The 56,372-nt window shown below is 60.8% G+C and carries 51 protein-coding genes and 1 tRNA gene (2 of these 52 only partly in view); 25 read left to right on the top strand and 27 right to left on the bottom strand.

Translation table 11 applies throughout. The features are described 5' to 3' along the window. Nucleotides 1-1,077, bottom strand: the 5' portion of a protein-coding gene (gene folC, locus AC1RMF_RS18895; RefSeq protein ID WP_493143523.1) for a bifunctional tetrahydrofolate synthase/dihydrofolate synthase. It extends 234 nt beyond the left edge of the window; only the first 1,077 of its 1,311 coding nucleotides appear in the window; the start codon lies at nt 1,075-1,077; its stop codon lies off the left edge, out of view. Nucleotides 1,078-1,116: 39 nt separating this feature from the next. Here folC and AC1RMF_RS18890 point away from each other — a divergent pair, with 39 nt between their 5' ends. From AC1RMF_RS18890 to AC1RMF_RS18870, 5 genes are all read left to right on the top strand, one after another. Next, nucleotides 1,117-1,482, top strand: coding sequence for an arsenate reductase (locus AC1RMF_RS18890; RefSeq protein ID WP_493143540.1), 366 nt, complete (start codon nt 1,117-1,119; stop codon nt 1,480-1,482). Between the two features lie 41 nt (nt 1,483-1,523). After that, a complete protein-coding gene (gene ppnP, locus AC1RMF_RS18885; RefSeq protein ID WP_493143538.1) occupies nt 1,524-1,838 on the top strand; it encodes a pyrimidine/purine nucleoside phosphorylase in 315 nt (104 codons plus the stop codon). A 9-nt stretch (nt 1,839-1,847) separates the two neighbouring features. Next, on the top strand, nt 1,848-3,179 hold the full coding sequence (gene argG / locus AC1RMF_RS18880; RefSeq protein WP_493143522.1) for an argininosuccinate synthase: 1,332 nt from the start codon (nt 1,848-1,850) through the stop codon (nt 3,177-3,179). 161 nt (nt 3,180-3,340) lie between these two features. Beyond that, nucleotides 3,341-3,691 carry a nucleotide pyrophosphohydrolase gene (locus AC1RMF_RS18875; RefSeq protein ID WP_493143520.1) on the top strand — a complete coding sequence of 117 codons (351 nt, stop codon included), beginning with the start codon at nt 3,341-3,343 and terminating at the stop codon, nt 3,689-3,691. 3 nt (nt 3,692-3,694) lie between these two features. Next, nucleotides 3,695-6,121 (top strand): DNA/RNA helicase domain-containing protein, encoded by a 2,427-nt coding sequence (locus tag AC1RMF_RS18870; protein WP_493143519.1) that lies wholly within the window; start codon nt 3,695-3,697, stop codon nt 6,119-6,121. A gap of 141 nt (nt 6,122-6,262) precedes the next feature. Here AC1RMF_RS18870 and AC1RMF_RS18865 read toward each other — a convergent pair whose 3' ends face one another. From AC1RMF_RS18865 to murB, 3 genes are read right to left on the bottom strand one after another with little or no spacing between them, the layout of a single operon-like run. Then, nucleotides 6,263-7,093 (bottom strand): glycine-rich domain-containing protein, encoded by an 831-nt coding sequence (locus AC1RMF_RS18865; RefSeq protein WP_493143517.1) that lies wholly within the window; start codon nt 7,091-7,093, stop codon nt 6,263-6,265. A 15-nt stretch (nt 7,094-7,108) separates the two neighbouring features. After that, nucleotides 7,109-8,083 (bottom strand): complex I NDUFA9 subunit family protein, encoded by a 975-nt coding sequence (locus AC1RMF_RS18860; protein WP_493143516.1) that lies wholly within the window; start codon nt 8,081-8,083, stop codon nt 7,109-7,111. Between the two features lie 51 nt (nt 8,084-8,134). After that, nucleotides 8,135-9,199, bottom strand: a complete 1,065-nt coding sequence (murB, locus tag AC1RMF_RS18855) for a UDP-N-acetylmuramate dehydrogenase (RefSeq protein ID WP_493143514.1) — start codon at nt 9,197-9,199, stop codon at nt 8,135-8,137. Between the two features lie 36 nt (nt 9,200-9,235). On the opposite strand from murB, the gene AC1RMF_RS18850 reads away from it, so the two are divergent. The 3 genes from AC1RMF_RS18850 to AC1RMF_RS18840 are packed head-to-tail and all read left to right on the top strand — an operon-like array spanning nt 9,236 to nt 11,328. Next, nucleotides 9,236-9,721 carry a YajQ family cyclic di-GMP-binding protein gene (locus AC1RMF_RS18850; protein ID WP_493143513.1) on the top strand — a complete coding sequence of 162 codons (486 nt, stop codon included), beginning with the start codon at nt 9,236-9,238 and terminating at the stop codon, nt 9,719-9,721. Then, nucleotides 9,721-10,362, top strand: a complete 642-nt coding sequence (locus AC1RMF_RS18845; RefSeq protein ID WP_493143512.1) for a retropepsin-like aspartic protease family protein — start codon at nt 9,721-9,723, stop codon at nt 10,360-10,362. Before AC1RMF_RS18850 ends, AC1RMF_RS18845 begins: the two co-directional genes overlap by 1 nt. Nucleotides 10,363-10,374: 12 nt before the next feature. Continuing rightward, nucleotides 10,375-11,328, top strand: a complete 954-nt coding sequence (locus tag AC1RMF_RS18840; protein WP_493143510.1) for an HD-GYP domain-containing protein — start codon at nt 10,375-10,377, stop codon at nt 11,326-11,328. Between the two features lie 16 nt (nt 11,329-11,344). On the opposite strand, the gene plsY is transcribed toward AC1RMF_RS18840, so the two are convergent. Genes plsY through AC1RMF_RS18825 form a run of 3 tightly spaced genes read right to left on the bottom strand, consistent with a single transcriptional unit; the run spans nt 11,345 to nt 13,564 of the window. After that, nucleotides 11,345-11,974, bottom strand: coding sequence for a glycerol-3-phosphate 1-O-acyltransferase PlsY (gene plsY / locus AC1RMF_RS18835; RefSeq protein ID WP_493143537.1), 630 nt, complete (start codon nt 11,972-11,974; stop codon nt 11,345-11,347). A 35-nt stretch (nt 11,975-12,009) separates the two neighbouring features. Continuing rightward, the gene (gene ybaK / locus AC1RMF_RS18830) at nt 12,010-12,495 is read right to left on the bottom strand and encodes a Cys-tRNA(Pro) deacylase (protein WP_493143509.1); all 486 of its coding nucleotides are present in this window, start codon (nt 12,493-12,495) and stop codon (nt 12,010-12,012) included. 1 nt (nt 12,496) lies between these two features. Further along, on the bottom strand, nt 12,497-13,564 hold the full coding sequence (locus AC1RMF_RS18825; RefSeq protein WP_493143507.1) for an aldo/keto reductase: 1,068 nt from the start codon (nt 13,562-13,564) through the stop codon (nt 12,497-12,499). 174 nt (nt 13,565-13,738) lie between these two features. On the opposite strand from AC1RMF_RS18825, the gene AC1RMF_RS18820 reads away from it, so the two are divergent. Next, nucleotides 13,739-15,340 carry a methyl-accepting chemotaxis protein gene (locus AC1RMF_RS18820; RefSeq protein ID WP_493143506.1) on the top strand — a complete coding sequence of 534 codons (1,602 nt, stop codon included), beginning with the start codon at nt 13,739-13,741 and terminating at the stop codon, nt 15,338-15,340. Here AC1RMF_RS18820 and AC1RMF_RS18815 read toward each other — a convergent pair. Beyond that, complete coding sequence (locus AC1RMF_RS18815; RefSeq protein ID WP_493143504.1) at nt 15,337-17,139, bottom strand: acetate--CoA ligase; 1,803 nt, start codon at nt 17,137-17,139, stop codon at nt 15,337-15,339. The genes AC1RMF_RS18820 and AC1RMF_RS18815 overlap by 4 nt on opposite strands. 25 nt (nt 17,140-17,164) lie before the next feature. Between AC1RMF_RS18815 and AC1RMF_RS18810 the strand changes: the two genes are divergently transcribed. The 7 genes from AC1RMF_RS18810 (at nt 17,165) to AC1RMF_RS18780 (ending at nt 24,352) form a co-directional block, all read left to right on the top strand. Continuing rightward, the gene (locus tag AC1RMF_RS18810) at nt 17,165-18,073 is read left to right on the top strand and encodes an alpha/beta fold hydrolase (RefSeq protein ID WP_493143502.1); all 909 of its coding nucleotides are present in this window, start codon (nt 17,165-17,167) and stop codon (nt 18,071-18,073) included. Nucleotides 18,074-18,140: 67 nt separating this feature from the next. Then, nucleotides 18,141-19,245, top strand: a protein-coding gene (gene prfB / locus AC1RMF_RS18805; RefSeq protein WP_342618435.1) for a peptide chain release factor 2 whose coding sequence is annotated in 2 segments (ribosomal slippage) — nt 18,141-18,221 and nt 18,223-19,245 — 1,104 coding nt in all. Because the reading frame shifts where the segments join, the coding sequence is not laid out codon by codon here. Continuing rightward, a complete protein-coding gene (locus AC1RMF_RS18800) occupies nt 19,245-19,916 on the top strand; it encodes an HAD family hydrolase (RefSeq protein ID WP_493143499.1) in 672 nt (223 codons plus the stop codon). Before prfB ends, AC1RMF_RS18800 begins: the two co-directional genes overlap by 1 nt. Next, the gene (gene pepN, locus AC1RMF_RS18795) at nt 19,900-22,605 is read left to right on the top strand and encodes an aminopeptidase N (protein ID WP_493143498.1); all 2,706 of its coding nucleotides are present in this window, start codon (nt 19,900-19,902) and stop codon (nt 22,603-22,605) included. Before AC1RMF_RS18800 ends, pepN begins: the two co-directional genes overlap by 17 nt. A gap of 111 nt (nt 22,606-22,716) precedes the next feature. After that, nucleotides 22,717-23,727, top strand: a complete 1,011-nt coding sequence (locus AC1RMF_RS18790) for a class 1 fructose-bisphosphatase (RefSeq protein WP_493143496.1) — start codon at nt 22,717-22,719, stop codon at nt 23,725-23,727. A gap of 13 nt (nt 23,728-23,740) precedes the next feature. Continuing rightward, nucleotides 23,741-23,816: transfer RNA gene (locus AC1RMF_RS18785), tRNA-Thr, on the top strand. Nucleotides 23,817-23,869: 53 nt separating this feature from the next. After that, entirely contained in the window at nt 23,870-24,352 is a 483-nt protein-coding gene (locus AC1RMF_RS18780) for a DUF2127 domain-containing protein (protein ID WP_342618439.1), read from the top strand. Here the strand turns inward: AC1RMF_RS18780 and AC1RMF_RS18775 are convergent. From AC1RMF_RS18775 to AC1RMF_RS18760, 4 genes are all read right to left on the bottom strand, one after another. Next, complete coding sequence (locus AC1RMF_RS18775; RefSeq protein ID WP_342618440.1) at nt 24,349-24,549, bottom strand: hypothetical protein; 201 nt, start codon at nt 24,547-24,549, stop codon at nt 24,349-24,351. The two genes, AC1RMF_RS18780 and AC1RMF_RS18775, sit on opposite strands and share 4 nt — an antisense overlap. A 368-nt stretch (nt 24,550-24,917) precedes the next feature. Then, nucleotides 24,918-26,360, bottom strand: coding sequence for an efflux transporter outer membrane subunit (locus AC1RMF_RS18770; protein ID WP_493143493.1), 1,443 nt, complete (start codon nt 26,358-26,360; stop codon nt 24,918-24,920). After that, the gene (locus AC1RMF_RS18765) at nt 26,350-29,502 is read right to left on the bottom strand and encodes an efflux RND transporter permease subunit (RefSeq protein ID WP_493143492.1); all 3,153 of its coding nucleotides are present in this window, start codon (nt 29,500-29,502) and stop codon (nt 26,350-26,352) included. The genes AC1RMF_RS18770 and AC1RMF_RS18765 overlap by 11 nt, the downstream gene beginning before the upstream one ends. 14 nt (nt 29,503-29,516) lie before the next feature. Continuing rightward, a complete protein-coding gene (locus tag AC1RMF_RS18760) occupies nt 29,517-30,782 on the bottom strand; it encodes an efflux RND transporter periplasmic adaptor subunit (RefSeq protein ID WP_493143491.1) in 1,266 nt (421 codons plus the stop codon). 129 nt (nt 30,783-30,911) lie between these two features. Here AC1RMF_RS18760 and AC1RMF_RS18755 point away from each other — a divergent pair, with 129 nt between their 5' ends. Continuing rightward, nucleotides 30,912-31,580 carry a TetR family transcriptional regulator gene (locus tag AC1RMF_RS18755; RefSeq protein ID WP_342618444.1) on the top strand — a complete coding sequence of 223 codons (669 nt, stop codon included), beginning with the start codon at nt 30,912-30,914 and terminating at the stop codon, nt 31,578-31,580. Here the strand turns inward: AC1RMF_RS18755 and AC1RMF_RS18750 are convergent. Beyond that, the gene (locus AC1RMF_RS18750; RefSeq protein ID WP_493143489.1) at nt 31,577-33,298 is read right to left on the bottom strand and encodes a SulP family inorganic anion transporter; all 1,722 of its coding nucleotides are present in this window, start codon (nt 33,296-33,298) and stop codon (nt 31,577-31,579) included. The genes AC1RMF_RS18755 and AC1RMF_RS18750 overlap by 4 nt on opposite strands. Before the next feature lie 83 nt (nt 33,299-33,381). Between AC1RMF_RS18750 and AC1RMF_RS18745 the strand changes: the two genes are divergently transcribed. Next, nucleotides 33,382-34,092, top strand: coding sequence for a phosphatase PAP2 family protein (locus AC1RMF_RS18745; protein ID WP_493143487.1), 711 nt, complete (start codon nt 33,382-33,384; stop codon nt 34,090-34,092). On the opposite strand, the gene AC1RMF_RS18740 is transcribed toward AC1RMF_RS18745, so the two are convergent. Beyond that, nucleotides 34,062-34,973: an SDR family oxidoreductase gene (locus tag AC1RMF_RS18740; RefSeq protein ID WP_493143485.1), complete on the bottom strand. Its 912-nt coding sequence runs from the start codon at nt 34,971-34,973 to the stop codon at nt 34,062-34,064. The two genes, AC1RMF_RS18745 and AC1RMF_RS18740, sit on opposite strands and share 31 nt — an antisense overlap. A 45-nt stretch (nt 34,974-35,018) precedes the next feature. Between AC1RMF_RS18740 and AC1RMF_RS18735 the strand changes: the two genes are divergently transcribed. Beyond that, on the top strand, nt 35,019-36,071 hold the full coding sequence (locus AC1RMF_RS18735; RefSeq protein ID WP_493143483.1) for a CDP-6-deoxy-delta-3,4-glucoseen reductase: 1,053 nt from the start codon (nt 35,019-35,021) through the stop codon (nt 36,069-36,071). Nucleotides 36,072-36,078: 7 nt separating this feature from the next. Here AC1RMF_RS18735 and AC1RMF_RS18730 read toward each other — a convergent pair whose 3' ends face one another. From AC1RMF_RS18730 to AC1RMF_RS18695, 8 genes are all read right to left on the bottom strand, one after another. Continuing rightward, a complete protein-coding gene (locus AC1RMF_RS18730) occupies nt 36,079-36,930 on the bottom strand; it encodes a DMT family transporter (RefSeq protein WP_493143481.1) in 852 nt (283 codons plus the stop codon). Nucleotides 36,931-37,003: 73 nt separating this feature from the next. After that, nucleotides 37,004-37,723: an ABC transporter ATP-binding protein gene (locus AC1RMF_RS18725; protein ID WP_493143479.1), complete on the bottom strand. Its 720-nt coding sequence runs from the start codon at nt 37,721-37,723 to the stop codon at nt 37,004-37,006. A gap of 11 nt (nt 37,724-37,734) precedes the next feature. Then, entirely contained in the window at nt 37,735-38,505 is a 771-nt protein-coding gene (locus AC1RMF_RS18720; protein WP_342618451.1) for an ABC transporter ATP-binding protein, read from the bottom strand. 19 nt (nt 38,506-38,524) lie between these two features. Then, nucleotides 38,525-39,610, bottom strand: coding sequence for a branched-chain amino acid ABC transporter permease (locus tag AC1RMF_RS18715; protein ID WP_342618452.1), 1,086 nt, complete (start codon nt 39,608-39,610; stop codon nt 38,525-38,527). Between the two features lie 13 nt (nt 39,611-39,623). Next, entirely contained in the window at nt 39,624-40,553 is a 930-nt protein-coding gene (locus AC1RMF_RS18710; protein ID WP_342618453.1) for a branched-chain amino acid ABC transporter permease, read from the bottom strand. Nucleotides 40,554-40,773: 220 nt separating this feature from the next. Beyond that, nucleotides 40,774-42,078 carry a replication-associated recombination protein A gene (locus AC1RMF_RS18705; protein WP_493143476.1) on the bottom strand — a complete coding sequence of 435 codons (1,305 nt, stop codon included), beginning with the start codon at nt 42,076-42,078 and terminating at the stop codon, nt 40,774-40,776. Between the two features lie 7 nt (nt 42,079-42,085). After that, the gene (gene lolA / locus AC1RMF_RS18700; RefSeq protein ID WP_493143474.1) at nt 42,086-42,721 is read right to left on the bottom strand and encodes an outer membrane lipoprotein periplasmic chaperone LolA; all 636 of its coding nucleotides are present in this window, start codon (nt 42,719-42,721) and stop codon (nt 42,086-42,088) included. Between the two features lie 2 nt (nt 42,722-42,723). Continuing rightward, nucleotides 42,724-45,069 (bottom strand): DNA translocase FtsK, encoded by a 2,346-nt coding sequence (locus AC1RMF_RS18695; RefSeq protein WP_493143472.1) that lies wholly within the window; start codon nt 45,067-45,069, stop codon nt 42,724-42,726. Between the two features lie 180 nt (nt 45,070-45,249). Between AC1RMF_RS18695 and trxB the strand changes: the two genes are divergently transcribed. The 3 genes from trxB to rpmG all read left to right on the top strand — a co-directional run bounded on the left by trxB (nt 45,250) and on the right by rpmG (nt 46,762). Further along, a complete protein-coding gene (trxB, locus tag AC1RMF_RS18690; RefSeq protein WP_342618457.1) occupies nt 45,250-46,200 on the top strand; it encodes a thioredoxin-disulfide reductase in 951 nt (316 codons plus the stop codon). A gap of 144 nt (nt 46,201-46,344) precedes the next feature. Then, a complete protein-coding gene (rpmB, locus tag AC1RMF_RS18685) occupies nt 46,345-46,578 on the top strand; it encodes a 50S ribosomal protein L28 (protein WP_087496789.1) in 234 nt (77 codons plus the stop codon). 13 nt (nt 46,579-46,591) lie between these two features. Continuing rightward, nucleotides 46,592-46,762, top strand: coding sequence for a 50S ribosomal protein L33 (rpmG, locus tag AC1RMF_RS18680; protein WP_342618458.1), 171 nt, complete (start codon nt 46,592-46,594; stop codon nt 46,760-46,762). 416 nt (nt 46,763-47,178) lie between these two features. Here the strand turns inward: rpmG and AC1RMF_RS18675 are convergent, their stop codons facing one another. Then, nucleotides 47,179-48,393, bottom strand: a complete 1,215-nt coding sequence (locus AC1RMF_RS18675; protein ID WP_493143470.1) for a DesA family fatty acid desaturase — start codon at nt 48,391-48,393, stop codon at nt 47,179-47,181. Between the two features lie 95 nt (nt 48,394-48,488). Then, entirely contained in the window at nt 48,489-49,760 is a 1,272-nt protein-coding gene (locus tag AC1RMF_RS18670) for an RsmB/NOP family class I SAM-dependent RNA methyltransferase (protein WP_493143468.1), read from the bottom strand. 16 nt (nt 49,761-49,776) lie between these two features. Between AC1RMF_RS18670 and AC1RMF_RS18665 the strand changes: the two genes are divergently transcribed. Further along, a complete protein-coding gene (locus tag AC1RMF_RS18665) occupies nt 49,777-50,022 on the top strand; it encodes a DUF1653 domain-containing protein (protein ID WP_342618461.1) in 246 nt (81 codons plus the stop codon). Here AC1RMF_RS18665 and purN read toward each other — a convergent pair. The 3 genes from purN to AC1RMF_RS18650 form a co-directional block, all read right to left on the bottom strand. Further along, nucleotides 50,008-50,598, bottom strand: a complete 591-nt coding sequence (purN, locus tag AC1RMF_RS18660) for a phosphoribosylglycinamide formyltransferase (protein ID WP_493143466.1) — start codon at nt 50,596-50,598, stop codon at nt 50,008-50,010. The genes AC1RMF_RS18665 and purN overlap by 15 nt on opposite strands. 71 nt (nt 50,599-50,669) lie before the next feature. Further along, entirely contained in the window at nt 50,670-51,557 is an 888-nt protein-coding gene (locus AC1RMF_RS18655; protein ID WP_493143465.1) for a DNA ligase, read from the bottom strand. Between the two features lie 90 nt (nt 51,558-51,647). Beyond that, nucleotides 51,648-52,205, bottom strand: coding sequence for an HNH endonuclease (locus AC1RMF_RS18650; protein ID WP_342618464.1), 558 nt, complete (start codon nt 52,203-52,205; stop codon nt 51,648-51,650). 176 nt (nt 52,206-52,381) lie between these two features. Between AC1RMF_RS18650 and AC1RMF_RS18645 the strand changes: the two genes are divergently transcribed. Both AC1RMF_RS18645 and ileS read left to right on the top strand, forming a co-directional pair. Beyond that, nucleotides 52,382-53,398, top strand: a complete 1,017-nt coding sequence (locus tag AC1RMF_RS18645) for a bifunctional riboflavin kinase/FAD synthetase (RefSeq protein ID WP_493143463.1) — start codon at nt 52,382-52,384, stop codon at nt 53,396-53,398. Between the two features lie 124 nt (nt 53,399-53,522). After that, on the top strand, nt 53,523-56,372 hold the 5' portion of the coding sequence (ileS, locus tag AC1RMF_RS18640; RefSeq protein WP_493143461.1) for an isoleucine--tRNA ligase. The gene runs 30 nt beyond the window's last position; the window shows 2,850 of its 2,880 coding nt (coding positions 1-2,850); the start codon lies at nt 53,523-53,525; its stop codon lies off the right edge, out of view.

Below are 56,372 nucleotides of genomic sequence, written 5' to 3'. Positions count from 1 at the left end.
GTCGGTAAAGTACCAGCGGTCCAGCATGGGCCCGACCTTGGCCAGCATGGGCGCCAGATCCTTGTCGGCCATGGCGCCAAACACCGCATGCGTAGTCGGGAAAAAGCCCATGGCATCCAGATTGGCTGCCAAAGCGGACACCGAATGCGGGTTGTGCGCCACGTCCAGCACCAGCGTGGGCTGCCCCGGAATGATCTGGAAGCGCCCGGTCAGTTCCACAAAGGCCAGGCCGTTTCGCACCGCCTGTGCGGTTACCGGCAGCTTCTCGCGCAGGGCGGTGAGCGCCGCCAGCACGCCAGCGGCGTTCACCAGCTGGTTGGCGCCGCGTAGCGCCGGATAGGCCAGCCCGCTGTAGCGCCTGCCGCGCCCGGCCCAGGCCCATTGCTGCTTGTCGCCGGTCACGTTGAAATCCTGCCCGACACGCCACAGGTCGGCGCCCACTTCCAGGGCGCGGTCCAGCACACTTTGCGGCGGCACCGGGTCACTCACCACCACCGGGCGGTCGGTGCGCATGATGCCGGCCTTCTCGTAGCCAATGGCTTCGCGGTCGTTGCCCAGCAGCTCCATATGGTCCAGGTCGATGCTGGTGATGATGGCGCAGTCGGTATCGATGATGTTGACCGCGTCCAGCCGCCCGCCCAGCCCCACCTCCAGCACGATGGCGTCCAGCCCGGACTGGCGCATCACATCAAAAATGGCCAGGGTGCTGAACTCAAAGTAGGTGAGCGACACCGCTTCGCCCTGGGTGCGCGCCCGCTCCACGGCCGCAAAGCCGGCCACCAGCACGTCGGCAGCCACCGGCTCGCCGTTCAAGCGCAGGCGCTCTTCAAAGTGCACCAGATGCGGCGAGGTGTAAACGCCGGTCTTGTAGCCCGCCTGGCGCAGGATGGACTCCAGCATGGCGCAGGTGGAGCCCTTGCCGTTGGTGCCGGCTACGGTGATGACCGGGCAGTCAAAGCGCAGCTGCATGCGCTCGGCCACGGTGCGCACGCGCTCCAGGCCCATGTCGATGTTCTTGGGATGCAGCTGTTCGCAATAGGCCAGCCACTCGGGCAATGTGCTGAAAGAAGTAGTCATAGCCCGGAATTGTCGCCCACCAGCCGCCGCGCTGGCATGATGACGGCCATGAAAACCATTCACCTCTACGGCATCCCCAACTGCGACACCGTCAAAAAAGCCCGCGCCTGGCTCGCCGACCAGGCTGTGGAGACGGTTTTTCATGACTTCAAGAAGGAAGGCGTGCCTGCCGACCTGCTGCCCGGCTGGCTCAAGGCCGTGGGGCGCGACAAGCTCATCAACCGCGCCGGCCCCACCTGGCGCAAGCTGGACGCGGCCATCCAGGCCTCGGTGGTGGACGACGCCTCTGCCAGCGCGGTGATGACCGCGCACAGCAGCGTGATCAAGCGCCCGGTGGTGGTTTGGGCCGACGGCAGCGTCACCGTGGGATTCAAGCCCGAGCTGTTTGCGGAGCGACTCCTTTAAAATCAGCGGTTTCCCCAATCAGTGCGCCTTCTCCCATGACCATCACCACCCAGATCGACTCCGTATCCCTCTCCACCAAAGCCAATGTGTACTTTGATGGCAAGTGCGTCAGCCACAGCTTTACCCTGCCCGATGGCAGCAAAGCTTCGGTGGGCGTGGTGTTGGCCTCCACCCTGACCTTTGGCACCGGTGCTGCAGAAACCATGGAATGCGTGGGCGGCAGCTGCGAATACAAGCTGGCCGGCAGCGACACCTGGGTCAGCCAGTCCGAAGGCGACACCTTCAGCGTGCCCGCCAACTCCAAGTTTGAAATCCGCGTGGCCCAGGCCTACCACTACATCTGCCGCTACGCATAAAGCAACACCATGTCCAACACCATTCTCCAAAACACCCCCGTCGGCCAAAAGGTCGGCATCGCCTTCTCCGGCGGCCTGGACACCAGCGCTGCCCTGCACTGGATGAAGCTCAAGGGTGCCCTGCCCTACGCCTACACCGCCAACCTGGGCCAGCCCGACGAAGCCGATTACGACGAAATCCCGCGCAAGGCCATGGAATACGGCGCCGAGAAGGCCCGCCTGGTGGACTGCCGCCCGCAGCTGGCCGCCGAAGGCATTGCCGCCCTGCAGTCCGGCGCCTTCCACATCACCACCGCCGGTGTGACCTACTTCAACACCACACCCCTGGGCCGCGCCGTGACCGGCACCATGCTGGTGTCGGCCATGAAGCAGGACGACGTCAACATCTGGGGCGACGGCTCCACCTTCAAGGGCAATGACATTGAGCGCTTCTACCGCTACGGCCTGCTGACCAACCCCGCGCTCAAGATCTACAAGCCCTGGCTGGACCAGGCCTTCATCGACGAGCTGGGCGGCCGCGCAGAAATGTCGGCCTTCATGACGCAGCACGGCTTTGGCTACAAGATGTCGGCCGAGAAGGCCTACTCCACCGACAGCAACATGCTGGGCGCCACCCACGAAGCCAAGGACCTGGAAAACCTCAACTCCGGCATCAAGATCGTGAACCCCATCATGGGCGTGCCCTTCTGGCGTGACGACTGCGTGGTCAAGGCCGAAGAAGTGTCGGTGCGCTTTGAAGAAGGCCGCCCCGTGGCACTCAACGGCGTGGAATACCCTGACCTGGTCAGCCTGATCCTGGAAGCCAACCGCATCGGTGGCCGCCACGGCCTGGGCATGAGCGACCAGATCGAAAACCGCATCATCGAAGCCAAGAGCCGCGGCATCTACGAAGCCCCCGGCCTGGCACTGCTGTTCATTGCCTACGAACGCCTCGTCACCGGCATCCACAACGAAGACACCATCGAACAGTACCGCGACAACGGCCGCAAGCTCGGCCGCCTGCTGTACCAGGGCCGCTGGTTCGACAGCCAAGCCATCATGCTGCGCGAAACCGCCCAACGCTGGGTCGCCCGCGCCATCACCGGCACCGTCACCCTGGAACTGCGCCGCGGCAACGACTATTCGCTCTTGAATACAGAATCTCCCAACCTGACCTACGCGCCCGAGCGCCTCTCCATGGAAAAAGTGGAAGACGCGCCCTTCAGCCCGCTGGACCGCATTGGCCAACTGACCATGCGCAATCTGGACATCTCGGATACGCGGGCCAAGCTGGGGATTTACTCCAATGCGGGGTTGTTGGAGTTGGGTAAGGGGGATGATTTCTTGAAGCTGGGTAAGTAAGCCTCAGCTGAAGCGCAAAAAACAAAGCCCGCCAAGTGAAAGCTTGGCGGGCTTTGTTGTTTTGGACTTACTAGTACGGCTAGTCGGTCGATACTTTTTGGGAATGAAAGTGTGTTCAAGTTAAAGTGGGGTTGAATCGCAGAAACTAAATTAATTCCCTAATGACTGACTCGCTACGCGACCTAGCCCTACAGCTCGAAAAGTTTGCAAAAGAACGCGAGTGGCAACCCTTTCATTCACCCAAAAACCTTGCTTCAGCACTGGTGGTGGAGGCTGGCGAATTGCTAGAGCATTTTCAATGGCTCACCGAAGCCCAAAGTCAAGAGGTGTCCGATGAGAAACGAGAAGCCATAGGTTCGGAAATTGCGGATGTACTACTGTATTTAATCCAACTCTCAACTGCTCTTGGCATCGATCCAATCGCAGCGGCACAAGCGAAAGTGAAAGCCAACGCTCTCAAATATCCAATTGACAAAGCCCGTGGCTCAAGCAAGAAATACAACGAGCTTTGATCAATGATCATCTATCAAGCGAGTAAGAGTGACTTTCTGCATCATGCACTGCACGATGACATCGAAGATGTCATGTCACGTCACTTCTTCAACGCCACGGGTCACGGAGTCGGTCCGTCGGAAATTCGATCATGGAAAAACTCTCTTATGGAGATGGCCAAAGTATTGAAGGACGATGAAATTCCGTCAGATGCTGGCATAGCCATCGAGTATCAACTCCCACTTCAAAATAAGCGCATTGACTTCGTCATTACCGGCGAAGACGTTCACTCAAGGTCCAAAGTAGTCATCGTTGAATTGAAGCAGTGGTCAGAGTCACGTAGAAGCGATAAAGATGCGATCGTGTGGGCGAGAAGAGGTGGAAAAACTGGTGAGACTGAGGGACCACATCCCTCCTATCAAGCTTGGTCTTACGCCGCTTATCTGGAGGATTTCAATAGGGCCGTGCATGAAGGCGACATGAAGCTTCAACCTTGCGCCTACTTGCACAATCACCCGAGAGACGGTGAAATCGACCACCCGCACTACCAGCAACACATCGAACGAGCCCCACTATTTCTAGCACGGGAGCGTGAAAAATTACAACAATTCATCCGAGAGCACGTTCGATTCGGTGACCGTAAGGGCATTCTCTACACCATCGAAAATGGACGCATTCAGCCTTCAAAGATGTTGGCCGACAGTGTCGTCGCTTTACTTCAGGGAAGAAACGAATTTATTCTTCTTGATGATCAAAAGGTGGCATACGAAACCATCCTCCAGATCGAAACCAAAGCAACGCAGCGAAAGCAGGTTGTGATTGTTCAAGGTGGTCCTGGCACAGGCAAATCGGTGATTGCCATAAACCTGTTGGGCACACTAATCAATCGCAAGCGCAACGCACGCTACGTCTCCAAAAATGCAGCACCACGAGCAGTCTATGAAGCTCGACTGGCTGGCACTTTCTCTAAAACACGCATAAGCAACCTTTTCTCCGGTTCTGGAGCCTTCGTTAACACGGCACCCGACATTTACGATGTACTCATCGTCGATGAAGCCCATCGCCTAAATGAAAAGAGCGGCCTATACGGCAACTTGGGTGAAAGCCAGGTAAAGGAAGTTATACGTTCGTCTCGATGCACAGTTTTCTTCGTAGACGACAACCAATGCGTGACGATTAAAGATGTAGGTAAGGCAGAAGAACTTCGACTTCGAGCGAAGGAATTTGGAGCCGAAATAACAGAGTTGGTGTTGGCATCTCAGTTTCGTTGCAACGGTTCTGATGGGTACTTGGAGTGGCTGGATAACACTCTTGATATCCGCAAAACGGAAAATACAACTCTCGAAACCCGGGAATATGACTTTCGTGTGTTCGACAATCCAGTCGAAATGCATGAGCTTGTGGCGCTTAAGAATCGAATCAACAATCGATCTCGAGTCGTGGCTGGCTACTGTTGGACATGGCCCAGCAAAAAAGACCCCAACGCATGGGACATCCAGCTTCCAGAGTTTGACTACCAACGTCGCTGGAATTTGGATAAGGACGGAAGCTTGTGGATCATCACTCCAAGTTCTATAGACCAAGTTGGATGCATACACACCTGTCAAGGATTGGAGCTCGACTATGTCGGCGTGATCATTGGACCGGACCTCACCTATCGAGACGGACGCATTGTCAGCAATGCGAATAAGCGTGCCTCTTCGGACAAGTCTGTGCGTGGACTCAAAAGCCTACTCAAAACGGAACGCGAAAAGGCGCTTGCGTTTGCTGACGCCATCGTAAAAAACACTTACCGTACTCTGATGACTCGGGGTATGAAAGGCTGTTATGTCTACTGCACTGACCCACAACTTAGGGAATTCATCCGAAGCAAATTGCGTGCGAGTGGTAACGAAATACAAGACGGCATCTCAAGTCAACGGACTGAAGTGGCAAATGTCGTGCCATTACCGCGTGTTTCAAAGTCGGAGTTAAACGCAGGAGTGGCCGCTGCACCATTGCTGGATCTACGCATTGCGGCCGGAAACTTTTCAGACCTGCAAGCGCTTGTGCATGAAGCGGATGAATGGGTCGCTTTACCAGATTGGGTGAACCCCCAACCAGGGCTATTCGTAGCCCAGGTTATCGGTGAATCAATGAACCGTAGGATCCCCAATGGTGCTTGGTGTCTTTTTCGAGCCAACCCATCAGGAACACGTGAGGGGAAAATTGTGGTTGTGCAGCATCGCACTATTGCAGATCCCGAAACCGGGGGGCGTTACACCATTAAGCTGTATTCAAGCGAAAAAATGGCAGTGGCAGACGGTGATTGGCGGCATACCCGCATCACGCTGAAACCGGACTCGACCATGCCCGGATTTCAACCGCTCGTCATTGAGCAACCAGAAAGCGATGAGAGCTTCGCAGTCATCGCAGAAATGCTCATGGTTCTGACCGCTCCCGAAAACTAAGTCAAGGCGGCAACTGTGCCTGACCAGGGATTCAGCAAACTGATCATTTGCAGCTGCTTTCGGCGGATGAAGGGCTTTTCTAGGCCAAATGGTATGGCATGCAGAACGCCAGGGATTGCGATGTCGTAAAAGCCGTAGCGCCTAATCCCCACCCCCACCACACCCGCTGCCACACCCATCTCCGCCGCTCCCGGAATCCCCATCGCTGCCGCCTGAAGAGTGGGAGGAATGAGAGGAATCCATGCCACCAAACCCATCGCTGTCCCCACTGCTGGAGCCGTCCGAAAAGTCCGTTGCGCAATAGCTGCCAGAGCCGTCACCATTGGCGTCGCTCTTGCGGTCTATGTCCTTGCAATCGGGCACGTACTGAAAGCCGCCCTCTATGCCGCATTTGGCATCCAGGGCAAACAGCAGCGGCAAGCGGCTGGGTTTGCGGGGGTTGATGGATTCTTCCTTGCAGGCCCAGAACCAGGCGCGGCGCAAGCCGTCGTTGCGGTCGGATCGCGTGCCCAGCACTTCGGCGGGCGTGTGGTGCAGGAAGTGGCCCAGCGCAATGTCGCACCAGCGCTGGTAAGCCTGCGTGTGCAGGATGAACTCATGCCACAGCACATCGACCACCTTGGATGGCATGGCAACAAATTGGCGACGGCTGCGGTGGCAGGCCAGAAAGAACTGGCGCAGACCGCGCTCCACCAAATCCGCGTCTTTGCCGCTCAGGTGGGGGTACGTTTGCCGTAGCTTGCGCTTGAGGAACTGGGGCAGCGGCGCTTCGCGAATCCAGCGTTCACGCTGCCAGGCAGCCCACACGGGCACAGCCAGACCGATGGCGCAGGTCAGCATCACCAAAGGCACCGTGCTGGCCCCCACGCGCCACCATCCCAACCGAATCCCCAGGAAGGCCAGGAGCCACAGTGCCAGCAGCAGCCATGGGACATGCTTTGCATGCCGCAGCGCCAACACCCTCCACTTCATGCCTTCATCTGCCTGCTACTTCCAGTTCGCCCGCTTGCGCACCCCCAGCAGCGAATGCCAGGGCGAGCCCTCGTCCAGGTAGTCGCCCGCAACCGCCTGCAAGGCGGCGGGCTCTATGCCCAGTGCGGACAGGCCGGGCATGCCGGGGGTGGCCACGCTGGGGAGTTTCATGGAGTCGAGGTTGTCGCGGCTCATCAGGGGGTTGCCGGGCATCATTTCCATGGTGCGGGCCTGCAGGCTGGCGGCCCAGTGGGGCAAGGAGAACACGGGGCGGCCTTTGCCTTGGTTGATGCCGGCCAGCTTGGCGGAGATTTCCACCAGTTGCCTGAGGGTGAAAACTTCCGGGCCGCAGGCTTCGTAAGTTTGCACGCCCGGGTGGGTGCGCTCCAGGGCCTTGACCACGGCGTTGGCCACGTCTTCCACCCACACGGGCTGGAATTGGGCATCGGCGCAGGCCAGGGGCACAAAGGGCGCGACCTGCTGCATGGCGGCAAACAGGTTGAGGAACTTGTCGCCATGGCCAAAGATCACGCTGGGGCGCAGGATGGTCAGGGCCAGGGCGCTGCATTGGGCCAGCAGCACGGCCTCGCCTTCGCTCTTGCTACGCAGGTACATCGAGGGTGCGGATTGGGGCTGCTGCGGGTTGGCGCCCAGCGCGCTCACATGCACCAGGCGGGTGACGCCCGATGCCGCACAGGCCGCGGCGATCTTGCGGGGCAGATCCACATGCACGCGCTGGAAAGACTGCTTGTCGCCATGCAGGATGGCCACCAGGTTGACTACGGCGTCATGCCCTTTGGCCAGACGGGTCAGGGCGGCTTCGTCGTGGATATCGCATTCCTGCACGGTGAGCCCGGGCAAATGCATGACGTTGCGTGCGTTGTTCTCTCGCCGGGTGGCAACGGTGATGTCCCATTCCTCCCGGGCCAGTTTTTCACACACATGCGCACCGACGAAGCCCGTGCCACCCAGGATAAGAATGTTTTTCATGGGTGCACTGTAGTCTTCTGCAGTGACCGACTCTTTTACATGGGCTTAGAGTCAGATCACCACGGGCTCGGGTTCGAGCTGGATACCGAAGCGTTCGTACACACTGGTTTGTATGGCTTTGGCCAGTGTCATCACCTCGCCGCCGGTGGCGCCGTCCCCGTCATTACCGCTGCCGCGGTTGACCAGGACCAGGGCCTGCTTTTCATACACCCCGGCCATGCCGACGGTCTTGCCGCGCCAGCCGCAGGAGTCGATCAGCCAGCCCGCAGCCAGCTTGACCGAGCCATCGGCCAGCAGGTAGTGCACCACCTTGGGGTCGCGCGCGATGATGTCGGCGCACTGCTCGGGCGTGACGGTGGGGTTCTTGAAGAAGCTGCCGGCATTGCCGATGACAGCCGGGTCGGGCAGCTTGGCGCGGCGGATGTCGCAAATCCAGTCAAAGATCTGGCGCGCCGTAGGCTGGTCGCAGCGCTGCTCGGCCATCTTTTTTTCCAGGTCGGCGTAGCCCAGCACGGGCTTCCAGGCTTTGGGAATGGCAAAGCGCACCCGCAGGATCAGCACCCGGTCTTTCAGGCCCAGGGCCTGGGGCAACTCGGCATTGCTGCTGTGCTTGAAGATCGAATCCCGGTAGCCAAAGGCGCACTGCGCGGCGTTGAGCGTGAACACCTGGCCGGTTTGCAGGTCGATGGCGTCCAGGGATTCAAAGCGGTCTTGCAGCTCCAGCCCGTAGGCGCCGATGTTCTGCACCGGGGCTGCGCCCACGGTGCCGGGGATGAGCGCCATGTTTTCCAGGCCCGGATAGCCCTGCTCCAGGGTCCAGGCCACCAGGTCGTGCCAGCCTTCGCCGGCGCCGGCTTCCACGATGTAGTGGCGCGGCGTTTCCTGCAGCAGGCGCTTGCCGGCAATCTCCACCTTGAGCACCACCGGCTTGACGTCGCCGGTGAGCACGATGTTGCTGCCCCCGCCCAGCACAAACTTGGGGCTGGCTGCCAGATCCGGGTCGGCCAGCACGGCGCGCACGTCTTCTTCGGACCTGATACGGATCAGGGAATGGGCCTTTGCAACGATGTGGAAGGTGTTGAAGGCCTGCAGGGGGACGTTTTTCTCGACTAACATGGCAGGATTGTCTCACCGCTATTTTTGAGTACCCAAATGCCTTCTTTTGACACCGTATGCGAACCCGATTTGACCGAAGTAAAGAACGGCGTGGACAACACCGCCAAGGAAATCGGCACGCGCTTTGACTTCAAGGGCACTTCTGCCAGCATCGAGCTCAAGGACAAGGAAATCACGCTGATTGGCGATGCCGATTTCCAGCTCCAGCAGATCGACGACGTGCTGCGCAACAAGCTGGCCAAGCGCAATGTAGACGTGCGCTTTCTGGACAAGGGCGATGTGCAGAAGATAGGCGGCGACAAGGTCAAGCAAGTCATCAAGGTGCGCAACGGCATTGAGTCCGAGGTGGCCAAGAAGATCCAGCGCGCCATCAAGGACAGCAAGATGAAAGTGCAGGCCGCCATCCAGGGCGATGCCGTGCGCATCACCGGCGCCAAGCGCGACGACCTGCAGGCTGCCATGGCACTGATCAAGAAAGAAGTTCCGGACATGCCGCTGAGCTTCAACAACTTCCGCGACTGATGAAAACCCCTGCCCTGCTGGCCTCTGCCCTGCTGCTGTTCATGCAGCAGGTGGTGGCGCAGACGGTAGGACTGGCAGGCATGATGGGCGACAAGGCCCTGCTGATCATCGACGGCGCACCACCCAAGAGCGTGGCCAGCGGTGACACCTACAAAGGCGTCAAGTTGCTGTCCGTCAAGGGCGATACCGCAGTCGTCACTATCGACGGCAAGCAGCTCAGCTTGCGCGTGGGCGAAGCGCCGGCCAACGTGGGCGGCGCCGCAGGTGTTTCGGGCTCGCGTGTAGTGCTGACCGCGAGCAGCGGCGGGCACTTCATGACCCAGGGGCAGATCAACGGCAATACCGTTACCTTCATGGTGGACACCGGCGCCAGCATGGTAGGCCTGAGCACGGCAGACGCCGACCGCATGGGGCTGAAATACCGCGATGGTGAGATGGGCCGCGTCAGCACAGCCAATGGCGTGATACCGGCCTGGCGCGTCAAACTCGCCTCGGTGCAGGTGGGCGACGTGCAGGTGTACAACGTGGACTGCCTGGTGTCGCCGGGCTCCATGCCCTACGTCTTGCTGGGCAACAGCTTTCTGACCCACTTCCAGATGACCCGGACCAACGACCAGATGGTTCTGGACAAGCGCTTCTGAGTAGCAGCCGCCATGCAAGTCAAAGACGAAAACGAATACGAAGACCTGCTGGCCGAATGGGCGGACCTGGAGTCCGGCCTGGCCATCATCCTGAGCCATCCGGACAGCAGCCAGCAGTTTGCCCAGCGCGTGCTGCAGTACGACCGCTGGATGCAAGGCCTGCTGCAACGCGACCAGGATGCAGGGCTGTACCTGCTGTTCCAACTGGCCAGCAATTCGCCGGTGGGCTATAGCGCTTCGCACGCCCTGGTGTGTGCCGTGCTGTGCCACCTGATTGCCCACGAGCTGCAGCTACCGCCCAAAGAGCGCGATAGCCTGGTGCGCGCCGCACTGACCATGAACCTGGCCATGACCCAGATGCAGGACGTGCTGGCCACCCAGACCGAGCGCCCCAACCCGGCTCAGCAGGAGATGATCCGCCTGCACCCGGTCAGGTCGGCCATGATGCTGGGCTCCGTGGGCGTGCAGGACGAAAACTGGCTGGAGGTGGTGGGCAACCACCACGACAACCAGCCCGAGGTGGGCGACTTCCGCACGGTAGCCCCGGTCATTCGCCTGACCCGGGTGCTCAAGACGGTGGATCGCTACGCCGCCATGATCAGCCCGCGGCTCTCGCGTGCGGGCCGCAGTGCGAGCGAGTCCGCCCGTGCGGTGATGGCCAATGGCGCAGACCGCTCGGACGAAATCGGCCAGGCGCTCATGCGTGTGGTGGGGTTGTGCCCTCCGGGAACCTTTGTGCGTATGGACAGTGATGAGCTGGGCGTGGTCCTGCGGCGCAGCGCCCAACCGAATATGCCGGACGTGGCCATCGTGGGGTCGGCCGACGGCCAGTTACTGCGCAGCCCGCGCCTGCATGCCACGGCAAGGGCACTGCCCCGCATACGCTCGGCCCTGGCGGCCTCCAGCGTGCGCGCCCAGCTGAACCATTACCAGGTGTTGTGCCTGAGTGCGCAGGCCGTGGCCTGAACACGCATAGGGCGCCTCAGGCGGCTTTTTTGCCCAGCTTGGATTCGGTGCCCTTCAAGAGGCGGTTGATGTTTTCGGCATGGCGCCAGATCAACAGGCCCGACATCACGGCCATGGACAGCAGCACCCAGTTGTCTTCGTACCAGGCCACCCCGTCACCGAACAGGTAATACACCGGCGCAAACACCGATGCCACCAGCGAGGCCAGCGACGAGTAGCGGAAGAAGTAGGCAATGATCACCCAGGACAGCAGCACCGCCAGGCCCAGCCAGGCACTGATGCCCATGATCACACCCAGCGCGGTAGCCACACCCTTGCCGCCTACAAAGCGGAAGAACACCGGGTACAAGTGGCCCAGAAAAGCCGCCAGCCCCACCAGCGCCAGCGTGCCTTCTTCCAGCCCATAAGGCTTGCCAAACCACCTGACCAGCACCACGGGCACCCAGCCCTTGAGCGCGTCCAGCAACAGCGTAACGACGGCTGCGGCCTTGCTGCCGGAGCGCAGCACATTGGTGGCACCCGGGTTCTTGCTGCCATAGGTGCGCGGGTCGTTCAGGCCCATGACCCGACTAACGATCACCGCAAAGGAAAGAGAGCCCACAAGGTAAGCCGCCACGGCGGCCAGGGCCGGATACACCACTGCTATCGAATTCAAAACCGTCTCCTGTTATCTGCCGCCAATCATTCGGCCAGCGCGCACTGTACCTTTTTTGCAGACAGCAATTGCACGCAGACCTGCGGGTCCAGCCCCACCAGGTAGCCGCGCCGCCCGCCGTTGATGAGGATTTTGGGCAAATCCAGAATCGTTTCCTCGATGTACACCGGCATGGTCTTGCGCGTGCCAAACGGGGACGTGCCGCCCACCAAATAGCCACTGTTGCGGTTGGCAACCTCGGGCGTGCAGGGCTCCACCGACTTGGCGCCGATCTGGCGCGCCAGGTTCTTGGTGGAAACCTTGCGGTTGCCGTGCATCAGCACCACCAGGGGCTTGGCGTCCTGGTCTTGCATGATGAGCGTCTTGACCACCGTGAACGGGTCAAAGCCCAGCACCTGGGCGCTGTGCTGGGCACCGCCATGCTCCAGGTATTCGTACGGATGCTCGGTGAAGGCGATCTTGTTCGCCTTCAGCAGCTGGGTGGCCGGTGTTTCGGAGACGTGTTTTGCCATATCAGTTGGCCGGGTCGCGGATTTCCCAACGCACGGCGTCGATCTTCTTGAGCAGCTCTTCGGGCAGGGTGGTGCCCCAGGCGTTGATGTCTTCGTCCAGTTGGGCCACCGAGGTCACGCCGATGATGGTGCTGCGCACCTGCCACTTGGTGTAGCAGAAGGCCAGCGCCATTTGCGTTGGGGTCAGGCCGTATTCCTTGGCCAGCGCGTTGTAGCGGCGTGCGGCAGCCAGCGATTCGGGGCGGCCCCAGCGCTGCTTGCGCATGGACTCGTACTTGGCAATGCGGGCCTGCGCCGGTGCGTCCGGCCCGGTGGTGCCCGACACGTCGTACTTGCCGGTGAGCAAACCAAAGCCCAGAGGCGAATAGGCCAGCAGCGACACGCCCAGGCGGTGCATGGTTTCGTCCAGTCCGTTCTCCAGACTGCGGCTGATCAGGCAATACACGTTTTGCACCGTGGCAATGCGTGGCAGGTTGTACTGCTCTGCCACGCGCACGAACTCGTGCACGCCATAGGGTGTTTCGTTGGACAGGCCGATGGCGCGCACCTTGCCCGCCTTTACGAGCGTCTGCAGGGCTTCGAGCTGGGCGTGGATGGTGGCCACTGCGGGATTGTCCTTGGTGGGGTCGAAATACAGGCTGCCGAACATGGGCACATTGCGGGTAGGCCAGTGCAGCTGGTAGAGATCGATCACATCGGTCTTGAGACGCTTGAGGCTGCCTTCACAGGCGGCAATGATGTCGGCGCCGCTTAGGTCGGGGCTGCCGTTGCGGATCCACGGCATGCCGCGTGAGGGGCCAGCCGCCTTGGTCGCTACCACCAGCTTTTCACGCGCGCCGGGATTTTTCTCGAACCAGTTGCCGATGATTTTTTCGGTGACCTGGAAGGTCTCGGCCTTGGGCGGCACGGAATACATCTCGGCCGTGTCGATGAAGTTGATGCCGCGCTCCAGCGAGCGGCTGAGGATGGCGTGGCTGTCTGCCTCGCTGACCTGTTCACCAAAAGTCATGGTACCCAGACAGACGGGTGTTACCTGCAGATCGCTTTGGCCAAGAGACACGAGTTTCATAGGGGATGTAAGGGTATTTGGGAGTGGAAAAGTACCAGCGCGCGCAGTATCCCACGCAACGGCCGACATTGCAGGGATAACCCTTGCGCACAACACGACCTAAAGCGCATAGCATTAGTTCGTCGTCAAAACTATAGCCGGTGCAACCCATAAAGTTCGCAAGGCGCAGCCAATATGAATCTCTCCAACCTGAAAATCGGTACCAAGCTGACCCTCGGATTTGCCAGCGTGCTGGCTCTGACCCTGGTACTGGGCGCCATGGCGCTGTTCCAGCTGTCCAACCTTTCCTTCAAGACCGAACAGATTGCTACCAACAACCTGCCCAGCGTGCAATTGACTGCCGCCCTGGGTGGCATGCTGGGCAACGTGCGCCGTGCCGAGGCCATGCACTTGCTGGCTTCCGACCCCAACGTCAAGCAGGATCAGGAGAAGCTCATCGCCGATCTGCGCAAACAGATGGAAGCACTGGACGGCAAGGCGTCTGCCGCGTTCGCATCCGATGTGGAGGCCAAGGCCTACGCCAGCTTCAAAAAGAACCTGGCGGAATGGGCCGCGGCGGACGCCAAGATGCTGGAGCTCTCCAGCGTCAACAACGCCAGCATGGCCGAAGACATGTTCCGCGACCAGGTGGGCAAGCCGTTTGAGGCTGCCATGAAAGACATGGGCACCATAAGCGAATTCAACGCCAAGGAAGCGGAAACCGTCTGGGCCGATACCCAGAAAGTGGTAACCACCGGCAAAGTGACCGTCATCAGTGCCTTGGTGGCTGCACTGGGCATTGGCGCGGTGCTGGCTATCCTGATTTCGCGTGCCATCACCAAACCCGTGTCGGAAGCCGTGCGCGCTGCGCAGGAGATGTCCACGGGCGACATGACCCATGTACTCAATGCCAACGGCCGCGACGAAATAGCCGAACTGCTGCATTCGCTCGAAGCCATGCGGCAAAGCCTGGCCCAGGTGGTGGACCGGGTGCGCCAGGGCTCTGAAGGCGTGGAAACCGCCAGTTCGGAAATCGCCCAGGGCAACCACGACCTGAGCGCCCGAACCGAGCAGCAGGCCAGCGCCCTGGAAGAAACTGCCGCGTCCATGGAAGAGCTCAGCGCGCAGGTCAAGCACAACGCCGATAACGCGCGCCAGGCCAACCAGCTGGCAGCCAGCGCATCCAGCGTGGCAGCGCGTGGCGGCGACGTCGTGGGCCGGGTGGTGGACACCATGAAAGAGATCAATGCCTCTTCGCGCAAGATCTCCGACATCATCTCCGTGATCGATGGCATTGCGTTCCAGACCAACATTCTGGCGCTCAATGCGGCGGTGGAAGCGGCACGCGCTGGAGAACAGGGCCGCGGGTTTGCCGTGGTGGCATCCGAAGTACGCTCCCTGGCCGGACGCAGCGCCGAAGCGGCCAAGGAAATCAAGAACCTGATCAACGCCAGCGTGGAGCGGGTCGAGCAGGGTTCGGCCCTGGTCGATGAGGCCGGCACCACCATGAACGAGGTGGTGGTATCCATCCGCCGTGTGACCGACATGATGGGCGAGATCAGCTCGGCCAGCAACGAGCAGTCGCTGGGCGTGGCTCAGGTCGGTGAAGCCGTGACGCAAATGGACCGCACCACCCAGCAGAATGCCGCACTGGTGGAGCAGATTGCCGCTGCAGCCAGCAGCCTGCGCTCACAAGCGGGTGAACTGGTAAACACCGTGTCCATCTTCAAGCTGGAAGGCGCACGGAGCTCTGCCCCCCGCTTGCCCGCCCAGCGCGAAAGCCTGCGCCTCAATTAACCGGCAAGACCCTTTGCACGCGCCTCCTCCTGCAAGCGCAAGACGCGGCGCTGCACCTTGCCGGTGGTGGTCATCGGCAGCGCATCGACAAACTCGATTTCCTTGGGGTATTCGTACGGCGCCAGCAGGCCCTTCACATGGGACTGCAGCTCTGCGGTGAGGCGGGCATGCAAGTCGGCACGCGCAGACGTGCTGTTGCCGCAGGATGCCACCACGTCGGCTGACAACACCACATAGGCCTTGACCACCGCACCCCGTTCGGCATCCGGCTTGGGCACCACGGCGGCATTGACGACCGCCGGGTGCTTGACCAGGCAGTTCTCGATTTCGCCAGGACCGATGCGGTAGCCCGAAGACTTGAACACATCGTCCGAGCGGCCCTGGTACCAGAGATAGCCCTCGGCATCGCGCACCGCCAGGTCGCCGGTGCGGCACCAGTCGCCAGTGAACTTGTCGCGGGTTGCGGCATCGCTCTTCCAGTAGCCGAGGAAAAAGATCGGGTCGGGCTGGCCATGGACGTCGAAGCGGTTCAGTGCCACATCGCCCGGCACGCCGACCGGACACTCGTTGCCATCTTCGTCGATCACGGCGACACGGTGGCCCGGATAACCCATGCCCATGCTGCCGGCGCGCGGCGGCCAGTGCCGCGCGCAATTGCCTACGATGTAGTTGATCTCGGTCTGACCGAACATCTCGTTGGGCGTAACGCCCATTTGCCGCTCGCAATAGGCAAACACCGCGTCGCCCATCGCCTCGCCCGCGCTCATCAGTGCTTCAAGCTGCAGCTTGTACTGCTCTTGCACCGTCGCCGACGCGTTGCCGGGGCAGGTTTTCATCATGGCCTTGATGGCAGTGGGAAACAGAAAGGTATGCGTCACGCCGCAATGCCCCATCAACTGCAAGGCGGTCTGCGGATCGAAGCGCGCTGCCTGGGCGATGATGGTGCAGCCGAAGTACAGCGTGGGCAGCAAGGCATCCATCAGCCCACCGGTCCAGGCCCAGTCCGCCGGGCTCCAGAACACGGCTTTGGAGCTGCGGTTGGTCTGGCCATCAAAGCCGAACCAGTTCTGGCTGCAGGTGAAGCCGGTCAGGTTGCCGATGAGGGCACGGTGCGGAAGCAAGGCGCCCTTGGGGTTGCCCGTGGTGCCGCTGGTGTAGATCAGGATGGCCGGGTCTTCGGCCGCGGTGTCGACACACTCAAATACGGGCGAGGCCTGGGCTACGCTGGCGGCGAAATGCAGTTGCGCGCCGCCTTGCAAGACGTCCTGCGCACATACGCCGATCACGCAACGCAGCTGCGGGCACTCTGCGCGCACCTGCTGCAGGCTCGCCAATGCAGAGGCATCGGCAATGGCCAGCACCGCCTCGCTGTTTTCCAGCCGGTAGCCCAGCGCCTCCGGCCCGAACAACAGCGACAGCGGCATGGCAACCGCGCCCATTTGCAGCACGGCGATGTAGGCCACCGCCGTCTCGAAGCACTGGGGCATGACGATGGCAACCCGGTCACCGCGCCGCACGCCTGCCGCCGCCAGCACGTTGGAGAGCCGGTTGGCCTGTTCCTGCAACTGGGCGTAGCTGTAGGACGCCTGCACGGTGCCGTTGGCAAACGTGCGGATGGCCATTCGCTGGGCTGCTGCGGGCTGGGCGGCCCAGCGCGCGCTGCATTCCCGGGCGATGTTGAAGCGCTCGGGCACCTGCCAGCGAAACGCGCTGTGCAGCCTGCGATAGCCCTCGGGCAGGGTGCCGGATGGTGTCGGGGTACGGGATGGGGTTTTGTCTCGGAGTTGACGACTGGGCACTGTGGCTCTCCTTATGATTGCCCGAATGTACCAAGTCAAACGCATCGCCCAAAGTACCCATGTCCCCATCCGGACACTGCAATACCACGTCCAGGTCTGGGGTGAACCCGCAGCGGGCAAGACGCCACTGGTGCTGGTGCATGGCTGGATGGACGTGGCCGCGAGCTACCAGTTCGTGGTGGATGCGCTGTCTGCCGACCACTATGTGATTGCGCCGGACTGGCGCGGCTTTGGCCGCACCCAGGTCGGCGATGTGGACCACTTCGTGTTTGCCGACTATCTGGCGGACCTGGACTTTCTGCTGGACCACTTTGCGCCCAACCAACCCGTCAACCTGGTGGGCCACAGCATGGGCGGCAATGTGGTGATGGCCTATGCGGGTGTGCGCCCCGAGCGCATCCGCCGCCTGGTCAATCTGGAAGGCTTTGGCATGCCGGCCACTGTGGCTGCGCAGGCACCCACGCGCTACGCGCGCTGGATCGATGAACTCAAGGCCCTGCACCTGGGGCAGCGCGAACTGCGCAGCTACGACAGTCTGGACGGTGTGGCGCAACGGCTGATGAAGACCAATCCGCGCCTCTCCCGTGACAAGGCCGAATGGCTGGCCAGCCACTGGTCCAGCCGCAACGCGCAGGGCCGCTGGGAGATCCTGGGCCATGCCGCCCACAAGATCACCAGCGCCAACCTGTACCGGGTGGACGAGGCGCTGGCGCTGGCGCTGTACCGCAACATCACCGCACCCGTGCTGAACCTGATTGCCAGCGACAACAGCATGGAGCTGTTCTGGAAGGGCAGCTACGGCCTGGAGGAGTTCCAGGAGCGCATGAAAGCTGTCCCCCAGTTGGAGACAGTGCACATTGAAAACGCCGGCCACATGCTGCACCACGACCAGCCGGAACGGGTGGCTGCCCTGATCGAACGCTTCATTGCCTGAGGGTCATGCCCCGGGCATGAGAAAATGGCGGGTTAATCCCGCATTACAGAATCAGGACAGAATCATCATGGACGTAGAACGCATCAACCTCATCGGCACCACCCTCGCAGACCTGGGCCGCCGTGCGCTCGATTTACGGGGGTATCTTTGACTACGATGCCAAAGCCGAGCGCCTGCGCACCGTCAATGCATCGCTAGAAGACCCCACGGTCTGGAACGACCCGAAGAAGGCCCAGGAACTGGGCAAGGAAAAGAAGATGCTCGACGGCGTCGTCGTCACGCTCACCGACCTGGATCGTGAGCTGGCCGACAACACCGAGCTGTATGAGATGAGCAAGGAAGACGGCGACGAAGACGGCCTCAAGACCATCGAAGCCGAGACCGCCAAGCTCGCAGCCATCATCGAAGGGCTGGAATTCCGCCGCATGTTCAACAACCCGGCAGACCCCCTGCCCTGCTTCCTGGACATCCAGGCCGGCGCCGGTGGTACCGAGGCCTGCGACTGGGCCAGCATGCTGCTGCGCCAGTACCTCAAGTACGCAGAACGCAAGGGCTTCACCGCCACGGTGGAAGACCTGACCGATGGCGACACCGCCGGCATCAAGAGCGCCACCATCAAGATCGAGGGCGAATACGCCTTTGGCCTGCTGCGCACTGAGACCGGCGTGCACCGCCTGGTGCGCAAGAGCCCGTTCGATTCCTCCGGCGGACGCCACACCAGCTTTGCCAGCGTGTTTGTCTACCCGGAAATTGACGACAGCATCGAGATCGACATCAACCCGTCCGACGTGCGGGTGGACACCTTCCGCGCCAGCGGCGCTGGCGGCCAGCACATCAACAAGACCGACTCTGCCGTGCGCTTGACCCACATCCCCACCGGCATCGTGGTGCAGTGCCAGGACGGCCGCAGCCAGCACAGCAACCGCGACGTCGCCTGGAAGCGCCTGCGCAGCCGCCTCTACGACTTTGAGCTGCGCAAGCGCCAGGCTGAGCAGCAGAAACTGGAAGACACCAAGACCGACGTGGGCTGGGGCCACCAGATCCGCAGCTACGTACTGGACAACAGCCGCATCAAGGACCTGCGCACCAACGTCGAAGTCTCGGCCACGCAGAAAGTGCTGGATGGCGATCTGGACGTGTTCATCGAAGCCTCGTTGAAGCAAGGCGTGTGATGGTTCAAGCTTTGATTTTCGACATGGACGGCACCATGGTGGACTCCATGCCCTGGCATGCGCGCACCTGGATCGACTTTGCCCAGCGGCACGCCATTGACATCGAACCTGCCGAACTGATGCGCCGCGTCACCGGCGCCAACGGCATGGAGTGCGTGCGCTTGTTGCTGGGCCAGCATCTGAGCGAGGCCGAAGCCTGGGCACTGGTGCACGAGAAGGAAGCGCTGTACCGCGAGCTATTCGGGCCACGGTTCACCGAGATCAAGGGCTTCAAGCAATTCGAGGCCCAGGCCCGCCAGCGCGGCCTGAAGATCGGTGTGGGCACAGCTGGGGACATCCACAACCTGAACTTCGTGCTGGAGCATCTGGCGCTGGAAGTGCCGCCCCAGGCGATCGCACGCGGTGACGAGGGGCTGCCTGGCAAACCCGAGCCTGCGATCTTTCTGGCGGCCGCACAGCGCTTGCAGACCGACCCTGCCAACTGCATCGTCTTTGAAGACGCACCGCATGGCATTGAAGCCGCACGCCGCGCCGGCATGCGCGCGGTTGCCATTTGCAGCGGCCACAGCGCAGCCGAATTGGCAGGACCGCACGTGATTGCCGCGGTGGCCGACTACACCGAACTTTTAAACAGTAACTTTCTGGAGACTCACCATGCTGCAAAGCTCTAAAGACGATGGTGGCGCGCAGGCGCCCGCCATTGTTCTGCGCGAGGCCTACAGTGCCCCGGCCTTCTGGATTGACACGGTAGACCTGTGCTTTGACCTGGACCCGGCCAAGACCCGCGTGCTCAACAAGATGACGCTGCGCCGCAACCCCGACGTGCCCGCCCAAGCGCTGCGGCTGGACGGCGAAGAGCTGAACCTGGCACGCGTGCTGGTCAACGGCCAGGGCACTTCGTTCAAGATGGACGGTGACAAGCTGGTGCTGGAAAACCTGCCCGAAGGCAACGAGCCTTTTGCACTGGAAATCTTCACCACCTGCAACCCAGCCAAGAACACCAAGCTCATGGGCCTGTACGTGAGCAACGACTCCTTCTTCACCCAATGTGAAGCCGAGGGTTTTCGCCGCATCACCTACTTCCTGGACCGCCCGGACGTGATGGCCAGCTACACCGTCACCCTGCGCGCCGACAAGGCCAAGTACCCGGTTCTGCTGTCCAACGGCAATCTGGTGGAGCAAGGCGCGCTGGAAGACGGACGCCACTTTGCCAAGTGGGTGGACCCGCACAAGAAGCCCTGCTACCTGTTTGCCCTGGTGGCCGGGCAACTGGTGGCGCGCGAGCAGCGCATCACCTCGCGTGCGGGCAAGGACCATTTGCTGCAGGTCTATGTGCGCCCCGGCGACCTGGACAAGACCGAACACGCGATGAACTCGCTGATGGCCTCAGTGGCCTGGGACGAAGCCCGCTTTGGCCTGCCGCTGGACCTGGAGCGTTTCATGATCGTTGCCACCAGCGACTTCAACATGGGTGCCATGGAGAACAAGGGCCTGAACATCTTCAACACCAAGTACGTGTTGGCGAACCAGGCCACGGCCACCGATGTGGACTACAGCAACATCGAAAGCGTGGTGGGCCATGAGTACTTCCACAACTGGACCGGCAACCGCATCACCTGCCGCGATTGGTTCCAGCTCTCGCTGAAAGAAGGCCTGACCGTCTTCCGCGACCAGGAGTTCTCGCAGGACCTGTGCGCCGATCCGTCGGCCCGCGCGGTCAAGCGCATCGAAGACGTGCGCGTGCTGCGCACCGCCCAGTTCCCGGAAGATGCGGGCCCCATGGCACACCCGGTGCGGCCTGACAGCTACATCGAGATCAACAACTTCTACACCGTCACCATCTACGAAAAGGGTGCGGAAGTCGTGCGCATGATGCAGACGCTGACCTCGCGCGCTGGCTTTGCCAAAGGCATGACGCTGTACTTCGAGCGCTTTGACGGCCAGGCCGTGACCTGCGACGACTTTGCGCAAGCCATTGCCGATGCCAACCCGGACTCCGCGTTGGCCCGGCAGTTGCCGCAGTTCAAGCGCTGGTACAGCCAGGCCGGCACACCGCGTGTGGCTGCCCGTGGCGAATACAACGCAGAAGCCCGCACCTACACGCTGCACCTCAGCCAGAGCTGTGCCCCCACGGTGGGTCAGCCGGAAAAGCTGCCGTTTGTCATTCCAGTGAGCCTGGGCCTGGTCGGCGCGCAAACCGGCGCAGCCCTGCCCTTGCAGCTGCAGGGCACAACTACGGCGAGCGACAGCTATCTGTTCGTGCTCTCACAAGCCAGTGAATCAGTCACCTTTGAAAACGTGGCTGAAGAACCTGTGCCCTCCATCCTGCGCGGCTTCTCGGCGCCCGTGGTGCTGGACTTTGACTACAGCGATGCGCAGTTGCTCACGCTGCTGGCGCACGACAACGACCCGTTCAACCGCTGGGAAGCCGGACAGCGCCTGGCCCTGCGCAGCGCCACTGCGGCCATTGCCTCGGGCAATACCAGTGGCGTGCTCAACGATGCCTACATCGCCGCCATGCGCGCCGTGTTGCGCCATCCCACACTGGATGCGGCCTTCAAGGAACTCGTGCTGACGCTGCCGTCCGAAACCTACATCGCCGAGCAGCTCGATCTGGTCGACCCGCAGCGCATCCACGCGGTGCGCGACAGCATGCGTCTGCAACTGGCACGCGCGCTGTTCGCCGACTGGGAATGGGCCTATGCCGAGCACCAGGACAACGGCGCCTACCGCCCTGACCCGCTGTCCAGCGGACGCCGCGCGCTGGCAGGCATGGCCCTCACCTTCCTGTGCCTGGCATCCACCGAATCCCGTGATGCCGTATGGCCGGGCAAGACGCTGCAGCGCTTCAAGGACGCGGGCAACATGACCGACCGCTTCAACGCACTGCAGGCTCTGGTGAGCGCTGGGCATGCGCATGCAGCACCTGCCCTTGCACGCTTCTACAGCCAGTTCAAGGACGAAGCCTTGGTGTTGGACAAATGGTTTGCCCTGCAGGCCAGCGCACCGGACCGCGGTGGCAATGTGCTGCCCGCCGTGCGCCAGCTGATGACGCACCCCGACTTCAACCTGCGCAACCCCAACCGCGCACGCAGTGTGATCTTCAGCTACTGCAGCGGCAACCCGGGTGGCTTTCACCGTGCGGATGCGGCGGGCTATGTGTTCTGGAGCGAGCGCGTCATGGAGCTCGACGCCACCAACCCGCAAGTGGCGGCCCGCCTGGCGCGCGCCATGGACCGTTGGAAACGCCTGGCGGAACCCTACCGTAGCGCAGCCTGTGAAGCGCTCAAGCGCGTTGCAGCCAAGGTTGACTTGAGCAACGACGTGCGTGAAGTGGTTGAACGTGCGCTCGCCGACTGATATGGCCCCCACGTTCGCCCACTGTGTGTGGCTCTCTGCCCCCCAAGGGGGCCGCGTTTTACCTTGGGGCGGCCCGGCGGTAAAACTTTCCCCCAATCAAGGAGACTGAATATGGCACCCAAAATTTCACTGACCCGCTTTCTGGTCGAAGAGCAACGTATAGATGGCGCCATTCCGGCGCAACTGCGTCTGCTGCTGGAAGTGGTGGCGCGCGCCTGCAAGAGCATCAGCCTGGCCGTGAACAAGGGCGCCTTGGGCGGCGTGCTGGGCGTGTCCGAAGGCGAGAACGAGAACATCCAGGGCGAGATCCAGAAGAAGCTGGACATCATCGCCAACGATGTGCTGATCGAGGCCAATGAATGGGGCGGCCATCTGGCAGCGATGGCCAGCGAGGAAATGGAAGGCATCCACGTGGTGCCCAACCGCTACCCACAGGGCGAATACCTGCTGCTGTTCGATCCTCTGGACGGCTCCAGCAATATCGACGTAAACGTCAGCATTGGCACCATCTTCAGCGTGCTCAAGAAACCTGAAGGTGTGGGCGTGTCGGAGCAGGACTTCCTGCAGGCCGGCAGCAAGCAGGTCGCTGCGGGCTACTGCATCTATGGCCCACAGACCACGCTGGTGTTGACCGTAGGCCAAGGCGTTTCCATGTTCACCCTGGACCGCGAGCAAGGCTCGTTTGTGCTGACCCAGCGCGACGTGACGATTCCCGAGGACACCAAGGAATTTGCCATCAACATGAGCAACATGCGCCACTGGGACACGCCGATCAAGCGCTACATAGACGAGTGCCTGCAAGGCAAGGAAGGCCCGCGCGGCAAGGACTTCAACATGCGCTGGATTGCCAGCATGGTGGCCGACGTGCACCGTATCCTGACCCGCGGCGGCGTGTTCATGTACCCCTGGGACAAGCGCGAACCCGAAAAGGCCGGCAAGCTGCGCCTGATGTACGAAGCCAACCCCATGGGCTGGCTGGTCGAACAGGCCGGTGGCGCCGCCAGCACCGGCAAGCAGCGCATCCTGGACGTGCAACCCGAAAAGCTGCACCAACGCGTCAGCGTGATTCTGGGTTCCAAGAACGAAGTGGAACGCGCAGCCAGCTACTACGCATCGGTATAATGCTGGATTTCGTGCCGGTGTAGCTCAGTCGGTAGAGCAGCTCATTCGTAATGAGAAGGTCGGGTGTTCGATTCATCTCTCCGGCACCACTCTTAAAAGCCCCTGATTCGCAAGAGTCAGGGGCTTTTGTTCAAATGAAAGCATGAATGCACCGTCCTCCCAGCCGAAGAACACCGCCCTCCACGCCATAGCCTTGTTCGAGGCCATCAAAGGCGTGGCGGCGCTGGTTGCTAGCTTGGGTTTGTTGAGCCTGGCACACCGGGACGTTCGGCATCTGGCCTATGCCCTGATCGGGCACTTTCACCTGGATCCGGATGCGCACTATCCGCGCATGCTGCTGAACTATGCCGACATATTGGGCAACGCAGACCTGCGCCAGGCCGTATTGCTGGCCTGGGGCTATGCGGCGATCCGGTTCACCGAGGGGTATGGGCTGTGGAAAGATCGCGCCTGGGCCGAATGGCTGGCGGCTCTTTCGGGGACGGTGTATCTACCGTTTGAGGTGGAACACCTGATGCAGCACACCACTGCAACCAATGCGATGGTATTGGTTGGGAATGTCGCCGTGGTGGCTTATATGGTGGTCAGACTGTGGCGACGCAGAAAACCACCGGTGGGCAATTAGCCGATCAACGACAGGTTGTTGGCGTTGACCACGCTGGCGCCGCCCTTGGGCCACTCGACCAGCACGCCACCTTCGGCGTGGCCGACGACGTAACCGTCAGTACGGGCAACAGAACCGCCCAGGATCAGATTGACGCGCTCACCGCTGGTGAACGTGGGTTGGGCAAACAGGGATTTCAAAAACAAAAGGATAGACATGATATTTACAACAAAAGAAAAAGTTAGTGGCTAAGCAGCCAGTCGCGTTCGCGAAGTTCGAGCTCGGCAATGGAGTTGGAGCCGGCGAGGTACAACTCGGCATCGATTTGGTCCATGCGGTCGGACCCACGTCCAAGCGCACGAGCGGCGGAACGAACCAATAACCAGATGGAATAGATGGAGTGCATGATGAATTTACGGGTTTACCCTGTATTAGGGTTAACCCGAATTATGGCACATATCGGTGCAAGGCGCACAAATCCATGCAGCACAAAAGGGGGATCCCCCTAATTTGCACCATAACGGTGCAAATTAGGGGATTTTTTAGGTGGTTTACGCGCCGTTTACATAGCGCGACTTCCTGTCGTTCAGCGGGCTGCGGACTGGATCGAGGTGGAATCCCAGCCCCCGCCCAATGCCTTGTACAGGTTGACCACAGCGGTGAGCTGGTTGCGTTGCACGTCGATCAGACCCGATTCGGCCTGCATCAGGTCACGTTGGGCATTGAGCACTTCCAGGTAGCCGGTGTAGCCTGCCTTGTAGCGAAGATCAGCCAGACGCAGCGTTTCGCGCAGTGCGTTGATGCGCACGGTGGTGCTTTCAACAAGCTGGCGGCCAGCATCCACGTTGTTCATGGCGTCGTGCGCGTCCTTGAAGGCGTTTTGAACCGTCTGGGTGTACTGCGCCACGGCCTGCTCCTGGCGCGCATTGGCAGCGGACACCAGGGCGTCGATGGCACCGGCGCGGAAGATAGGCTGCGTGAGGTTGCCAATCATGCTCCAGAACAAGGAAGCAGGATCAAACAGTGTGGACATGTCCTTGGACTGCTGCCCCACATTGGCCGTGAGGCTCAGCTTGGGGAAGTAGGCCGCGCGCGCCTGACCGATGTCCGCATGGGCGGCAATCAGGTTTTGCTCCGCACTCACAACGTCGGGGCGCGTAGACAGGATGTCCGAAGACAGGTTTGCGGGTACCGCCTGCGCCGCGTACAGCGCGCTCAGATCAGCACCCCGCGCCAGAACCGGCTTCACGATATCAGCTGGTTGACGGCCCACCAGTACGGCCAGAGCGCTCTCGGCGCTGCTGCGGCTTTGGCGTACCTGTTGCAGGGTAGCCAGCACGCTGGCGGCCTCCGACTCAGCTTGGCGCAAGTCCAGCTCACCCACCACACCGGCATCAAAGCGGCGCTTTTGCAGGCGCAGATTTTCCTGCCGGGTGGCAAGCGTGCGCTCGGCCAGGGAAGTCTGGGTATCCAGGGCGCGCAAGGCAAAGTAGCTCTGGGCTACATTGGCATACAGCGTGGTAAGAACCGCGCCTTGGCTAGCCGACTGGGCCAGCAGACGGGCACGGGCTGCGTCGTCGGCTCGGGCGTACTTGCCCCAGAAGTCGAACTCGTAACTGGCCGTCAGCCCCAGCTGACGGTCTTCCGACACCGGATCGGCACCTGGGCTGAAGGTGGCGGCGTTCTCGCTGCTGCGCCTGCGCGTGGCGCTGGCGTTCAGGTCAACCGTGGGATACAAGTTGGCATGGCTTTGCGCCAGGGAGGCGCGCGCTTCGGCCAGTCGGGCCGTTGCCAGCGCCAGGTCCTGGTTGTTGCGGGTTGCCTCGTCGAGCAGGGCATCCAGCACCGGGTCGGCAAAACCTTTCCACCAGGTCTTGAGGTCCTGCGCCTTGGCAGCCGCATCGCCAGCGGGTAGCGTCAACTCCGGACGGCTGTAGGGCGTGGTACCGGGCGTCTGGCTGGCACATGCCGTAAGCATGGCAAGTGCGAATACCGAGACGGCAAAGGTGAAACGTGGCTTATTCAACATAGTGGACATCCGGCCCATGAGCGGGCTTGTTCTGGTATTTGTAGTCATCAGGTGTGGAGCGGAAGTTCCAGTCGTTCACCAGCTTGAAGAACAACGGAACCAGAAACACCGCCAGGAAGGTGGCAGCCAGCATTCCGCCCAGCACGCCGGTACCGATGGACTGGCGGGCCGCCGCACCTGCGCCGGTGGAAAACGCCAGCGGTGTCACACCCAGAATGAAGGCCAGGGAGGTCATCAGAATCGGGCGGAAGCGCAGACGAGCGGCCTCCAGAGCAGCGGCAACCGGGGTGAGGCCTTCGTGCACCTTCATCATGGCGAACTCGACGATCAGAATCGCATTCTTGGCCGACAGCCCCAGCAAGGTGACCAGACCGATCTGGAAGTACACATCGTTGGTGTAATTGCGTAAGAACACCGCCAACAAAGCGCCGAAGATACCGAACGGCAGCGCCAGAATGACCGAGAACGGCAGTGACCAGCGCTCATATTGCGCCGCCAGGATCAGGAAGATCATCAAGATGCCTGCAGTCAGCGCCAGTGTGCTGGAGCCGCTGTTGCGCTTTTGCTGGAAGGCGGTACCGCCCCAGTCGTAGCTCATGTCAGCTGGCAGCACCTTGGCAGCCGCGCGCTCCATGGCAGCAATGGCCTGGCCCGAGCTGTAGCCCGGTTTGGGGTCGCCCAGAATCTGGATGGAGGGCAGCGCGTTGAAATGCTGAACCGAATCCGGCCCGCTGACAAACTTCACTTCGGCAATCGTACGGATCTGAACCATCTGGCCCGTGTTGGATCGTACGTAGATGGCCCCGATGTCATCCGGCTTGGAGCGGAAGTTGCCTTCGGCTTGCATCAGCACCTGGTAGATACGTCCACTCTTGTTGAAGTCGTTGACGTAGTAGCTTCCCAAAGTGGCAGACAGCGTGTTGTAGATATCGGCCAGCGCAATGCCCATGGAGCGTGCCTTTTCGGTATCCACATTGACATAGAGCTGCGGCGAATTGGCTTGCCACAGGGTTTTGACGCCCTGCAGTTCGGGCTGCTTGTTGGCTTCTGCGAGCAAGATCGGCAGCATCTGCGCTAGGCGGCGCACGCCTCCATCACCCTTGTTTTGCAGGTAGAACTCGAAGCCGCCGGTCTGACCCAGACCCTGGATGGCCGGTGGCGAGAACGCCAGGGGCAGGCCTTCCTTGATGCCACCGGTCTTCATGTAGGTTTCCATCACCAGATCCTTGGCAGACTGGTTGCGCTCATCCCAGGGCTTGAGCGGGAAGAACATGGTGGCTGCGGACGACTTCAAGCCGCCGCCGCCCAGGAAGTTCAGACCCACCAGGCTGAAAACGGTGTCGATGTTCTTGTTGGGGCTCATGGCCGCTTCAACCTTCTTGACCACCTGGTTGGTACGCTCCAGCGACGAGCCTTCCGGCAGGATGACTGCGCCAATGAAGTAACCCTGGTCTTCGTCCGGCACCAATGCACCGGGCACGATCTTGAACAGCACTCCGGTCAGCAGGCCCATGCCAATGAACAGCGCCAGACCGAGCACGCCACGCTTCAGGAAGAACGCAACACCCGAGATGTAGCGGCCAGTGAGGCGGTGGAAAGCACTGTTGAACCAGTCAAAGAACTTGTTCTTGCGCTCCATGTTCGGCTTGAGAAACACCGCGCACAAGGCCGGTGTGAGCGTCAGCGCCACAATGCCGGACAACACCACCGCAATAGTGATGGTGACGGAGAACTGGCGATACAGCTCCCCGGCCAATCCGCCCAGGAAGGCGACCGGTATGAAGGCCGAGCACAGCACCAGCACGATGGCAATCACCGGGCCGGTCACTTCGTGCATGGCCTCGATGGCGGCCGCCTTGGGCGTCATGTTCTCTTCGTGCATCAAGCGCTCGACGTTCTCCAGCACCACGATGGCGTCGTCCACCACGATACCGATGGCCAGCACCATGCCGAACAGGGTCAGCGTGTTGATGCTGTAGCCCAGCAGATGCAGACCGGCCATGGTGCCGATGAGCGACACGGGCACGGCCAGCGTGGGGATGATGGTGGCGCGCCAGCTCTGCAGGAACAGATAGACCACCACAAACACCAGCACCATGGCTTCTGCCAGTGTCTTCACCACTTCGTGGATGGACTCCGACACAAACGGCGTCGTGTCGTAGGGTGTGGAATAGGTCAGACCTTCGGGGAACTTGGCCTTGAGCGCTACCAGTGCAGATTCAACGGCTGCACGCGTATCCAGTGCATTGGCACCGGTCTGCAGGAACACGCCAACAGGCACTGCCGGATGACCATTCACGCGCCCGTAGAAGTTGTAATCCTTAGAACCCAGTTCGACACGGGCCACGTCCTTCAGGCGCACTACCGAGCCATGGGTGCCGCTGCGAACAACAATGTTCTCGAACTGCTCAGGCTCCAGTAGACGGCCTTTGGCGGTCACGGTCAGCGTCAGCTCTTCGGTGTTGTTGGGTGGCGCACCGATCTTGCCCGCTGCGTACTGCGCGTTCTGCTCAGTCACTGCGCTGGAGATGTCCCCTACGGTGATTCCCATCTGCGCCATACGGTCAGGCCGCAACCAGATCCGCATCGCGTAGTCCTTGGCACCAAAGATTTGCACGTTGGTGGTTCCGGGTACCCGCTTGATAGGGTCCAACACGTTTTGCGTGATGTAGTTGGAGATGTAGAGCGCGTCGTAACGGTCATCCGGCGAATACAGCGCGGCAACCACCAGGAAATTGGCAGAGCTCTTGGCCACGGTCACGCCCTGGCGTTGAACTTCCTGCGGCAGCTTGCTCAGCACTTGGTTGACGCGGTTGTTGACGTTCACCGCAGCGATGTCCAGATCGGTACCGACGTCGAAAGTCACGTTGATGGAAACCGCACCGTCACCCGACGAGGTACTGTCCATGTACAGCATTTTTTCAACGCCGTTGATGGACTGCTCAATGGGTGCGGCCACGGTAGTTTCCAGCACTTCAGCTGAAGCGCCTGGATAAATGGCCCGAACGTTCACCACGGGTGGCGAAATTTCCGGGTAGCGCGAGATGGGTAGCACGCGCATGGCGGCCAGCCCCGCCAGGACCAGAAACAACGACAGAACCGTTGCAAAGATCGGGCGATTGATAAAGAACTTGGAAAACATGTGTGCGTGGCTCCCTACTTGGCCGCAGCAGTTGCAGAAGTGGCGGCGGCAGGCGCAGCGGCTGATGGCTTGACAGCCGCGCCATCTGCAGGCGTCGGCACGTAGGGAACCGGCTTGACCAGCATGCCGGGGTCATGCGCCTTGATGTAACCATCAACCAGCACACGATCACCATCCTTCAGGCCCTTGGTCACGATCCATTGACCTTGCGACCAGCCGTCCAGCTCCACCGGGTGGGGTTCGAGCTTGTCTTCCTTGTTGACAACAAAGACGATCTTTCCGAAGGGACTGTCGATGATGGCGCGCTGGGGCACGGCCAGGGCCGCCGGGCGGCTGGCCCCACCCAGACTCACGCGCACGAACTGTCCGGGACGCAGCGATCCGTCGGGATTGGGGATCTCTGCCCGCACATCAAAGCTACCGGTCTGGGCATTGATGCGTTCGCTGGCAAAGTTCAACTTGCCGGTACGTGGATAGCTGCTGCCGTCTGACAGTTTGACACTCACGGTGAAGCCCAAGCTGCCATTGCTGGCCTTCTTGCCCGGCACCGCCAGTTGTCCCGCCTTGAGCTGTTTGGTCAAGCGCAGCATGTCACCTTCGGACACGCTGAAGTTCACGTACATGGGATTGGTCTGCACGATGGTGGTGAGCAGACTGTCTGCGGTGGTCAACAGATTGCCTTCGGACTTGCTGGCGACTCCGGTTGTACCGCCAATGGGCGCCACCACCCGGGTGTAACCCAGGTTCAGGCGTGCTTCGTTGGCTTGTGCCTGGGCCTGCTTCAGGCTGGCTTCGGCGGTTTCCAGAGCGGACTTGCTGTCGTCGTATTCCTTCTGACTGACCGCCTTGTCGGCAACCAGAGGCGCCAGACGGGCATATTCGCGACGCGCTTGAGAAGCCTTGGCTTCGGCCATGGCGACAGCGGCTTCCGCAGACGCGAGTTGCGTCTGGTAGCTGGCTGGATCAATCTGGAACAGGGGCGTGCCGGCTTGCACCACGGCGCCCTCTTCGTACAGGCGTTTGTTCAGGATGCCGCCAACCCGGGCGCGAACTTCGGTTTCGCGTGAGCCGGCGGTCTGTCCGGTGTACTCCATGTCGACGGCCTGGTCTTTGGCCTGCACGGTAATGACCGCGACTTCGGGCAAAGGCATGGCACCGCCGGGACCGGCCTGGGCGCTGGAGAACTTCCCGCACGCAACCAGGGCCATGGGGAGCGCTGCCAGCACCAAGGTGGTTATCCAGCTAGGATGCCCGTTTAGAAGGAGACGATCGTCAGTCATAGAGTTTGAGCGTGGTTCTGTTGTCATAGATCAAGGCATTTGAATTTCGATGACCTAGTATTACATACATTCGTGAATGTTTGTTACATTGGGGAGTATGCGAAAATACAATGACGACGAGGAAACAACATGGTCCGCAAGAAGAAAGACGATGCCCAACTCACCTGCACGGCATTGCTGGATGCAGCGGAGCAGGTATTTTTTGAAAATGGTGTTGCAAAAACAACACTCAATGACATTGCAGCTGCAGCGGGTCTGACCCGGGGTGCAATCTATTGGCACTTCACCGACAAGGCCGATCTGCTTCAGGCGATGTTTACGCGTGCCATGTTCCCCATGGAGTCCATGCTCAATGAGTTGCTTCAGGCCGCCAACGCCAATCCGCTGGTAACGCTGCGAAACATGTGTGTACAGGTGTTGACCAATCTGGCCCACTCACCCGAGCAGCAGCGCGTGTTCAACATCATGTTTCATCGATGTGAGCACATTGGCCCCATGATCACCGTGTTGGAAAACAAGCGCGCCAAGCGCGAAGAGTGCCTGGCACAGGTGGAAACCGCACTGGCACGCGCTGTCGCTGCTGGGCACCTGCCGCCTGACACGGACGTGGTGCTGGCCAATCAGGTCATCAGCAATTTCATGGCTGGCACGATGAGCGAGTGGCTTTTTGCGCCCCAGTCATTCGACCTGGCGACCTGCGCGCCTGGCATGGTGGACATGCTGATTGCCGGCCTTCAAGCCAATCCACCGCGACTTGCAAAATCCGAACCTGCAGCAATTGCGCGCTGCGCGGGCTAAATCACATACAAGCCGGCATCTGCAATCTTTTCGGCAGCAAGCATTTCGAAAGCCCTATTCACCGAAAGGTGCACCCTGCCCGACAGGCTTTGCCACAGCGGGGTATTCAGCAGACGATCCTGGACAGGCCCCTTTACCTCTGCCAGATGCAGACGAATGCCGCGTGCTGCCAGATCCTGATTCAGGTCGGAAAGCACCTCCATGGCGGTGGTGTCCACCCGGTTCACCGCACTCATGATCAGCACCAGGTCTTTGATGCGCGCGTCTTTCTGCAACTCGGCGACGAGCCGGTCCTCCACTGCGTTGAGATTGCCGAAGAACAGGCTCTCATCAATCCGCAGGAACAGCACACCAGGAATGGTCTCCACGCCGTGGCGCTCGACGTTACGGAAATGTTCAGTGCCGACAATGCGCCCTATCACTGCAATATGCGGTGTGCTGGCACGCACCAGCAGCGTGATCAACGACAACAGGATGCCGGTGGCAATACCCATCTCCAGCCCCAGCAGCAGCACGCCGGCGGCCGTTCCCAACAAGGCATAGGCATCGGCCCGGTCATAGGACCAGGCCTGGCGCAGGGCCTTGAGGTCAATCATGCTGATGGCCGCCACCACGATACTGGTAGCCAACACAGCCAGCGGCATACGGGCAAACCAGTGGGTACCCGCCAGCACAATCAGCAGCATGCTGAGCGCAGACACTAGGCCAGCGAGCGGAGAGCGTGCACCGGCGGCCAGGTTGATGGCCGTACGTGACAAGCCGCCTCCCACCGGCATGCCGCCATAGAACGCCGCCACCACATTGGCTGCGCCCAAACCTACCAGTTCGCGGTTGGGATCCAGTCGCTCGCGCCGCTTGGCCGCCAGCGCCTGCCCCATGGTGATGTTCTGCACAGTGCCGATGAAGGCCATGATCAGAGCCGGTGTTAGCAATTGCTGCAGGGAACCCACGTCAGGCAGGAACAGGTTGATGTTGCCCAGCCCTTCCTGAACTGCACCTACGACTGCCACATGATGGGCGTTGTCCAGATTCAGTCCGACAACCAGCAGGCTGGCGGTGCCCAAAACGATCAAGGGCATCACGCGCACCCATACCTCGGCTTTTGTCTTGGCAATGCCCATGCGCACGGCCATCCGTACCAGTCCATAGCGGGACAATAGCAACCACGGCAGTGCAATGCCCGAAAACAGCAGCGTCACCGGGTTGCTCTGTCCGAGATTCGACAGCACGGACAGAAGTGTTTGCCAGGTGTTGTCCCCCTTTACCTGAATGCCCAGCATGAACTTGAGCTGACTGATGATGATCAGCACCGCGGAGCCTGAAATGAAACCGCTCACAACCGGGCGACTGAGCAGTTGGGAAAGAAAGCCTAGCCTGAAGATTCCAAACACCAAAGTCAGAACGCCGGAACACAGAGCCAACCCTGCAGCCAGCGCGATGTACTGGGGGCTTCCAGGTGTGGCCAACGGGCTGAGCACCGCAAACGTCATGATGGAGGTAATGGCCACCGGACCTACAGCCTGGATCGAGCTGCTCCCCAGCCACACATAGGCGACCACTGGGAAAATGCTGGCGTACAGGCCTGCCTGCGGTGGCAGACCTGCCAGCAAGGCGTAGGCCAGGCTTTGCGGAATGACCAGAATGGTGACGATGACGCCAGCCATCAAGTCGCTACTCAGAGCATCGCGCCGGTAATGGACAAGCCAGGGAGGGAGCACGGAAGGAGAGAGCAGTTGAAGTTCCGCAAGAGGTTAGCATAGCCCCTCCCGTTCTTCCGCTTCGAACTATCTGCTTCACGACCATGCGTTCACCTTTCGCGTCCAATCCTCCCGGCAACAAAACGCCCGGCTTGTTTGCCGGTGTGCTGATTGCCAGCGTGGTGGTGGCACTGATTCCCACCATCTGGACGGCATTGGACCTTAGGGCTGCAGCCATCTTCACGGGCCCCACCGCCATGATCCACCCGGTGCACTGGTGGTGGGTGGAGTTGATCAACGACTACGTCCCTGCCCTGTTCCGGGTTTGCCTGGGCCTACTCTGGTTGGCCTGGGTTGTGGCCCTGCTCAAGCCACGCTGGCGCACCTGGCGACTGCCGCTGGCATTCGTGGTGATTGCCGGCATCCTGGGGCCGGGCATGGTCGTGAACTGGGTGTTCAAGGAAAACTGGCAGCGCGCCCGCCCTTATCAGGTGCAGAATTTTGGTGGCCCCCAGCAGTTCACCCGGGCGGCCATCATCACCGACCAGTGTGACAACAACTGTTCATTCGTCAGCGGACATGTGGCCTGCGGCGTCTTCCTGGTTTCACTCGGATTGGTACACAGGCGCCGCCAGCGACTGTGGGCTGCGGCCGGCATTGCAGCCGGACTGGTGATCGGCTTTGCCCGCATGGCCGACGTGGCCCATTGGCTAAGTGACGTGCTCTGGGCTTTTCCCATCACGCTGTTCACCAGCTGGCTGGTCTGGAAGGCCCTGTACGGGTACTACTGCAAGCCTTCGCGCACCGAGGGGTAACGCAGGCGCAGGCCGAGTTCCTGCTTCATGCGGGTGTTGACCAGTCTGCGCGACTCGCTCATGAAGCTCAGCAACATCACCGGCAATTGGCGCTGGGCGCCGTCGCGGGGCACCCGCGGGGGACGCGGCAGTCGGTAATGGTCTGCCGCCCAGTCGTAGTAATCACCCATCTTCATTTCGGTGTCATCACTGACGTTGTAAACCCTTTGCGGCCGGCCTTTCCACAGCGCAGCCAGGCATGCGCGTGCCAGATCATCGGCATGGATGTGGTTGGTGTAGACATCGTCCTCGGCACAGAGCACCGGTGTGCCCTTTTGCAGGCGCGCTTCGGGCGTGCCGCCTTCGCGGTCCGCCGCATAGATGCCAGGGATGCGCAGTATCTGCGTGCGCACGCCCGTGGAGCGCCCGAAGAAGCGCACGCTCCCTTCTGCTGCCACACGCCTGCGGGCACGCGGGGTGGTAGCACTGGTGGGTCGGGTCTCGTCCACCCATACGCCTGCGCAGTCGCCATAGACACCGCTGGTGGAACCGTACACCAGTTGTACGGGCAAGCCCCGCAGACGCAGCGCACGCAGCAAGGCAACGGCACGCGGGTCCTGCCAGCCTTCGGTAGGCGGGGGGGCCAGATACACCACACGGTCTGCAAGACCGGCCAAACGCGCCAAGGTGGCGGCACGATCCAGATTGCCTGTCAGCGGGACTATGTCCCTGGCACGCAGTGCGTCGAACCGCTGCGGCGAGGAACTCAGTGCCAGCACGCGTGCCCTGCCCTCCAGATGCCGGGCCACACGCATACCCACGTCTCCACACCCCACAATCAATACACGCTGGCGACGAAAGCGCGCTGGCAGCGCGCCGAGAGGGTTTTGGTTTGAAGGCACAATTCAGGCTGCTAAAAAGATACAGCAGACAGGATACCCAAAAAGATGAGTTCAACCGGCAACCATGCCTCCACCTTCTCCGTCACCGTACAGCCCAGTGGCCGGACCTTCACGGCAAGCAGCAACGAAACCGTCTTGTCCGCCGGCATCAGCCAGGGCATAGGTCTGCCCTATGGCTGCAAGGACGGTGCCTGCGGCAGCTGCAAATGCAAGATGCTCTCGGGTTCGGTGGTGCATGGCACCCATCAGGAAAAGGCCCTGAGCGCTGACGAAGCCGCCAAAGGATTCATCCTGACCTGCTGCGCGCAACCGCAATCCGATTTGGTGCTGGAGTCGCGCCAGGTGACTGAGGAAGGTGCCTTACCCATCAAGAAGATGCCCACGCGCGTGAGCAGCATGCAAAAGGTTTCTTCCGATGTGATCGTCATGAAGCTGCAACTGCCGGCCAACGACAACTTCCTGTACCGCGCGGGCCAGTACATCGAATTCATGTTGCGCGACGGATCGCGCCGCAGCTACTCCATGGCCAGCGCACCTGCTGAAGGTGCACCTATGGAGCTACACATCCGCCACATGCCCGGAGGCAAGTTCACCGATCTGGTGTTCGGCTCCATGAAGGAGAAAGACATTCTGCGCATCGAAGGACCATTTGGTTCATTCTTCCTGCGTGAGGATTCCGAGTCGCCCATCATCCTGCTCGCGTCGGGTACCGGGTTTGCGCCCATCAAGGCCCTGCTGGAACACATGCAGCACAAGGACATAAACCGCCCCGCCACGCTGTATTGGGGTGGTCGCAGGCCTGCGGACCTGTACATGGATGCCTGGGTCAAGGAGTTTGCCTTGGCACACCCGTGGCTCACTTACGTTCCAGTGGTGTCCGATGCGCTGCCCGAAGACGGCTGGACAGGCCGCACAGGATTCGTACACCGCGCCGTGCTGCAAGACCATGCCGACCTGTCAGCGCACCAGGTCTATGCCTGTGGTGCACCGATCGTGGTGGACTCTGCACGCAAGGACTTCTGCTCACAGGCCGGTCTGCCGGAAGAGAACTTCTTCGCCGATGCCTTTACTTCGGAAGCTGACAAGGCGCATGTCTGACCAGCAACTATTGCTGTACTGACTTCCACTCGCTGAACACCACCGCAAAGACCACAACGGCAGCCCCCAGGGCTGCCCGCAGGCTCAAGCCTTCCGACAGCCAAACCCAAGCGAACATCGCCGCAAAGACCGGCTCCATGGCGTAGATGAGTGCTGCCTTGTCCGCCCGCACATGGCGCTGGGCACGTGCCTGCAGGAACAGCATGCCTGCGGTGGCCACCACGCCCAGATAAGCCAGCCCCCAGAGGATTTCGACATTCAGCCGACTGCCCAGAGTCCGCAGCGTGTCCGTGTTCTTTGCATCCAGCACCATCCAGGCACACCCCAGCACCGCCATCCAGACAATTTGCGTGGCCGCCAGCATGCGCGCTTCATGCCGTCCGGCACGTGCAGACAGCACGATCACATAAATGGCGTATCCGGCTGCGCCAGCAACAGTGGCTGCATCGGCAACCCAGTCAGCGCCACCGTCCCAGGACATCAGGCCGATGCCCGCACAGGCGAGGACTGCGGCCAGCACGATGCGCCAGGACAGTGCATTGCCAATCACCACCCCGAACAGCGGAACCATCAGCACATTCAGGCTGGTGAGGAAGGCGCTGCGATTGCTCGAAATGAACTGCAGACCATAGGCCTGCGCCACGTAGGAAAACAGTACCAAGGCCCCCAGTAACGCACCATCGCGCCACGCTTTGCGCGGCGCGCGCACCGCCCAGGGCAACATGCAGACTGCCGCCAACAGAAAACGCAAGGCCGAGGTTTCAATACCGCTGAGCTGGGCCGTGGCAATCTTCAAGACGGGGAAGGTGGCGCCCCATACCAGGGTGACGAACAACAGGGAAATGACGTGGACATTCATGGGGGGAAACCAAAAACACGAAAGCCACACGGGGAAGTGCCCGTGTGGCTTCGCGCAGAAGAAGACGTAGTTCTTATTCGCCCAGATAGGCTGCGCGCACCTTGGGGTCGTTCAGCATCTGCTTGGCGTCACCGCCCATGGTGACGATGCCGGACTCCATCACATAACCGCGATTGGCAAGCGCCAGTGCGCGGCTGGCGTTTTGCTCCACCAGCAGAATGGTCACGCCTTGTGCATACACGTCACGCACCACTTCGAAGATCTTGTCGACCATGATGGGCGACAGACCCATGGAAGGCTCGTCCAGCAGCAGCACCTTGGGGCGGCTCATGAGCGCACGGCCCATGGCCAGCATCTGCTGCTCACCGCCCGACATGGTGCCTGCCAATTGGTCCTTGCGCTCCTTCAGACGCGGGAAGATGGTGAACATCTTCTCCATGTCGGTCGCAATATCGGCCTTGTCGCTGCGGATGTAGGCACCCATCTGCAGGTTCTCGATGATGGTCATGCGGGTGAACACACCACGACCTTCCGGCACCATGGCCAGGCCTTGCTTGACCAAGTCCCAAGGGCCTTGACCCTTGATGCTGCGGCCCAGGTATTCGATGTCACCAGCATTGATGGGAAGGGTGCCAGTAATGGCCTTCATGGTGGTGGTCTTGCCGGCGCCGTTGGAGCCGATCAGGGAAACCAGCTCGCCTTCATGCACTTCGAAGTCCACACCCTTGACTGCCTGAATGCCACCGTATGCGACCTTGAGGCCGGTCACTTTGAGTAAAGTCTGTTTTGTCATGTGTCTAGTCCTCAGTGCCCGCTGGTGCCCAGGTAGGCCTCAATCACTTTTTCGTTCTTCTGTACATCAGCCGGTGTGCCTTCGGCAATCTGCTTGCCGTAGTCCAGCACCGTGACACGGTCACACAGTCCCATCACCAGCTTCACATCGTGCTCGATCAGCAGGATGGTGCGGTTGTCCTTGCGGATCTGGTCAATCAGCTCGCGCAGCATGACCTTTTCGGTAGCGTTCATGCCGGCTGCGGGCTCGTCCAGCGCAATCAGTTGCGGATCGGTTGCCAGCGCACGGGCAATCTCCAGACGACGCTGGTCACCATAGCTCAGGGTGCGTGCCTTGTAGTCGGTGAACTTACCAATGCCCACGTAGTTCAGCAACTCCTGGGCACGGGCGGCAATCTCGGCCTCCTCCTTCTTGAAGCTGGGGGTGCGCAGCACCGCGCCAAACAGGCCGGAATGGGTACGGATGTGGCGACCCACCATCACATTTTCCAGGGCGGTCATTTCAGAGAACAAGCGGATGTTCTGGAAGGTGCGTGCAATGCCGGCCTTGGCCACCAGGTGCACTGCGGTGGGTTGGTAGGGCTTGCCTGCCAACTCGAAACTGCCGCTGTCGGGCGTGTAGAGCCCAGTCAGCACGTTGAAGAAAGTGGTCTTGCCGGCGCCATTGGGGCCGATCAGGCCATACACCTGGCCACGCTTGATATTGATGCCCACATCGCTCAGGGCCTGCAGGCCGCCAAAGCGCTTGGACACACCGGAGACGTTCAATACGGTATCTGTCATGTTGGTATTTCCCACTGCTTCAGGATTTGGCCGTCTGCAAGGACTTGCCGTGCTCGGGTGAGGGCCACAGGCCACGCGGCCTGGAGAGCATGATGGTGATCATGGCCAATGCAATCAGCAGTTGGCGGAGAATGGACGCATCCAGTCGACCGCCGGTAGCAGCTTGCAGGGGGCCTGCGACGAAGCGCAGCACTTCGGGCAGAGCTGACAGCAGCACAGCGCCCAGCACCACGCCGGGCAAATGCCCCACACCGCCAAGCACCACCATGGCCACGATCATCACCGACTCCATCAGGGTGAAAGACTCTGGCGAAATGAAGCCCTGGAAGGCACCGAACATCACACCCGACACACCACCAAAGGTGGCGCCCATGCCGAAAGCCAGCAGCTTCATGTTGCGGGTGTTGATGCCCATGGCCTTGGCCGCAATTTCGTCTTCGCGGATGGCCATCCAGGCACGTCCCACGCGCGAGAGTTCCAGGCGGTGGCAGATGACGATACTGAAGAGCACCAGCACCAGGAACAGGTAGTAATACAGCGAGACGGAGGCGATTTCAAAGCCACCGACCGATACCTTCTTGCCCAGATCCAGCCCGAAGAAGTGCAGCGAGTCGATCGAGCTGATGCCCTTGGGGCCGTTGGTGATGTTGATGGGCGCGTCCAGGTTGTTCATGAACACGCGGATGATTTCGCCGAAGCCCAGTGTCACAATGGCAAGGTAGTCACCACGCAATCGCAAGGTAGGTGCACCCAGCAGCACGCCAAACAGACCTGCCAGACCGGCACCGGCGGGGATGATCACCCACAGCGGCTGGTGCAGTCCATTGGGAAAGGTCTGCGCAATGAACTCGAAGGATTCCGACAAGTGCGGCGAAGACAGCAGGCCATACATGTAAGCGCCAATGGCAAAGAAAGCCACATAGCCCAAGTCCAGCAGACCGGCGTAACCCACCACAATGTTCAGGCCCAGCGAGAGCAGCACATAGAGCAAGGCCACGTCGGCAATACGCACCCAGGCATTGCCAAAGCTTTGCAGAAACAGCGGCAGCACGATCAGCGCAATACCCGCAGCAAGGAAAGTGACGATTTTCTTTTGTTGTGTCATGTTGATGTTCTCCTCACGCACGGTCAGCAACACGCTCACCCAGCAAGCCCGAAGGACGCAAGGTCAACACAATGATCAGCACGATGAAGGCAAAGATGTCGGAGTAGTTGCTTCCCAGCACACCACCGGTCAAGTCGCCGATGTAGCCCGCACCGATGGACTCGATCAGGCCCAGCAGGATCGCGCCGACCACGGCGCCAGCCAGATTGCCGATGCCACCGAACACAGCCGCAGTGAAGGCCTTGAGGCCAGGCAGGAAGCCCATGGCATGTTGTGCCGTACCGTAATTGGAGGCATACATCACACCGGCAATGGCAGCCAGCACGGCACCGATGATGAAGGTCGCAGAAATCACCATATCGGGCTTGACACCCATCAAACCCGCCACACGGGGGTTCTCGGCGGTGGCGCGCATGGCGCGACCGAGCTTGGTGTAATTGACCAGCCACATCAGCAGTGCCAACGAAACGGCAGTCACGCCCAGGATCATCACCTGGGTCGGCGTGATCACTGCCCCGGCAATATCAATGGGCGTGCTGGGCAGCAGCGTGGGATAGGACTTGTAGTTGGGCTTCCAGATGATCATGGCCAGCGTCTGCAAGAGGATGGACATGCCGATGGCGGTGATCAAGGGGGCCAGCTTGGGACTGTTGCGCAAGGGGCGGTAGGCGATCTTCTCAATCAGGAAGTTGAGAGTGGCTGCCACCACGCACGCTATGACGAGTGCAATGAAGAGGAGCACAAACCCTGGGATGCCGGGCATCGCGGGCTGCAGCCAGCCAATGACGGTCCAACTGGTCAATGCCCCCACCATCATGACCTCACCATGGGCGAAGTTGATGAGGTTGATGATGCCGTACACCATCGTGTAGCCGAGCGCGATGAGCGCATACATGCTACCTAACACCAGACCGTTGATGATCTGCTGTACCAATATATCCATAAACTTATCTCCGATTTGTGGCCGGCGCCTGAACCAACAAGCTGTGTTTGCATTTTGTTGACAAGCGGTTCGGCCTTGTGGGCTCTACCAGTTCCTAGCAAGAAACTCGCCACATTGGGTTTGGTGGCGCTTGAGTGGGGGGGATTGTAGCGAAAGGGGGCGGTGTTTCAGTCGCAGCGCGGCGGGGGTTTACCCTCGCGCGGTCGCGAATCATGGCCCATTAGTCGCTCTTATGTTTTTTTTGGTTGAGCGCATGCAAGGTTCGCATTTTCTCGGCAATGCGAATTTCCAGCCCGCGCTCCACAGGCTGGTAAAAACGTTGATCCTGCAAGCCATCGGGCAGGTATTGCTCGCCCGCGGCGAATCCATCCTCTTCATCATGGGCGTATCGGTAGCCCTTGCCGTAGTCCAGTTCCTTCATGAGCTTGGTCGGTGCATTGCGCAGGTGCATGGGCACCGGGCGTGTGCCGTCCTTCTTGATGAATGACTTGGCAGCGTTGTAAGCCTTGTAGACCGCGTTGGACTTGGGAGCCACAGCCAGATAGACCACGCATTCGGCCAACGCCAGCTCACCTTCCGGGGTGCCCAGGCGCTCATATACGTCGGCGGCATCCAGTGCCAGTCGCAGGGCTCGTGGGTCCGCCAGACCGATGTCTTCACTGGCCATGCGAATCAGTCGGCGCGCCATGTAGCGCGGGTCGGCACCACCATCGAGCATGCGTACAAACCAATACAGCGAGGCATCCGGGTCCGATCCACGCACACTTTTATGCAGCGCCGAGATGGTGTCATAAAACTGCTCGCCCCCTTTGTCATAGCGGCGCATGCGTTCGCCCAGCACCTTGAGCAGCCAGACGTCGGAAATCTCGGCAATCTTCTCCTGCATGGCGGCAATGGCCAGTGTCTCCAGCGTATTGAGCAGGCGTCGCGCATCGCCATCAGCATATGCAATCAGGCGATCCACTGCAGCCGCTTCAATCGCCGGCAGCGTGCTCTCGGCAATGGCCCGCTCCACGATCTGCTGCATGTCCTGCGGCCCCAGGGACTGCAACACATAGACAGCAGCACGCGACAGCAGCGCCGAATTCACTTCGAAAGAAGGGTTCTCCGTGGTCGCACCAATGAACGTGAACAAACCGCTTTCCACATGCGGCAGAAAGGCATCCTGTTGGCTCTTGTTGAAGCGATGCACCTCGTCCACGAACACGATGGTGCGCCGCTGCTCCAAACCATCGCGCGCGGCTTCTGCCTGTTCAACCGCTTCCCGGATGTCTTTCACGCCGCCCAGCACCGCACTGATGGTGATGAACTGCGCATCAAAGGCGTCTGCCATCAGTCGTGCAATGGTGGTCTTGCCGGTACCCGGCGGACCCCACAGGATGCAGCTGTGCGGCTGCCCGGATTCAAAGGCCAGACGCAGGGCCATGCCGGGACCCAGCAGATGCTGTTGGCCAATGACCTCGCCCAAACTCTTGGGGCGCAGGCGTTCGGCCAATGGCTGGTGATTCGACGCTGGCTTGGCCATACGGTGGCTATTGCTGGATCACGTCAGCGCCCGCAGGCGGCTTGAATTGAAACGCTGCAGCATCCAAGGGTGCGTTGACGCGCAGATTGCTGAACCGCATGACCGAGCGCTGTCCAAAACTGTCCACAATTTCCAACACCGACAGCTCCACCCCTTGAAAACCGACGCGCACGGACTGCAGCAAGCCGTCCTTGGCCTTGGGACTCGCCAGCACCCATTCAAGACCGTCCTTGTCGGGCGCGGACGTCAGCACAAAGTCTGCCTGCAGTGCCTTGAGATCGGGAGCCGAGGCAATGACTGCCGCAGGGCTGGAAGCCAGCGCCGTCGATTGCTTGCGCGACGTCACCTGATTCAGGTCCACGTCATACAGCCACAGCGTCTGTCCGTCGGCAACTATGGTCTGCTCAAACGGCTTGCGATAGTTGAAGCGAAAGCGGCTGGGGCGTGCAAACTCAAAGACACCACTGGAAGTCTTGGTACGCGCCGGCTGCCCCTCTTTGGCCGGTGCGGTCACCGTCTGTGTGAAGTCGGCACGCCCGGTCTTGGCCGTTTTGACAAATTGCTCCAGGCTATCCAGCCCGGAGGCGTTTGCAGTGATGGCCGTGGCGGCCAGCAGCCCGAAGGCAAATAGTTTTTTCAGCATGATTATTCGTTGCGCGCGGGCACCAGGATGTCGCGCTGGCCGCTGCTGCTCATGGAGCTCACCAAGCCGGCCTTTTCCATGTCTTCCACCAGTCGAGCCGCGCGGTTGTAGCCGATCTTGAGGTGGCGTTGCACCAGGGAGATACTGGCCTTGCGATTCTTCAGCACCACCTCCACCGCCTGGTCGTACATCGGGTCTTTTTCACCGCCTGCTTCGCCCAGCATGCCGCCCTCTTCCCCATCGACAGTGCCGCCTTCCAGAATGCCTTCGATGTAGTTGGGCTCACCGCCCTGCTCCTTGAGGTAGCTCACCACGCGGTGCACCTCATCGTCACTCACAAACGCGCCATGCACCCGTATCGGCAAGCCCGTACCACTGGGCATGTAGAGCATGTCACCCATGCCCAGCAAGGCCTCGGCCCCCATCTGGTCCAGGATGGTGCGGCTGTCGATCTTGCTGCTGACCTGGAATGCGATGCGTGTGGGGATGTTGGCCTTGATCAGGCCGGTGATCACATCCACGCTGGGGCGCTGTGTAGCAAGGATCAGGTGGATACCTGCAGCGCGGGCTTTCTGCGCCAGCCGTGCAATGAGCTCTTCAATCTTCTTGCCAACCACCATCATCAGGTCAGCCAGCTCATCGATCACCACCACGATGTGGGGCAGACGCTCCAGTGGCTCGGGGCTTTCGGGCGTCAGGCTGAACGGGTTGTAGACGAACTCGCCCTTGGCCTTGGCTTCGTCAATCTTGGCATTGAAGCCAGCCAGATTGCGAACGCCCATCTTGCTCATGAGCTTGTAACGCTTTTCCATTTCGGCCACGCACCAGTTCAGCCCATTGGAGGCCTGCTTCATGTCGGTCACGACCGGACACAGCAGATGGGGAATGCCTTCATACACCGACATTTCCAGCATCTTGGGATCGATCATCAGCAGCCGCACATCGCGTGCCTCGGCCTTGTAGAGTAGGCTCAAAATCATGGCATTGATACCCACCGATTTGCCGGAGCCGGTGGTACCGGCCACCAGCACGTGCGGCATCTTGGCCAGATCGGCCACGATGGGGTTGCCGATGATGTCCTTGCCCAGGCCCATGCTGAGCATGGACTTGGCTTCGTTGTAGACCTGCGAGCCCAGAATCTCGGACAAGCGAATGCTCTGGCGTTTGGCATTGGGCAACTCCAGCGCCATGTAGTTCTTGCCAGGGATGGTCTCCACCACACGGATGGACACCAGACTGAGCGAGCGCGCGAGGTCCTTGGCCAGTCCCACGATCTGCGAGCCCTTGACCCCCGTGGCCGGCTCGATCTCGTAACGGGTAATCACCGGACCGGGCTGGGCCAACACTACGCGCACTTCCACGCCAAAGTCCTTCAGACGCTTCTCGATCATGCGGCTGGTCATTTCCAGCGTCTCGGGCGAAACGGTTTCCTGCCGTTGCAATGCTTCGTCGAGCAAAGCCACCTGTGGCAGCTTGGAATCCGGCATCTCGCTGAAAAGCGGTTTCTGGCGTTCCTTGGCTACGCGGGTACTTTGCGGCACATCCACGTGCAGCGGCGGCTCAATAATGACTGGCTGCGGATGGTGCTGCACGATTTCCTCGCGCTCCTCGATCACCACTTCCTCACGCTCACGCATGGCCTGCTGGCCGATCTCAAAGTCCTGCGCCATTTCGCGCTTTTCCCGCTGGGATTCCACAAAGGAATAGATCCAGGCACCCAAGCGCTCCGCCACTTGCAGCCAGGAGAAGCGGAACACCAGCGAGCAACCGGCCAGGCCCAGAACGATGGCCACCAGGCCTGAGCCAGCAAAACCCAGCCAGCGCACACTCCACGCGCCCAGCACATAACCCAGCACGCCTCCGCTGTGACCCGGCAGCAGACTTTCGAATCGGTACAAACGTGTCCACTCCAACGTGGTGCTGCTGAAAAGAAGCAGGACCAGCCCGAGCCAGAATGTCCAGCGGTGGCTGAAAGCAGGTGATTGGGCTGATGCAGCGGTGTGACCTTCCGGCTGCAGCCCGTCCCCGCGCAGCCGCTGGGCAAGCATGGCCAACCATTGACGCAAGCAGACGGCCAGCCCCCACCAGGCCGAAAAGCCCAGCAAAAAGTAACTCATATCCGCCATCCAGGCACCCAGGCGGCCAGCGCGGTTCATAACCGCCAGCCCTGTCCCTGAGGTGGACCAGGCCGCGTCCTGCGGTGAATAGCTCAACATGGCGATCAGCCAGACGGCAATCACGATGAATCCGGCCACCAGGGCCAGTTCGTTGGCAAAACGTGCCAAACCGGTAGGAGTCGGTGTTGGCCGTGGGCCGGAAGACTGAAGAGTGTGTAGCGAATATGTCATGTGCAAAACCGAGACTGCAAGCTTACCCCATGCCCGTAAACTCGAACCCGTTCCAGCCCGGTATGGGTTCGGTTTGGCAAATCCCCAGCGCAGCGGGGCCTACAGGCGACTATTTACAATGGCACTTACGAGCCATCAGACGCAACCAGTGCGTAGGCCCACACTCTCAGAAAGCATTGCATGTCCTCCTCCAAACACGCCAAGGTCCTGGTCCTGGGATCCGGCCCCGCGGGCTATACCGCTGCCATCTACGCCGCACGTGCCAACCTCAGCCCCATGCTGGTGACCGGTATCGCCCAGGGCGGCCAACTGATGACCACCACCGAAGTAGACAACTGGCCCGCCGACGTCAACGGCGTGCAGGGCCCCGAACTGATGCAACGTTTCCTGGAGCACGCAGAACGCTTCAAGACTGAAATCGTTTTCGACCACATCAGTGCGGTCGACCTGAGCAAGCGCCCTTTCACCCTGAAAGGTGACAGCGGCGAATACACCTGCGACTCGTTGATCGTCGCTACCGGCGCCTCTGCCAAGTACCTGGGCCTGCCATCCGAGACGGCCTTCATGGGCAAAGGTGTGTCGGGCTGCGCCACCTGCGACGGCTTCTTCTACCGCAATGAAGTGTGCTGCGTAGTCGGCGGCGGCAATACGGCTGTCGAAGAAGCGCTCTACCTGTCCAACATCGCCCAGAAGGTGTACCTGGTGCACCGCCGTGACAAGTTCAAGGCCGAAGCCATCCTGATCGACAAGCTGATGGAAAAAGTCGCCGCGGGCAAGATCGAGCTCAAGACCTTCCGCACCCTGGACGAAGTGCTGGGTGATGCTTCCGGCGTCACCGGCATCCGCCTGAAGAGCACCGTGGACGGCTCAACCGAAGACCTGACGCTCAAGGGCTGCTTCATTGCCATCGGCCACGCGCCGAACTCCGAGATATTCAATGGCCAGCTAGAAATGAATGGCGGCTATGTGGTCACCAAGGGCGGTCTGAATGGCTTTGCCACCATGACCAGCGTGCCCGGTGTGTTTGCCGCCGGTGACGTGGCCGACCACGTGTACCGCCAGGCCATTACCAGTGCCGGAACCGGCTGCATGGCCGCCCTGGACGCCCAGCGCTTCCTGGAACAGGAATAGTCGGCTATAATCAGCGGCTTTGCTGGAAACAGCACAGGGTTACCGCCACCCTTTTTCTTGGCGAGGTGAGGTCTTGGCGAGATCGGTGTGCCTGTATGGCATGCGCGGATCGTGAGTTAAGACCGTTTCAATCGGAGTGTCCTCATGGCACGCGTATGCGAAGTAACGGGTAAAGGCCCGATGGTCGGAAACAACGTTTCCCACGCCAACAACAAAACCAAGCGCCGGTTCCTGCCGAACCTGCAATACCGCCGTTTCTGGGTGGAGTCTGAAAATCGCTGGGTTCGCCTGCGCATTTCCAACGCCGGCCTTCGTCTGATCGACAAGAACGGTATCGACTCTGTGCTCGCCGATTTGCGCGCACGTGGCCAAGCTTAAGGAGTAGAGCACCATGGCAACCAAAGGCGGACGCGAAAAAATCAAGCTGGAATCTACAGCTGGCACCGGTCACTTCTACACCACCAGCAAGAACAAGAAGACCATGCCCGAGAAGATGCTGATCAAGAAATTTGATCCCAAGGCTCGCAAGCATGTGGAATACAAGGAAATGAAGCTGAAGTAATTCAGGCTTCCCTTGAATCCCAAAAGCCCGCTCTCATGCGGGCTTTTTTGCGTCTGAACCTTTTGCATGTGATGTCTTTTGTATCTCGCCCGCGCTTGGCAAGGGACAGGCCTTTTGCTCCGTGTCCCCCGGGCTTCGCCCTCCTCCTTTACCTGCGCAAAAGGCCTGTCCCTTGCCAAGCGCTGGAGTGGTCGGCGCACCAAAAAGCGATCTCCAAAGCAGTTGACGCCCCACTTCTCGCAAGATCCGTCGGGCCATGCGTTTTGCGCAGGTAAAGGAGGAGCGCCCAACGGGCGCGAGGGACACGGAGCAAAACGCATGGCCCGACGGGTCTGGAGCATCAGCAAAGACTCCAACCGGCCGCACAATAAAAAAGCCCGCTCAAAAGCGGGCCTGATTAACCGAGCGCAAGCACCTTAAACGTGCGCAGCCCGCAGCTTCATGGAGAACTCGTGCAGAACAGCGATCCCGCTCTCTTCCGCACGGCGGCACCAGGCCTGCAATTCCAGAGCCAACTGATCGCGAGAGACATGTGTGTTCAACCACATCTGGCGCAGCTCTTCCCGCATGGTGACCATCTTGTCCAGCACAGGCGAAGCCGCACGGGCCTTGGCCAGCTCGGGCGCAGCGGACGCGGGCACCTTTTCTTCATCGCGGTGCAGCCAGCGCTTGGCTGCCTTGATGACCGCGGCATCGGCGCTGCGGGCCTTCATGGCTTCAAACTCGTTCTTGGCCGTTTGGCGCATGCCCTTGGCATAAGTGGCCATCAGCTCGTAGCGATTGGCAATCAGTGCTTCCAGAGTCTTCTCGTCGGCCACAGGACGGATGTCGCCATAGGCAGCCTTGGGCGGTGTCTTCTTGACCTTGGCCAGCCCCACCATCTGCATCAGGCTGATGTACATCCAGCCAATATCGAACTCATAGGGCTTGACCGATAGTTTGGCGGAAGTGGGATAGGTGTGGTGGTTGTTATGCAGTTCTTCCCCGGCAATGAGGATGCCCCAGGGAGAGATATTGGTGCTGGCGTCAGGTGCTTCGAAATTGCGATAGCCCCAGTAATGCGCTGCACCATTGATGATGCCCGCCGCCATGATGGGCGTCCAAGCCATCTGCACGGCCCAGACTGCCAAGCCTGCCGCACCAAACAGGAACAGGTCGATGATCATCATCAGACCCACACCCTGCCAGGAATAGCGGGTGTACAGGTTGCGCTCAATCCAGTCATTCGGCGTGCCGTGGCCGTAACGGGCCAGGGTTTCCAGATTCTTGGATTCGGCGCGGTACAGCTCGGCCCCTTGCGTCAGCACCTTCTTGATGCCGTACACATGCGGGCTATGCGGGTCTTCGGTCTGTTCGCATTTGGCGTGGTGCTTGCGGTGAATCGATGCCCACTCCTTGGTAACCTGGCCGGTGGTCAACCACAGCCAGAAACGGAAGAAGTGCGAAGCCAGCGGGTGCAGGTCCAGCGCGCGATGCGCCTGGTGGCGGTGCAGAAAGACGGTGACGCTGATCATGGTGATGTGCGTCAGAGCCAAAGTGAACAGAACGATCTGCCACCAAGTCAAAGCCCACGCGCCGTTCGCAAGCCACTCAATTGCTGCGTTCAGCACAGCCCAGTCAGGTAACAACATAAAGAAACCAATAATTTAGGGAAAGAAAAGTGCAGGCATGTGCACTTTTATCGATTAAGCCTTGGATTTTACGTGCCAAGGCTATTCTGCAGCCACTATTTTCTTTGCCACACTGCAGCAAAGAAACCGTCTGTCTCGTGCAGGTGGGGCCACAGGCGCAGGTAGAGCTGCCCATCCTCACCACCGCTGCAGAGCTTGGCGGCATCCGCTACTTTCAGCTGGGTCAAAACCTGGCCTACCGGCAAGGGTACAAAGTCCGGATTGGCCTCACTGAAAATCTGGGCTATGGCCTCGTTTTCCTGCGGGAGCACGCTGCAGGTGGCGTACACCAGTCGCCCACCGGACTTCACCAGCCGCGCCGCACTTTGCAGAATGGCCGTCTGCTTGACCGTCATCTCTTCCACGGTCTGCAGGTTCTGACGCCATTTCAGGTCCGGATTGCGGCGCAACGTTCCCATGCCGGTGCAAGGTGCATCCACCAGCACGCGGTCGATCTTGCCTGCCAGGCGCTTGACGCGGTCATCGCGTTCGTGGGCGATCGCAGCCGGATGCACATTGGACAAACCGCTACGGGCCATGCGCGGCTTGAAAGAATCCAGACGGTGGGCCGAGGTGTCAAACGCATACAGGCGCCCCGTGCTGCGCATAGCTGCTCCCAGTGCCAGCGTCTTGCCACCAGCACCGGCACAGAAATCAACCACCATCTCGCCACGCTTGGCGTCCACCAGCATGGCCAGCAGTTGCGAACCTTCGTCTTGCACTTCGAAATCACCACGGACAAAGGCATCCATCTTGTTGAGCGATGGTCGCCCAGCAATGCGCAGACCCCAAGGGGAATATGGTGTGGGCACGGCCTTGATGCCTGCAGCGGCCAGCTCCTTCTGTACATCTGCGCGTTTGGCCTTGAAGTCGTTGACGCGCAGGTCCAATCCGGCGCCCTTGTTGAGGCTTTCCACCAGAGGCCAGAAGCCGTCTCCGAGCTGGTCCTTGAGGGGTTGCACCAGCCATTCCGGCAGATTGTGGCGGTGGCGCTCCATCAGGTCTTCGGGCTTGACCTTTTCGCACGCGTCCAGCCAGTTCTTTTCCTGATCGGTCAGTGCGCTGCGCAGAAAGTCACCCGGGCCATAAAAGCCCAGGATGGCCAGACGACGCTCCTTGGGGCCACTGCCCGAGGGTGCCAGATGGTCGAACAACTGTTTCTTGCGCAAGACGGTGTAGACCGTCTCCGCCATGGTGGCGCGCTCGCGCGGCCCGAAGCCTCGGTGGTCGCGAAAGAAGCGGGCCACGATGGCGTCCGCCGGGTGGTCGAATTTGAGGGTAAGCCTGACCAATTCGGCGCAGGCGTCCAGCAGAGCTTTTGGATGCATAGGCTAGGATTGTCCCATGAGCGACGAAAACCTCCCCCCACTGATCACCACACCGCCCGGCAAGTACCGCCATTACAAGGGCAATTTGTACGAAGTGCTGGACACGGTGCGGCACAGCGAGACCTGCGAGCCCATGACCTTGTACCGCGCGCTCTACGGCGAGCACGGGCTCTGGGTGCGCCCGGCAGCCATGTTTCTGGAGGAGATCGAATTCCAGGGCGTCAGGCAGCCCCGTTTTGCCAAGCTGTCAGACGGCCAGTAGTCTGGCAATGGCCCGCGGATAGATCAGGTGCTCCTGGGTCAGCACACGCGCTGCCAGGGTGTCTGCCGTGTCATCCGGCAGAACCGGTACAACCGCCTGATCGAGGATGGGGCCGTGGTCCAGCTCCGCAGTGACCAGATGCACGGTGACCCCGGCAAACTTGCACCCCGCGTCAATCGCCCGCTGATGCGTGTGCAGCCCGGTGAATGCGGGCAGCAGTGATGGATGGATGTTGGTCAGGCGTCCGGCAAATCGCTCGACAAAGGCCGGCGTCAGGATGCGCATGAAACCCGCCAACACCACCAGCACAGGCTGCTCGGGTGTGTCATAACGGCTGATGGCATCGCCCAGTGCCCGATCAAACGCTTCGCGGCTGGGAAATGCCTTGTGGTCCAGCACCTGGGTGGCAATACCCTGCGCTTTGGCGAACTCCAGCCCCTTGGCATCCGCACGGTTGCTGACGACTGCCGCCACGCGTGCCCCCAGCCGTTGCTCCCAGTGCTCGCGCTCAGCCGTACGCACAATGGCTGCCATGTTGGAGCCGCCGCCGGAAATCAGAATGACGATGTTTTTCATGTGCCGCGGATTTTGTCACGTGTAACCCATGGGGCGCCGAACACGTCATTCAAACGGATGAAGGAGGACCGTTACTCCGCATCGCGCACCCTCAAAAAGCTGGCGAACTTGGGCAGACCCGTGGCCGTGCGATCCCGGTAACGGTAGGTGACCAGCGAGCCCACGGCGGGCGGCTGGGCGCGCATTGCATCGGTAAACCCGCTGCCCAGCGCAAAGCGCTGGCCTTCGGGCGTCTGCAACAGCAAGGCGCCCATCTTTCCCTGGTACTTGCCGGTTCCCGGCAGATGGGCCAGCACCAGCCCCTCCCCGTCTGGTAGCGGCTTGAGCTTGCGCAAGGCATCGCTGCGTCCCGGGGTCCACAAGCCATCCCGCCTATGCAGCACCAAACCCTCGCCACCGGCAGCCACTACGCCTCGCAGACGCTGATGCAACGCAGCCGAATCCGCCACGTCACCTTGTTCGACGGCCTGAAGCCAAGGCAGGCGCGATTGCGCAACCAGCTCCTGCATATGCGCTGCGCGCTGCGCAAATGGATCGGAACTCTGCGGCAGGTCAAACAGCATGTAGCGCACAGCATGCCATTGCCCATCCAAGGGCTCGCTTGCGCGCACCGTGCCTGACACCTGGTCAAAGCGGTGGCGGCCGCCCCACAACTCCCCATCCAAAAACGTCGCGGGAAGGTCCTTCACAAACCAGGCGGGTGCAGCAATGGGCCTGCCGCTGCGAAAACGCAGTACCTTGCCATCCCACAGCGCCCGCACGCCGTCGAGCTTTTCGCTCACCAGATAGTCTGCAGGATCGAGGTTTTCCTGCCAGGGTTTGGCAAGCATGGCCTGGACGGATGTTCCGGCCGCATTTGCTGCAAAGGGAATGGCCGTAAACAGGCCCGCACTGGGGAGGGAAATGCCCGCCACGAGCAAACTGCGGCGGCGGTCATCGAACGAATGGGGAAACTGCATGGTTGGGAGCACTCCTTTCAACAAGGCAATGGGCTCCCTGGAAAACAGTGGCAACGGTGCAATGCCACCGCAGCCACGTCATGAAGACGGCTAGGTCAGCAGTCTGGAGGACCGCGGCACGTGGGCCATGAGGAATTCCATCTGGTCCGCCAGGATGCGGCGGTTGCGCAAAATGAAGTCTTCCCACAGGCTGGGCACATAGGGGGTGTACAGCAAGGGCATATGCGCCTGCTCGGGGGTGCGGCTGCTCTTGCGGTGGTTGCACGGCTTGCAGGCGGTGACCACATTCATCCAGGTATCGATACCGTTCTGTGCAAAGGGAATGATGTGCTCGCGGGTCAGATCGCTTTCGTGGAACAAGCCGCCACAGTAGGCGCACACGTTGCGGTCCCGCGCGAACAATTTGCTGTTGGTCAGGCCGGGGCGCAGGTTGAAAGGATTGATGTTGGGAACACCACGGGTACCGATGATGCTGTTGACACGGATGATGGACTGCCTGCCCGTGCGCGCATTGTGCCCGCCATGAAACACAGCCACCTCCCCCCCGGACTCCCAGCGCACTTCACCTGCTGCGTAGTGGATCACCGCCTGCTCCAGCGTGATCCAGGACTGGGGAAGCCCCTGGGCCGACAACTTCAAGACTTTCACAAAAGACCTCCATCAACGGTTGAAAAACCACTAACCCGGACTGCAAATGTCTGCCGCGCCAAGCCCTAAACGGAAGGAATGTCGCGCTAGGTGACAATATACAGGGTTTCGATGACATATTTGCTTCACACGCACGGCGGACAAGCACCGTCTGCTATCAAAAAGATACTAGGCTCATGAAGGTTTTTCGTGGTTTCAAACACCCGGGCGTGGCGCAGGCCTGCGCACTGACCATTGGCAACTTTGACGGCGTGCACCGGGGCCACCAGGCAATGCTGTCACTGCTGCGGGGCGAAGCCGCGCAACGCGGCGTGCCCAGTTGCGTGCTGACCTTTGAGCCGCATCCGCGTGATTTCTTTGCCTCGGTACACCACAAGCCTGACCTGGCCCCGGCGCGCGTTGGCACCCTGCGTGACAAGCTGGAAGATCTGGCGCAGTGTGGCGTCGACCAGACCATCGTTCTGCCATTCGATGCCAGACTAGCCGGTCTGTCGCCTGAGGCATTCATACGGGATGTGCTGGTGCAAGGCATGGGCGCACGCTATGTGCTGGTGGGCGACGACTTCCGCTTTGGTGCCAAGCGCTCGGGCGACTACGCCACGCTGAGCGATGCCGGTGAGGCCATGGGCTTTGACGTGGCGCGCATGAACAGCTACGAAATTTCCTACCGCCACGGCGGCTCTGCCCATGGCTCGGACGCCCACCACGGATTGCGCGTGTCCAGTTCTGCTGTGCGCGAGGCCCTGGGCGAGGGACGCATGCTGGACGCCGCCCGGCTGCTGGGTCGCCCGTATTGCATTTCCGGCCATGTGGTGCATGGCCGCAAACTGGGCCGCACGCTGGGCTTCAAGACCCTGAACCTGCGCTTTGCCCACTGGAAGCCGGCTGCCAGCGGCATCTTTGTGGTGCTGGTGCATGGCCTGTCCGACAAGCCCTTGCAAGGCGTGGCAAATCTGGGCGTGCGACCTTCACTGGACCCCAACGATGTGAACGGCGGCCGCGTGTTGCTGGAAACCCATTGCCTGGATTGGCCCGCGGAACTGGGGCCTGAGGGTGCCTACGGTAAAATCATCCGCGTGGAACTTTTGCACAAACTGCACGACGAGCTCAAATACGATGGTCTGGATGCCTTGACCCAAGGCATACGCAAGGACTGTGACGACGCGCGTGCCTGGCTCGCCAGCCGAATTTGACGGGGCCTCGCTTTACGCACCTAGCCCCGCGTATGTCCTGAACCGCCCAGGCGGCAGCCCTCCCCTGGCGCTTTGCGCCCTGCCCCGTTTCCCGATTTTTGCGCCCCCAACCTGAGAAGTGGCCATGACCGAAAAAGTTGATTACCGCAGCACCCTGAACCTGCCCGACACCGCCTTCCCCATGCGCGGTGACCTGCCCAAGCGCGAACCCGCCTGGGCCAGCGGCTGGAGCGACAAAGGCATCTACAAGAAGCTGCGCGACGCCCGCGCCGGCGCGCCCCTGTTCGTGCTGCACGATGGCCCACCGTATGCCAATGGACAAATCCACATGGGTCACGCCGTCAACAAGGTGCTCAAGGACATGATCGTCAAGAGCAAGCAGCTCGCCGGCTTTGATGCGCAATACGTTCCCGGCTGGGATTGCCACGGCCTACCCATCGAAAACGCCATTGAGAAGAAACATGGCCGCCAGCTCAGCCGTGACGATATGCAGGCCAAGAGCCGCGCCTACGCCACAGAACAGATCGCACTGCAGATGGCTGACTTCAAACGCCTGGGCGTATTGGGTGATTGGGAACATCGCTATGCGACCATGGACCCGGCCAATGAGGCGGGCGAGATCCGCGCCTTCAAGCGCGTGATAGAGCGTGGCTTTGTGTACCGCGGCCTGAAGCCCGTGTACTGGTGCTTCGACTGCGGTTCCTCGCTGGCCGAGTTCGAAATTGAATACGCTGACAAGAAGAGCGACACGCTGGACGTGGCCTTCGAGTCCAATGACCCGGTTGCGCTGGCCAAGGCCTTCGGACTGCAGGCGCTGCCCGGCGACGGCAACAAGAAGGCCTTTGCGGTCATCTGGACCACTACCGCATGGACCATTCCCGCCAACCAGGCGCTCAATGCCCACCCCGAGTTGGAATATGCGCTGGTGGACACGCCGCGCGGCGTGTTGCTGCTGGGCGCCTCCCTGGTGGACAAGTGTCTGGAGCGTTACAAGCTCGACGGCACGGTGGTTGCCAAGGCCAAGGGCGAAGCCCTGCGCGGCCTGGTGTTCCGCCATCCGCTGTATGACACCGACAGCGGCACCGGCACCTACAGCTACAAGCGCCTGTCTCCCCTGTACCTCGCCGACTACGTGAGCGACAGCGACGGTACCGGCATCGTGCACTCCGCACCGGCATATGGCGTGGACGACTTCAACAGCTGCGTGGCGCATGGACTGAAGTACGACGACATCCTCAACCCCGTACAGGGCAACGGCAGCTATGCCGAAGACCTGCCCCTGTTTGGTGGCATGAACATCTGGAAGGCCTGTGCCCGGATCATCGAAGTGCTGGGACAGAGCGACCGCCTGATGGCCACGCAGCCCATTACCCACAGCTACCCGCACTGCTGGCGCCACAAGACACCGGTGATCTACCGCGCTGCGGCACAGTGGTTCATCCGCATGGACGAGGGCGAAGGCGTCTTCACCAAGGACAAGGCACCACGCACACTGCGTCAGCTCGCGCTGGACGCGATCGACAAAACCGGCTTCTTCCCGGAGAACGGCCGCGCACGATTGCACGACATGATCGCCAACCGGCCCGACTGGTGCATCAGCCGCCAGCGCTCCTGGGGAGTGCCTATCCCCTTCTTCCTGCACAAGGACAGCGGTGAGCTGCATCCGCACACCATGGAAATTCTCGACCAGGCAGCGGATATCGTGCAGAAGGGCGGCGTCGAGGCCTGGAGCCGCGTCACCGCCGAGCAAATTCTCGGCGCCGAAGACGCGCCGCACTACACCAAGAGCAGTGACATCCTGGAAGTCTGGTTCGACTCAGGATCGACCTTCTGGCACGTGCTGCGGGGCCAGCATCCGGGTGGTTTCCACAGTGAAGGCCCCGAAGCCGACCTCTACCTCGAAGGCCACGATCAGCATCGCGGCTGGTTCCACAGCTCGCTGCTGTTGGCTTGCGCACTGTTTGACCGCGCACCCTATCGCAACCTGCTGACCCATGGCTTTACCGTGGATAGCCAGGGCCGAAAGATGAGCAAGTCGCTGGGCAACGGCATCGACCCGCAGGACATCAACAAGAAGTTCGGCGCCGAGATCATCCGCTTGTGGGTTGCCGCCAGCGATTACTCCGGCGACATCGCGGGTGATGACAAGATCCTGGCCCGTGTGGTGGACACCTACCGCCGTGTGCGCAACACCCTGAAGTTCCTGCTGGCCAATGTGAGTGACTTTGACCCGGCCAAGGACACGGTGCCTGCAGACCAGTTGCTGGAAATCGACCGCTACGCCTTGAGCCGTCTGGCCCAGTTGCAGGAAGACATCCTGCAGCACTACAGCAAATACGAGTTCCATCCGGTGGTTGCCAAGCTGCAGGTGTACTGCAGTGAAGACCTGGGTGCCTTCTATCTGGACGTGCTCAAGGATCGTCTCTACACCACCGGTGCCCATTCGCTGGCCCGCCGCTCGGCGCAGACAGCCCTGTGGCAGATCACCCAGGCCATGCTGCGCTGGATGGCGCCTTTCCTGAGTTTCACGGCTGAAGAAGCATGGGCCGTTCTGGGCGATGCCGGCAAGGTGTCCGCCGACAAGAAGGAATCCATCTTCCTGGAGACCTATCTGGATCTGGCCCCTGCCGACAACGCCTTGCTGACCAAGTGGGCGCGCATTCGCGAAATCCGCGAAGCGGTGAACAAAGACATCGAGACGCTGCGTGCGGCCGGTCAGGTGGGCGCGTCCCTGCAGGCCGAAGTGACCCTGACGGTGAACCCGGCAGACTACGCGTTGCTGGCCAGTCTGGGCGAAGACCTCAAGTACGTGTTCATCACCTCGGCTTTCACTCTGGTCGCGGGCGAAGCCCTGGCGATTGCTCCCAAGGCCTCGGAAGCGGTCAAGTGCGAGCGCTGCTGGCATTACAAGCTGGACGTGGGCAGCGTGGCAGAGCATCCCACCCTGTGTGCACGTTGCGTCAGCAACCTGTAT

The sequence above is a fragment of the Rhodoferax sp. GW822-FHT04A08 genome (genome assembly GCF_058801025.1).
This window is presented reverse-complemented; position numbering and strand designations above follow the sequence as displayed.

What these genes read in the sequence shown, in the direction of transcription:
- AC1RMF_RS18865 (WP_493143517.1), bottom strand. Translation starts at nt 7,093, where the DNA reads ATGAAGTGGAGGGTGTTGGCGCTGCGGCATGCAAAGCATGTCCCATGG.
- AC1RMF_RS18645 (WP_493143463.1), top strand. Translation starts at nt 52,382, where the DNA reads ATGAAGGTTTTTCGTGGTTTCAAACACCCGGGCGTGGCGCAGGCCTGC.
- purN (WP_493143466.1), bottom strand. Translation starts at nt 50,598, where the DNA reads ATGAAAAACATCGTCATTCTGATTTCCGGCGGCGGCTCCAACATGGCA.
- AC1RMF_RS18695 (WP_493143472.1), bottom strand. Translation starts at nt 45,069, where the DNA reads ATGACATATTCGCTACACACTCTTCAGTCTTCCGGCCCACGGCCAACA.
- pepN (WP_493143498.1), top strand. Translation starts at nt 19,900, where the DNA reads ATGCTGCAAAGCTCTAAAGACGATGGTGGCGCGCAGGCGCCCGCCATT.
- AC1RMF_RS18755 (WP_342618444.1), top strand. Translation starts at nt 30,912, where the DNA reads ATGGTCCGCAAGAAGAAAGACGATGCCCAACTCACCTGCACGGCATTG.
- AC1RMF_RS18730 (WP_493143481.1), bottom strand. Translation starts at nt 36,930, where the DNA reads ATGAATGTCCACGTCATTTCCCTGTTGTTCGTCACCCTGGTATGGGGC.
- AC1RMF_RS18810 (WP_493143502.1), top strand. Translation starts at nt 17,165, where the DNA reads ATGTACCAAGTCAAACGCATCGCCCAAAGTACCCATGTCCCCATCCGG.
- AC1RMF_RS18655 (WP_493143465.1), bottom strand. Translation starts at nt 51,557, where the DNA reads ATGCAGTTTCCCCATTCGTTCGATGACCGCCGCCGCAGTTTGCTCGTG.
- AC1RMF_RS18665 (WP_342618461.1), top strand. Translation starts at nt 49,777, where the DNA reads ATGAGCGACGAAAACCTCCCCCCACTGATCACCACACCGCCCGGCAAG.
- lolA (WP_493143474.1), bottom strand. Translation starts at nt 42,721, where the DNA reads ATGCTGAAAAAACTATTTGCCTTCGGGCTGCTGGCCGCCACGGCCATC.
- AC1RMF_RS18745 (WP_493143487.1), top strand. Translation starts at nt 33,382, where the DNA reads ATGCGTTCACCTTTCGCGTCCAATCCTCCCGGCAACAAAACGCCCGGC.
- AC1RMF_RS18760 (WP_493143491.1), bottom strand. Translation starts at nt 30,782, where the DNA reads ATGACTGACGATCGTCTCCTTCTAAACGGGCATCCTAGCTGGATAACC.
- AC1RMF_RS18800 (WP_493143499.1), top strand. Translation starts at nt 19,245, where the DNA reads ATGGTTCAAGCTTTGATTTTCGACATGGACGGCACCATGGTGGACTCC.
- AC1RMF_RS18715 (WP_342618452.1), bottom strand. Translation starts at nt 39,610, where the DNA reads ATGACACAACAAAAGAAAATCGTCACTTTCCTTGCTGCGGGTATTGCG.
- AC1RMF_RS18705 (WP_493143476.1), bottom strand. Translation starts at nt 42,078, where the DNA reads ATGGCCAAGCCAGCGTCGAATCACCAGCCATTGGCCGAACGCCTGCGC.
- murB (WP_493143514.1), bottom strand. Translation starts at nt 9,199, where the DNA reads ATGTTAGTCGAGAAAAACGTCCCCCTGCAGGCCTTCAACACCTTCCAC.
- AC1RMF_RS18790 (WP_493143496.1), top strand. Translation starts at nt 22,717, where the DNA reads ATGGCACCCAAAATTTCACTGACCCGCTTTCTGGTCGAAGAGCAACGT.
- AC1RMF_RS18825 (WP_493143507.1), bottom strand. Translation starts at nt 13,564, where the DNA reads ATGAAACTCGTGTCTCTTGGCCAAAGCGATCTGCAGGTAACACCCGTC.
- AC1RMF_RS18820 (WP_493143506.1), top strand. Translation starts at nt 13,739, where the DNA reads ATGAATCTCTCCAACCTGAAAATCGGTACCAAGCTGACCCTCGGATTT.
- AC1RMF_RS18710 (WP_342618453.1), bottom strand. Translation starts at nt 40,553, where the DNA reads ATGGATATATTGGTACAGCAGATCATCAACGGTCTGGTGTTAGGTAGC.
- AC1RMF_RS18725 (WP_493143479.1), bottom strand. Translation starts at nt 37,723, where the DNA reads ATGACAAAACAGACTTTACTCAAAGTGACCGGCCTCAAGGTCGCATAC.
- AC1RMF_RS18775 (WP_342618440.1), bottom strand. Translation starts at nt 24,549, where the DNA reads ATGTCTATCCTTTTGTTTTTGAAATCCCTGTTTGCCCAACCCACGTTC.
- AC1RMF_RS18850 (WP_493143513.1), top strand. Translation starts at nt 9,236, where the DNA reads ATGCCTTCTTTTGACACCGTATGCGAACCCGATTTGACCGAAGTAAAG.
- AC1RMF_RS18875 (WP_493143520.1), top strand. Translation starts at nt 3,341, where the DNA reads ATGACTGACTCGCTACGCGACCTAGCCCTACAGCTCGAAAAGTTTGCA.
- AC1RMF_RS18890 (WP_493143540.1), top strand. Translation starts at nt 1,117, where the DNA reads ATGACGGCCATGAAAACCATTCACCTCTACGGCATCCCCAACTGCGAC.
- ybaK (WP_493143509.1), bottom strand. Translation starts at nt 12,495, where the DNA reads ATGGCAAAACACGTCTCCGAAACACCGGCCACCCAGCTGCTGAAGGCG.
- AC1RMF_RS18675 (WP_493143470.1), bottom strand. Translation starts at nt 48,393, where the DNA reads ATGTTGTTACCTGACTGGGCTGTGCTGAACGCAGCAATTGAGTGGCTT.
- AC1RMF_RS18670 (WP_493143468.1), bottom strand. Translation starts at nt 49,760, where the DNA reads ATGCATCCAAAAGCTCTGCTGGACGCCTGCGCCGAATTGGTCAGGCTT.
- argG (WP_493143522.1), top strand. Translation starts at nt 1,848, where the DNA reads ATGTCCAACACCATTCTCCAAAACACCCCCGTCGGCCAAAAGGTCGGC.
- AC1RMF_RS18720 (WP_342618451.1), bottom strand. Translation starts at nt 38,505, where the DNA reads ATGACAGATACCGTATTGAACGTCTCCGGTGTGTCCAAGCGCTTTGGC.
- AC1RMF_RS18860 (WP_493143516.1), bottom strand. Translation starts at nt 8,083, where the DNA reads ATGAAAAACATTCTTATCCTGGGTGGCACGGGCTTCGTCGGTGCGCAT.
- AC1RMF_RS18870 (WP_493143519.1), top strand. Translation starts at nt 3,695, where the DNA reads ATGATCATCTATCAAGCGAGTAAGAGTGACTTTCTGCATCATGCACTG.
- AC1RMF_RS18765 (WP_493143492.1), bottom strand. Translation starts at nt 29,502, where the DNA reads ATGTTTTCCAAGTTCTTTATCAATCGCCCGATCTTTGCAACGGTTCTG.
- trxB (WP_342618457.1), top strand. Translation starts at nt 45,250, where the DNA reads ATGTCCTCCTCCAAACACGCCAAGGTCCTGGTCCTGGGATCCGGCCCC.
- rpmB (WP_087496789.1), top strand. Translation starts at nt 46,345, where the DNA reads ATGGCACGCGTATGCGAAGTAACGGGTAAAGGCCCGATGGTCGGAAAC.
- AC1RMF_RS18845 (WP_493143512.1), top strand. Translation starts at nt 9,721, where the DNA reads ATGAAAACCCCTGCCCTGCTGGCCTCTGCCCTGCTGCTGTTCATGCAG.
- AC1RMF_RS18770 (WP_493143493.1), bottom strand. Translation starts at nt 26,360, where the DNA reads ATGTTGAATAAGCCACGTTTCACCTTTGCCGTCTCGGTATTCGCACTT.
- AC1RMF_RS18780 (WP_342618439.1), top strand. Translation starts at nt 23,870, where the DNA reads ATGAATGCACCGTCCTCCCAGCCGAAGAACACCGCCCTCCACGCCATA.
- AC1RMF_RS18840 (WP_493143510.1), top strand. Translation starts at nt 10,375, where the DNA reads ATGCAAGTCAAAGACGAAAACGAATACGAAGACCTGCTGGCCGAATGG.
- rpmG (WP_342618458.1), top strand. Translation starts at nt 46,592, where the DNA reads ATGGCAACCAAAGGCGGACGCGAAAAAATCAAGCTGGAATCTACAGCT.
- AC1RMF_RS18735 (WP_493143483.1), top strand. Translation starts at nt 35,019, where the DNA reads ATGAGTTCAACCGGCAACCATGCCTCCACCTTCTCCGTCACCGTACAG.